Origin of the sequence: Vibrio sp. 661 (assembly GCF_033339315.1) — a bacterium.
GTDB classification, from domain to species: domain Bacteria; phylum Pseudomonadota; class Gammaproteobacteria; order Enterobacterales; family Vibrionaceae; genus Vibrio; species Vibrio alginolyticus.
Genome location: NZ_JAWOUJ010000013.1, coordinates 1 through 57671 on the forward strand (window position 1 = coordinate 1; position 57671 = coordinate 57671).

The window sequence follows — 57671 nt, forward strand, 5'->3', positions numbered from 1 at the left end:
TCCGAAGAAACTATTTGGATTATCATCAACGAGTGCCCACACAGATTGATAGGTCTATATTGTTAAAGAGCTTGCTTTGCGAGAAGTTTTTCTCTCAAAGCGGAGGTGCATTCTAGCGATTTAGTCGTTAGTGTCAAACACTTTTTTAAACTAATTTTTTGTAGAAGCTTTTTACCTCTTCGACCCTGCTGAAGCCTTGTGACGTCTGCCGTGTCGATGGATGCGCATTATAGGGAGAAGATTTTCTTTGGCAATACTAAAAATGCATTTTTTCTAAAAAAACATGCCAAATGGATACTTTCCATCCAACCCTAAAATTACCCAGAAATAACACTCAGGATTTATACAATTTACCCACAAAAAGCTGTGGATAACTACTCATCACTATCAAAGAAATAAGAAATACGCGAACGCGGATTTAGATACTCTTTTACTTTATCCGGTAATTTTGACGGATGAATCGCGTTAACTATCTTTATATCTTTTGAGGCAAGATCAATGATTGGCGCTTGCGTCCTTGGTACTGATGGATCGTAAACCAAAACATTCGGGAATAATAGATGCGATGCATTCACTGAGATAACCAGGCCGACCATATTATTAGAAAGCTGAACTACGGTACCCGGAGGAAACACGCCCATAAACTTAATTAGGATGTTCAGGTTCTCTTCTTTATATAGGTGTTTACAGTTCTTATATAAATGAGAGAGTGCGGTATAAGGAATCTTTTGATCTGAGACTATCGGTGTATGACACAAGTTATCAAACGCATTGGCTACAGCAATAATTTGAGCAAACTCGTTGATCTCATCTCCTTTCAGGCCTTTAGGATAACCAGACCCATCTCTTAGCTCATGGTGCTGCGCGATCACAATTCTCGCGACTTCGGGAAAAGCCTCGATTTGACTCGCAAGATCGACGCCATATTTAGTGTGCAACTTTAAGTAGTTGGTTTCTGGCTCTGTTAGAGGTAGTTGCTTTCTTAATATTGCAGTCGGGATTTTTATTTTCCCGATATCATGGAATAGTGCGGAGAAGGAAAGCTCTTTCAACTGTGCTGCTGAGTACCCTTTAGCACGGCCAATCATCATCGAGATAACAGCCACGTTCAATGAGTGGAAATAAATATCTTCAAACTCATTTTTTCCGTTCATCAGATGTAACGTAACATTATCATCGCACATTAACTTCTCGACGATATCTTCAATAAGAAGCTTTGCTTCATCAACTGCTGCTGTCGGACGGTTACGGATTTTAGTCATGACTGAACGCATACGTGCCAGAGAGCGCTCAAACTCTTTTTCACACTGAATCACGCGTCGACGGTATGCACTTAACTTTTCTATGCGGTTCTGTTTTTCTTGCCACATTTTTTGAGTTTCATGATCTAACGACGCTTCATTTGTTATTCTGTCAGCTTGTCTTTGATCAACAGGGAGTGGAACGGCATCGCTTTGCTCTGGATTAAAGTAAACGAACTTTACGCCGAGGTGGCGGATCATCTCGACTTGCTCTTGGTCTTTAATCTTAAAGCTATTGAGTAGAAAGGGGTGATCGTTCCACTTTAGCGGAAGACGGATATGTAATCCGGGTTGAATACGATCGACCGTTAGTTTAATGGCTGCCACTTATTCACTACTGATTTATATTTCTTAAGAGAGTTAGAATACTAGTAAATTTTGTGAATAAATTCATCAGTAACTATCAAAACATCAAACCGTTATTTCTAAGCGACTCACTTAATTAGATAGAAGTAAGCTACTTTAAGGAGCGATCTGCTTTGCGTATTTTAAGCTTGGCCTCGAACACTGGCTTGTCTATTACTTCTTGATCTTTGACTAGCCCCATTAACGCTTGTACCGCTACACGGGCCATGTCACTGATAGGAAAGTGCACTGCTGATACTGTAGGGTAAAGACTTTCACAAAGATCAACACTGTCAAAGCTAGTTAATGAGATTTGCTCTGGTACAGAAATACTGTGCTCGTGTAAGTACTGCATTGCGCCAACCGTCATTTCTTCACTGCACGAAAAGACAGCCGTCACATCAGGGTGTCGTTGTAAAATTGCAGCCATTGCATCATAACCACTTTGCCGACCATAATTCCCTTCTTCACACCAGCTTTCATCAATATCTATACCAGCATCCTTCATTGCATCAATATACCCAAGCTTTCTCAATACACTGTTATGACGTTGGGATGGACCGGCAATACAAGCAATCTTTCGATGACCACCAGCTAAAAGGTGCTCAACGGCAATACGGCTTGCATGATGATGGTTAAAGGTAACACAACGCTCTTCTATTCCTTCCACGTAGCGATCCAGAAGAACGAAAGGTGTTGGCTGTTTAGCTAATTCACGTAAGTCATCATCTGACAAATAACGACTATGAAGTACATAGCCGTCACAACGTAAATCATTAAAACGCTGAATTGCCTCTTTTTCACCTTGTGCAGAATGATGGCCTTGAGCTGTAATCAAAAACTTCTTATGAATATCCAGCTCGGTCTGAACCTGCTCCATCATCTCGCCAAAGAAGCCCCCCGTATAGTAAGTCACCAATAACCCAACCATATTACTGGATGAGGTTGCGAGTGAACGAGCAATTGCACTAGGACGATAATTCAATTGCGCCATAGCTTGCTCTACTTTTTTTCGAGTTTCCTCGCGAAATTTCCCCTCTCCATTAATAATTCGAGAAACGGTAGAGCGATTTACACCGGCGAGTTCGGCTACATCTTTAATCCTTGCCATAATGCTATTGGGTCCAACTGCAATTGTTATTAAATATTCGTTTGTGTAGAACGGCTGCCAGCAATTCGTAAGGTGCTATAGGGGGCGAAGCTGGCAGCCTTTAATCATACACCGACCATTTGATTGGTAGAAACAAGCTCAGAGTAATCCGTAACAGTTATACCATGATGAGCTAACTGTTCTTTTAAAATGGGAGAGGTAAGAACTTGTAACTCTAGCTCTCGCTGAAGCGCATAGCCACTCTTTAAGATAAGCGCCTGATCGGCCTCTGCCGGGTGGCACATCACCTCAACCAAGTCATAGTCAGCTTTTAAGCTCAATAGATGTGCCATTAAGCCATCCAAGCTCACTTTTTGATCATAAAACTCATCAGTAAAGATATACCTGATTGTCATCGATTCTTGACACAAGCCACTGCCCCGCAGTGGCACTCGGTATTCATTCGCTACTTCTTTAATAACGGGCAAAATTTGAGGGTGAGTATGCGCGTGATGATGGCTATCTAAGTGGCTTAGCTCTAACCCAAGCGATAGAAAATGTTCCACCTGAGCTTTTGCTTCATCATAAACGACCTGAGTTTCGAAGTCCTGCTTACTCCAAAGTTCGTCATAATTGATAAAGTGCGTTCGGCCGTTGGTCAAGTTAGGATGCTTCGTTATAGGCACACCTGCTGTAAACCTAAGATGAACGCCAATTTTCAAGTCTGGATTATGGCGAGCTAGTTCTAAGGCATGTTGCTCAGCATCCATACCCACCATCATGGTGGTTGAATGAACCACACCTTGCTGGTGAGCTTTAACGATGCCGCTATTTACACCTCTCGTTAAACCAAAATCATCAGCATTAAAAATGACTTTCATTGGCGTCCTTCCTTAGTACTACAACGTCGTTAGTTTAAATTGAGGTAAATACGGAGCGTTCACCGCTAGGATATCATCCAGGATTGACTTGGCGCGGCCAATGTCAGGCACCAATGGGTTATTGGTTAATGCCATAAGCGCCTTGTCATAATTACCTTCGACAGCAGCTTCTATTGTTAGCTGCTCATACGCTTTAACTTGATAGAGTAATCCTTTGATATTGTTTGACAACTCGCCAACCGCAAGAGGTTTCGCCCCCCAGCTACCAATCACCGCACTACATTCAATCACAGCATCGTCAGGTAGGCCGTTGATCGCTCCATTATTTAAAACGTTAACAACATGAATACTATTACGATTGTTATAAATTGAATCAACTAGGTTCAGTGATGCATCAGAATAATAAGCACCACCCCGCTCCTCTAACTCTTTCGGCTTATGATCGAGGGTAGGATCTTGATAGAGCTTAAATAGCGCATTTTCTGTTTCCATTACCTGCTCAGCACGAGTGCCTTTTTCATCGGCACTTTGTTTCTCTTCAGCAAGCATGGCATCAGTTTGGTAGAAGTAGCGATGATAAGGACATGGTATCGCCCCCAGTGCTTTTAGAAATGCAGGATCCCACGGCTCTTCCCAGATATTCTTCATACTGAAGTTGGCACCATCACCGACTTTCTCTAATACCGTTTGAGTAATATCTTCCCCATTGAGCCATGCTTTGTGTACCCACACGAGATGGTTTAACCCAGCAAACTCAAGTTGTAGCTCTTTTGGCTCGCACTCCATCATTTCTGCAATCATCATTTCCATTGAAACGGGCACATTGCATAAACCAATACTCTTTACTTTGGTGTACTTACTGACCGCTTCGGAAACTAAACCCGCTGGGTTGGTGAAATTGAGCATCCATGCGTTTGGAGCCAACTCTTCAATGTCTTTACAGATATCAAGAATGACCGGAATGGTTCGCAGAGCTTTAGCAAAACCACCAGGGCCCGTTGTTTCTTGGCCGATGACGTCGTACTTGATTGGGATTCGCTCATCGTTAGCGCGTGCAGCAAGGCCACCAACACGAAACTGCGTCATCACAAAATCCGCATCTTTTATCGCAGCACGGCGATCGAAACCGGCTTTTATCTCAATTTTTGCGCCGGCTTTATCGACCATTCGCTGAGCCAATCCTTTGATGATCTCAAGCTTCTCAGCTCCTGACTCAATGTCCACAAAATGGATTTTCTTAACGGGTAAATATTCTAAGCGCTTAATAACCCCTTCAACCAATTCCGGGGTATAGCTACTACCACCGCCAATAATGGCAAGTTTGATCGCCTCTCTAGACATTTTCATCCCCCTTTATTTGTTCGAGATTTTTTTGTTCAGTGCGACGATTTCTACAGCCATCTCTTGAGCCAAAATCGTAGTCATTAGGTGATCTTGAGCATGCACCATCACTAACGTCATCGGGACTTTCCCTTCTCCCTGATCTTCTTCAATAAGCTGAGTCTGTATTAAGTGGGCTTTATTAATGCACTCTCTTGCTTGAGAGAGCTTCTCATCAGCCGCTTCAAAATCTTGTTCTCGAGATAAACGCAATGCCTCGTAGCTTAAACTTCTGGCTTCACCAGCATTGCAAATGATCTCCATTACAACCAATTCTTGTTCCATCATTTTCTCTCCGAAAATCGGGCCGCGGTAATTGCGGCCCATTAAGCACAGTTAAGCAGTAACGCCTTCGCCTGACGGCTGCGTGTCACCTTTAGTTTCCTTCGTCGTTGGTAGTTCTTGCTCCAACATTTGCTTCTCAAACATTTTGAAGAATGGGAAGTAAATGATTAGATCAAGAATTAATAAACCAATGACGAGCAATACTGGCGCAAAGGTCCAACCGCTACCCCACGAAGCACCTATCAGTGCCGGTGTTGTCCAAGGTGTTGTAGCGACACCCATACCCACAAAGCCGACATGCACAGCAAAATACGCAATCGTAGCGTTGATGACTGGAGCGAAGACGAACGGGATAAACAAGGTCGGGTTCATCACAACTGGGCTACCGAAGATCACTGGTTCGTTGATTTGGAAAAAGCCAGGCACCGCACTCATTCGACCAATGCTCTTAAGGTGAACAGAACGGCTAAACGACATCAGCATAACAAGAGCAAGTGTTGCACCAGAGCCGCCAATAAAGATGTAAAAATCCCAGAACGGTTGAGTAAATACATTTGGAATCGGTTCACCTGCAACAAAGGCTTCAATGTTGGCACCAATGTTGGTCAAAAAGATTGGAGAAAGCAGTCCAACAACAATTGCAGCACCATGAATACCCGCAAACCAAAGCAGCTGGCAAAGCAATAAAGCGCCAATAATGGCAGGCAATGAGTTAGACGCACTAATTAGCGGTTTAAAGATAGCCATAACAGCATCTGGAATCAGCATGTCGTACTGGGTTTGTACGAAAAGGCTAAGTGGATATAAGGTAATGAATATCGCTAAGACTGGTAGCAATACTTCAAATGATCGCGCAATCGCCGGTGGCACCTGCTCTGGCATGCGAATCGTAATATTGTGCTTTTTCATAAAACGGTAGAGCTCCACCGAGAAAAATGCACACATCACTGCGGTGAAGATCCCGGTTCCGCCCATGTGAGACATAGACAACGCGCCATCTTTAGCTGGGGCCGCAATGAGTAAAAAAGACATTAGTGACAATACAGCACTCGTGATCCCATCCATCTTGTAAGCCTTCGCTAAACTATAAGCAACGCCCAGCGAAACAAAAATGGTCATGATCCCCATCGACATGTTGTAGGGCATCATTATGGTATCAAAATGTGTAGTGGCGAAATCGAGCCAAATTCGACCAAAAGTAAAGGTTGTATCTTCGGCAAATGGGGGGAATGCAAAAATCAAAATGAAACTACCGACAATAATAAACGGCATTGCGACAATAAAACCGTCTCTCATTGCGCGAACATGGGGCTGATTCCCCACTTTAGCTGCTATAGGGGCTATATGCTTTTCGACTGCGCCTATAATTGCGTCATAAAGCTTCATAGAATCCATCCTTATTTTAGGCAAAAGAATCCCGCATCAAATATTTATATTTGATGTACAGTTATCTTTTTAATTTAAAACTATAGTTTAGTTAATTAATTCTAATGCTTGCTCTAGTACTTCTTCTCCCTTCATCATTCCATAATGCTGAGGAGAAATAGCATCAATGTTTTTACCATGCTCTTGCGCCGTTTTTCTTAGCTCTTCTAGCTGAAAACGTATTTGAGGCCCGAGAAGACAAACATCGTACTCTTTAATTACATCTTCAAACGCATTCACTGACATTGCATCAATTTTGCACTCAATTCCTTTATTTTCAGCAGCTTGCTCCATTTTCTTAACAAGCATACTGGTTGACATCCCTGCGCTACAGCATAAAAGGATCTTTTTCATAACCTTACTCCCGTTGTGTAAATTTCAACCTGTAAAAACTGTAGCAAAAATAACCAAGACAAAAAAGCGCAACCGGTTGCATTATTCGTGAACACAATCCCAATTTAGAAAATACCACCTATTTTTTTGTAATTATTTAGGTCTAGGATAAAAGTCATAAAATAATTTAAGACATCACATTAAGTTTCAAATTATCAATATTTTACTACTGACAACGTCGTTATTAATTTCTTAAAAGGAATAGAGAATGAAATTTAATAAATTGGCTATTGCAACGCTTGTAAGTGCCGCACTATCACAACACTCATTTGCTCAAACCGACACTAAAGGCACCATTTATCTAACGTTTGATGATGGACCAATCAATGCATCTATTGACGTTATTCAAGTACTTAACCAGGAAGATATCAAAGCGACGTTTTACTTTAATGCTTGGCATTTAGATGGAATTGGTGATGAGAATGAAGACCGTTCCCTAGAAGCCTTAAAGCTCGCATTAGACACTGGTCATATTGTTGCGAACCACAGTTACGATCACATGGTGCACAACTGCGTGGATGAATTTGGACCGAACAGTGCTGCGGAGTGTAATGCGACCGGGGACCACCAGCTTAACTCGTATCAAGACCCTGTTTACGATGCCTCAATGTTTACGGAAAACTTATCTGTGTTAGCAAAGTATTTGCCGAACATTACAAGCTACCCGAACTACAAGGCAACAGAGTTTGCTAGACTGCCCTACACCAACGGTTGGCGCGTGACGAAAGACTTCAAAGCAGATGGGTTATGCGCCACGTCTGATAACCTTAAACCTTGGGAACCAGGATATGTATGCGATACATCCAACCCATCCAACAGTGTAAAAGCAGCTATCGAGGTTCAAAATATCCTAGCGAATAACGGCTATCAAACTCACGGTTGGGATGTGGACTGGGCACCCGAAAATTGGGGCATTGAAATGCCAGCAAACAGCCTTACAGAAGCAGAAGCATTTCTTGGATATGTGGATTCCGCGTTAAACACTTGTGCACCAACAACGATTAAGCCGCTCAACTCCAAAGCTCAAGAGTTCCCATGTGGTACACCTTTACACGCCGATAAAGTTATCGTATTAACTCACGAGTTCCTATTTGAAGATGGTAAGCGTGGCATGGGTGCAACGCAAAACCTACCTAAGCTCGCTAAGTTTATACAGTTAGCAAAACAAGCGGGTTATGACTTCGACACAATGGATAACTACACACCGAACTGGCAAGTTGGTCATAACTACGACGCTGGCGATTACGTCTTACACCTAGGTACTGTATACCAGGCTGTAACAAACCATACTGCACAACAAGATTGGGCACCGTCTCCAACCTCTAGCCTTTGGACAAATGCAGACCCAGCCACTAACTGGACTCAGAATGTTTCCTATAAACAAGGTGATGTGGTGACTTATCAAGGTTTGCGTTATCTAGTTGATGTACCGCACGTGTCCCAAGCAGACTGGACTCCGAACACTCAAAATACCTTGTTCACAGCTCTATAGGCTGTTCCTACTATCACCATGTAGTAGTTTGCGCGAGGCATACCCCTCGCGCTTTTTTGTTTTGAAGATCCAGATACAACAAAGCCCCGACTTTCATCGAGGCTCTGTCTTAAAATATGGTACCGGTGGACGGAGTTGATTGGACTGGCATTCCTGCCGCCACCGCGAAGGCAACGCTAACTTCCTTTTGATATTTACGAGCACCTAAAACGACGAAAGGCCGCTATAAAAGCGACCTTTCTATGTATGGTACCGGTGGGCGGACTTGAACCGCCACGCCCGAAGGCAACGGATTTTGAATCCGTCGTGTATACCAATTTCACCACACCGGCATCTTTGGGCTATTGCCCTTTGATGGTTGGCATTATACGTAAGCTTTTGACCTGCGCAAGCAGAAATACCTTAAATAACTATCGTTTGCTGATAATTTCGCCACAAAGTGTGACAAAGCTGTACTCATAAGAAACGTACGCTCCATTTTCTACTACTCTTCCAGATGAAAATGAGTATACGAAACTCTTTTTAAGTTCTATTCACTGTAATATCAGAAACATAACCACTCCCAATGCTCGACAACGCATTATGTAGCATCTCTGCGGCATCTTCTGCTTGCATGAAGTGACTCGTGTCCATCGTATTGCCGCTTGTTTTCCAGAATTCCGTATCCATTCCACCAGGATAAACCGCGATGATTTTCATAGGTTTTCCTTTTAGCTCCAAACGAACCGACTCAATTAATCCTTTGATGGCCCATTTCACTGCACAATACGTAGACTCTTGCGCTTTAGGTTGTTGCGCGGCTGTGGACATGATCATGACCACTTTTATTGGATGATCTTTGTAACGCTTTACTAACTCTCTTAGCACATGAATCGCAGAATTCAGGTTGTTATCAATCAACTTTTGAATCTCTTCCGGCTCCTGCTCTTCCAGTAAGCCAAAATAACCACTTCCCGCACTATGAATGACCATTTCAGGGGACTGTTTCACCCCATCAAAGAGCTGTTTCACATTTTGGTGCAATGAGAGGTTGCAAGCTTGATAACCAACGTTATGAGAGAGTTGTTTTGCTAGTGCGGATAGTTTTTCTGTATTTCTTCCTATTACATACGTCTCTTTGCCTTCCGCATCATAACGCTTTGCTAGTTCCGCCCCTAAGCCGCTACTTGCACCTGTAATTACAATCATGCGCTACCTCTTTTCAATCACATACTTTTAATTCATCTATCAATTAAGGTAACAGAATCGTGGTAATTCACACCTCAAGAGCACCATTCTTTGAAGCAAGCAGCTTTCTTACTTTCGTGATGCATGAAATATCAAGCAGAACGACGGGCATTTAACCTATGCTTAAGCAAGAATAACTTTCTGAATTTTCTATCGACTTTCTAGTGAGAACTGAATAGGAGCAAAGAATGACTGGGTCAAAATGGCAGTGGTTACTGAAACAGATGACACGAAAACTGTGGGTCCGGACGTCACTCTACGCATTACTAGCTGTTGCTACCGCCTTAATGTCGATTGTTTTAAACCAGTTCATTACTTTGCCCCCAGCCATCAACGTCAGCAAGGATTTGTTGAACAACATATTAAATATCCTCGCAACCTCCATGCTTGCAGTGACTACATTCTCTCTCAATATTATGGTCTCAGCGTACAGTGCCGCTAGTGCAGGGGTAACGCCGCGAGCGACAAAACTGTTGATGGAAGACAGCACAACACAAAATGCCTTAGCAACCTTTCTTGGCTCTTTTCTATTTAGTTTGGTAGGAATTATCGCGCTAGGTATTGGGGCCTATCATCAACAAGCACAAATTTATCTATTCATCGTGACTATCGCCGTAATCGTGATGATCATACTCACTCTGCTACGTTGGATTCAGCACCTTTCCGTACTAGGAAGGGTCAGTGAAACCACTTCATACGTAGAGCAAGCCTTGTTAGATGCGATAAGAAAACGGGGCAAAGAGCGCTGGCTAGGTGCTCACCCATGGAGCCACCCAGAGCATAAGCCCAGAGGAAGTAAACCTATTTTGAGCCAAGAAATTGGCTACTTACAGCATGTTGATATGCATCACCTCGATAGTATTGCTGAAGCAAACCAATGCACCATCTACCTTGAGCGACAACCGGGAAGTTTTGTGTACGTAGGTCAACCATTGGCTTGGGTTTGTGGAGAATTGCCAGACGAAAGCGAAGTAACGGCAGCCTTCACGATTCGAACGGAGCGTTCATATGATCAGGACCCTCGCTTTGGTTTAGTCGTTATGGCGGAAATCGCCTCACGAGCACTATCTCCGGCTGTAAATGATAATGGCACCGCGATTGACGTTCTTGGGCGTTCTGTACGAGCACTTTCATTATGGGGAGACCTACTCAGTGAGCCGCCTACCAAAACTCGATATCCTAGACTATTTGTGCCCGCATTGAGCTGCCAGGATTTGTTTGATGATGTCTTTTTGCCGATAGCACACGATGGTGCAGCGCAACTCCAAATACAGATTCGCCTACAAAAGGCCTTGCTAGCTCTCTCTAGTATGCACCCTAAGTTATTTTTGTCACCAGCAATCAAGCTGTCAGAAAAAGCTTTAGAGCTTTCATTAAGCCAACATTATACCGAAGATGAGAAACACCAACTCTCTCAGCTATCTAATCTGGTCACAGACCAAAAAGCCAATGGTTAAGAGAGTCGAATTCAGTTGAAACATATTGCTGCACGGCCTCGTGTATCATGACATGTGCTGATAACGTAGGGCTGAAAAGTCACTTCGTTTATACACAATTAAAGACTCTGTGCGTTAGGTCTCTTTTCTCTTGGTGAGGGAATCTATATTCTGACGCACAATTTTTAAGGTAAGTGATGGAATAATGACAACGTCTACAACTCTTCCACCTGCTGGTCTCTTTCGTCGACTTGCAGCGTTGATTTACGACACATTAATTATTATCGCAATTGAAATGATGGCCGCTGGTATTGTTATGGCCGTTTTGTTTGCACTAAATGCAGCAGGATTGTTGAGCTATGGCGAGTACGCAGATGCCGCAGATATGCTCGGAAAGCACCCTGTATTGAGCCCTCTATTTACACTTTATCTTGCGGGTGTGTGGATATATTTCTTTGTGTTCTTCTGGACGCGAGCAGGACAAACTCTTGGGATGCGCGCTTGGAAGCTTCGAGTTCGCAATGCCAAAGACGGAGCACCAATTACGGTAACTCAAGCTCTGATTCGTATTTCGACATCTGGCTTTGGCTTGGCAAATCTGACTGTACCGATTGATCCGAAGAAACGTGGTTTCCACGACATTTGGGCCAAAACAGAGGTTGTTGTATTACCTAAGGCAAATTAACTTGTCTAGGAACACAAAAAAGGAAGGCGTAATGCCTTCCTTTTACATTTGGTTCGGTAAAACTTGGTTTATTCGATGATGCTTCAGTTATAGCTTTCTTCGTAGCAGTGCAATCGCAATAGCTAAGAACACCAAACTCGGGGCCAAAGCACCAAACACTGGGGATATGCCATACACCAAGCTTAATGGACCAAAGAACTCACTGGATATGTAAAAAGTAAACCCGGCAACCACGCCCGACAATACCCTTGCCCCCATGGTCACGCTTCTGAGTGGACCGAAAACAAAAGATAGCGCCATTAACATCATCACAGCAATTGAAAGCGGCTGAGTCAACTTACGCCAAAACGCCAACTCATAGCGAGATGCATCTTGTTCCGATGCTTTCAGGTAAGTCACATAATCATACAAACCGCTCAGTGACAGTTCTTCTGGCTTCACGGTCACCACAGCTAGCTTATCTGGTGCCAAAGAGGTGTGCCACTCCATCTGTTCGATGTCTTGCTTTGAAATTACGTTTTCATTTTCCATGTCCGTTATTTGTACGTAGCGCATCAGCCAGTTGTTATCTTGTTGGTAGTCGACTTCTTCGGCGAAAATAACTTTTTGTAGATTCTTATCATCATCAAAACGCCACATATTTAAAGCATAAAGCTTGTCGTCTTCGACTTTACCGATAAAGATAAAGTCGTTTGCGTCACGAGCCCACACACCTGAGCGCACAGACACAATGCTACCACCTGATATCGCAAACGCACGTAAGTCACGGGCCATCTTCTGGGCCTCAGGAGCGCCCCATTGACCTAACGCCATAACGACAATCATGAGCGGGACGGCCGTTTTTAGTACCGATAACCCGATATCCAGCTTAGAGAAACCAGCAGCTTGCATCACCACCAGCTCAGAGCTTGAAGCCAACATACCTAAGCCGATCAGGGCACCGAGTAATGCCGCCATTGGAAAGAACATTTCGATATCACGCGGCACACTGAGTAACACAAAGTACAACGCATGAGTGAGGTCGTACACACCTCGCCCTACTTTACGTAGCTGTTCTACATATTTGATGATGCCCGATAAGCCAACAAACGTCGCTAAAACCAAGGCAGTGGTAGAGATGATGGTTCTACCGATGTAAAGGTCTAAGATTTTGAACACAGCTTACGCGAGCCTCTTCTTGCGGAATTTGTCTTTTATTCGTCTAGCAGCAACGCTGTCCATCATATTCGCCATGATAGCAACAATCAGCAACATCGCATTGATTGGCCACATACCAATAGCAGCCGGGATGTCACCATCTTCTAATGCAGATTTGGTTGCACTGATCGCCAAGAAATACGCTAGATAGATCAGAATCGCAGGCCCCATTTTGGCAAACCGTCCCTGACGCGGATTCACCGCAGACAAAGGAATAACGAGCATTGTTAAGAGTGGAATACACACAAATAACGAAATTCGCCATTGTAGCTCCGCTTGCGCCTCTGGATCTGGGTGACCTATCAAGTCAACCGTTGGGTATGCTTCCCAGTCTCGCCCTTTCTTTTTGACCTCACGTTGGCCGATAACACCTTCGTATTCATCGAATTTCGTGATCATATATTCAACGCGAGTAGGCACACCTTCATAACGCGTACCTTCTTTCATAGTGATGATCTGACGACCGTCCGAAAGCTCTTTTACTTCACCAGAAGATGAGAACATCACACTCGGTAACACCGAATCTCGAGGGCGCATCTGCGCAACAAAAACGTTGCTCAAGGTATTGTCTTTAATGTCATCGATGAACACAACCGATGAACCGTCTGGTGTACCTTGGAACTGGCCTTTTTTAAGTAGGTCAACGCTGTTTTCTGACGCTACCTGCTCATAAAGCTGCTCAACGCGGTCTTGAGACCACGGCGATAGCCACAACGCATTGAAAGCCGCCACCGCTGAAGTAATCAACGCTAGGTATAAGGCCGCTTGAACCAAGAATTTATTACCAATACCTGTCGCGTTCATTACGACAATTTCGCTCTCTGCATACAGACGACCAAATGTGATCAATATGCCGATATACAGACTTAAAGGCAGCATTAACAGACCCATTGCTGGCATGTTCAAACCAACAATCGAGAAAATCAATCCAGCAGGAATATCCCCATCAGAAGCATCAGCAAGAACACTTATGAATTTCTGGCTTACAAACACCAAAAAAAGTACGAAAAAAATCGCAAATTGGCTCTTGAGTGTTTCGCGGATCAAATATCTAACAATAATCACGCTGAAATTACCTATACAAAACTTGTTTTTTTGGTCGAATCACTATAGTTTCCCGTTGAACCATTTATTTTTTTAAAAATTATAAACTAGATGTTAGTCGCTTAATCAGCTCTGCATGTAAGCCTGGAGCTAAAATTCAACAAGTAAGCGATCATTATCTAACATTTAGAGCAATTTGTCTTCAGGATGTAGGAGTACGCATGGAGTTCAGTGTAAAAAGTGGCAGTCCAGAGAAACAACGTAGCGCATGTATCGTTGTTGGTGTGTTTGAACCACGTCGCCTTTCTCCAGTAGCCGAACAACTTGATAAAATCAGTGACGGTTACATCAGTTCACTACTTCGCCGTGGTGATCTAGAGGGTAAACCTGGTCAGATGCTGCTACTGCATCAAGTACCAGGTGTTTTGTCAGAGCGCGTTTTACTTGTTGGTTGCGGCAAAGAGCGTGAACTTGGCGAGCGCCAGTACAAGGAAATCATTCAAAAGACGATCAGCACACTTAACGAGACAGGCTCAATGGAAGCGGTATGTTTCCTAACTGAACTGCATGTTAAGGGTCGTGATACATACTGGAAAGTGCGCCAGGCTGTAGAAGCGACTAAAGATGGTCTATACACATTTAATCAATTCAAGAGCGTGAAACCTGAGACTCGCCGCCCACTGCGCAAGCTTGTTTTCAACGTACCAACGCGTCGTGAATTGAACTTGGGTGAAAAAGCAATCACTCATGGTCTTGCTATCGCATCAGGTGTCAAAGCCTCAAAAGACCTTGGCAACATGCCGCCAAACGTAGCTAATCCAGCTTACCTTGCTTCTCAAGCTCGTCGTCTAGCGGACGATTACGAAACCGTAACCACCAAAATTATTGGTGAGCAAGAGATGGAAAAACTGGGTATGACCTCTTACCTAGCAGTAGGCCGTGGTTCTAAAAACGAATCTATGATGTCTATCATCGAGTACAAAGGTAACCCTGACTCAGATGCAAAACCGATTGTGCTCGTAGGTAAAGGTCTAACCTTCGACTCAGGCGGTATCTCTCTAAAGCCGGGCGAAGGTATGGATGAGATGAAGTACGACATGTGTGGTGCGGCATCGGTATTCGGTACAATGAAAGCGCTAGCGAAGCTAAACCTACCAATCAACGTTATTGGTGTTCTAGCGGGCTGTGAAAACATGCCTGGCAGCAACGCTTACCGTCCAGGTGACATCCTAACGACCATGTCTGGTCAAACTGTAGAAGTTCTGAACACGGATGCTGAAGGCCGTCTTGTTCTTTGTGACGCACTGACTTACGTAGAGCGTTTCGAACCAGACTGCGTGGTTGACGTTGCAACGCTAACTGGTGCTTGTGTTATCGCACTAGGCCACCATATCAGCGGTGTAATCTCTAACCACAACCCTCTTTCTCATGAGCTAGTAAACGCTTCTGAGCAAGCGAGTGATCGTGCATGGCGTCTACCAATGGCAGACGAGTACCACGAACAGTTGAAGAGCCCGTTTGCGGATATGGCAAACATTGGTGGTCGCCCTGGTGGCACAATTACTGCGGGTTGCTTCTTATCTAAGTTCGCGAAGAAGTATAACTGGGCACACGTCGATATCGCAGGTACCGCGTGGAAATCAGGCGCAGCGAAAGGCTCAACGGGCCGTCCTGTCTCAATGCTTGTCCAATTCCTTTTGAACCGCAGCGGCCAAGAGACAGAAGAGTAATTTCTGAACAGAATCTAAAAGGGCCGCAAGGCCCTTTTTTATTATCCTAATTTTCTAAAATGAAAGTGGGACTTAAGATGGTCTTAGGAAGAGACCCAAGGCAAGTGAGAGAATGATGCAAACTGCAACCTTCTACATCATTAACGAAGAGAGCCCGCAAGCAACGGTGGCTGGCTTTGAAGAATACATCGTGTTTTTGGCTCAGCACTTTGCTCGCCAAGGCGCTAAAGTGTATTTAAACTGCCAAGACAAACCACACGCCGAGCAGCTCGCTGAAGCCTTTTGGCAAGTTGATGCAGACAAGTTCATGGCACATAACCTCGTAGGCGAGGGACCGAAATACGCCACCAATATTGAAATCGGCCATGAAGGTGTAAAACCTAATTGGAACCGTCAGCTGGTAATTAATTTGGCGGAAAATGAGACAACCTTTGCGAACAAGTTTGCTCAAGTGGTAGACTTCGTGCCCTGCGAAGAAAAAGCTAAACAACTCGCAAGAGAAAGATATAAAATTTACCGTCAAGCAGGTTACCAGCTGCAAACGATCGAAATTCAATATCCTTAACGGTCAATCCTTATAGTTAAGGCGATCTTGTTAAGATCCCTCACTTATAAAGATTGACTAAGATTCAACCATCAACGTATCCATTAAAAGAGCGCTATGGAAAAGACATACAACCCAACTTCAATCGAACAAGCTCTGTATCAGACTTGGGAAGAGAAAGGCTACTTTAAGCCACACGGTGACACTACTAAAGAATCATACAGCATCATGATCCCGCCACCGAACGTCACTGGTAGCCTACACATGGGCCACGCGTTCCAAGATACGATCATGGATACGCTTATCCGTTGTGAACGTATGAAGGGTAAAAACACCCTTTGGCAAGTAGGTACTGACCACGCTGGTATCGCAACTCAGATGGTTGTTGAGCGTAAGATCGCTGCAGAAGAAGGCAAAACAAAACACGATTACGGTCGTGAAGCTTTCATCGACAAAATCTGGGAATGGAAAGGCGAATCTGGCGGCACTATCACAAAGCAGCTTCGTCGTCTTGGCGCATCTGTAGACTGGGATCGTGAACGCTTTACGATGGACGATGGTCTATCTAACGCCGTTCAAGAAGTCTTCGTACGTCTATACGAAGACGATCTAATCTACCGCGGTAAGCGTCTGGTTAACTGGGATCCAAAGCTACACACAGCGATTTCAGATCTAGAAGTAGAGAACAAAGACACTAAAGGCCACATGTGGCACTTCCGCTACCCACTAGCAGATGGCGCTAGAACAGCCGATGGCAAAGACTACATCGTTGTTGCAACGACTCGTCCAGAGACCGTGCTAGGCGATACGGGTGTTGCAGTTAACCCAGAAGATCCACGTTACAAAGATCTTATCGGTAAAGAAATCATCCTTCCTATCGTTGATCGTCGCATCCCAATCGTGGGCGATGAGCACGCAGATATGGAAAAAGGTACTGGCTGTGTGAAAATCACACCTGCGCACGACTTCAACGACTACGAAGTAGGTAAGCGCCACCAGCTACCAATGATCAACATTCTGACTTTCGACGCAAACATCCGTGATGCTTCTGAAGTATTCAACACCAACGGTGAAGCAAGCGACGCTTACAGCACTGAGCTACCAGCTAAATACCACGGTATGGAGCGTTTTGCCGCTCGTAAAGCTATCGTTGCTGAATTCGACGAGCTAGGCCTACTTGAAGAAGTGAAAGATCACGATCTACAAGTTCCTTACGGCGACCGTGGTGGCGTGGTTATCGAACCAATGCTAACTGACCAATGGTACGTACGTACTGCGCCTCTAGCGAAAACTGCAGTTGAAGCAGTAGAAAACGGCGACATCCAATTTGTTCCTAAGCAGTACGAAAACATGTACTTCTCTTGGATGCGTGACGTTCAAGACTGGTGTATCTCTCGTCAGCTATGGTGGGGTCACCGCATCCCAGCTTGGTACGACAACCAAGGTAATGTTTACGTAGGTCGCACTGAAGAAGAAGTTCGTAAGAACAACAACCTAGAGTCAGTCATTGAACTTCACCAAGACGAAGACGTACTGGATACGTGGTTCTCTTCTGCACTATGGACATTCGGTACTCAAGGTTGGCCAGAGCAAACTGACGACCTGAAAGTATTCCACCCTTCAGACGTTCTAGTAACTGGTTTCGACATCATCTTCTTCTGGGTTGCGCGCATGATCATGATGACCATGCACTTCGTGAAAGACGAAAACGGCAAACCACAAGTACCATTTAAGACGGTTTACGTTACTGGTCTAATCCGTGACGAAAACGGCGACAAGATGTCTAAGTCGAAAGGTAACGTACTTGACCCAATCGACATGATCGATGGTATCGACCTAGAGTCTCTCGTAGAGAAGCGTTGTGGCAACATGATGCAGCCTCAACTAGCGAAGAAGATCGAGAAGAACACTCGTAAGACGTTTGAAAACGGTATCGAAGCATACGGTACAGACGCACTGCGTTTCACTCTTGCAGCAATGGCATCAACAGGTCGTGATATCAACTGGGATATGAAGCGTCTTGAGGGTTACCGTAACTTCTGTAACAAACTATGGAACGCAAGCCGTTACGTAATGATGAACACAGAAGAGCAAGATTGTGGCTTCAACGGTGGTGAGATTGAATACTCACTAGCAGACAAATGGATCGAGTCTCAGTTTGAACTTGCAGCGAAAGCGTTCAACAACCATATCGACAACTTCCGTCTAGATATGGCTGCGAACACACTTTACGAATTCATCTGGAACCAATTCTGTGACTGGTACCTAGAGCTAACTAAACCCGTTCTATGGAAAGGTACTGAAGCGCAACAGCGTGGTACTCGCCGTACACTAATCACGGTACTTGAGAAGACGCTACGTCTGGCTCACCCTGTGATTCCTTACATCACAGAAACTATCTGGCAAAGCATCAAGCCACTAGTTGACGGTGTTGAGGGCGAGACAATCATGCTACAAACTCTGCCTCAGTTTGACGAAGCGAACTTCCACCAAGAAGCGCTAGACGACATCGAGTGGGTGAAAGCGTTCATCACTAGCATCCGCAACCTACGTGCTGAATACGACATCAACCCTGGTAAGCCGCTTGACGTTATGCTGAAAGCAGCAAATGCAGAAGATGCCTCTCGTCTAGAAGCAAGCAAACAAGTACTGATGTCACTAGCGAAGCTAGAAGCAGTACGCGTGCTTGAAACTGGCGAACAAACTCCTGCATGTGCGACAGCACTGGTTGGCAAGTCTGAGCTGATGATCCCAATGGCAGGTCTGATCGACAAAGATGCTGAGCTTGCTCGTCTAGATGGCGAAATCAAGAAGACTCACGGCGAAATCAAGCGTATCGAAGGCAAACTGGGCAACGAAGGCTTCGTAGCGAAAGCACCTGAAGCAGTTGTTGCTAAAGAGCGTGAGAAGCTTGAAGGCTACAAAGAGACACTAGCTAAGCTAGAAGTGCAGAAGACAACGATCGCTGCGCTTTAAGCCTCAGTGAAAGAGAAGAATTAACACTTCTCACTTTTGGTTCAAAAGGTTGGTCATCATGGCCAACCTTTTTTGTATACATTTCACCAAAACCATCATCAATAGCTTCCCCCTATCACAACAATACTCATTACCCATTAGCATTAATGAGAATTATTATCGATAATAAGCTCATCGAAACAAACACGATTGAGTAATTATCATGAAAAAGACACTAACTTTCGCAGCACTGCATTTTACTATCGCATTTAGTGTCGCTTACGTACTCACAGGCGACATTCTAATTGGTAGTTTAATTGCCATGATTGAGCCTTCAGTGAACACCGTAGCCTTCTACTTTCATGAAAAGGCATGGGCAAAAGTCCCAGCACTTAAAGCTCGTCAGTGGATGACCAAATTAAAAACCGCAAGCTTTGCGACCGTGCACTTCAGCGTCGCTTTTACCGTGGTTTACTTACTAACAGGTGATGCATTTGTCGGCGGCGTAATGGCGATGTTAGAGCCAAGTTTGAACACGGTGGCTTACTACTTCCACGAGAAAGTATGGATGCGTAAATCATCAGAAAAAACTCCAGCACCGCAGTTTTGTTTACATCACCACGCTTAAACATGGAGGCTCACTACGTCTCCTAACGAGCAAAATGACATTTACCATTGACAAGGTTGCGCACCGCAATTAATTTAATTGCGGTACGCAACTTTATTTTTAGAGGTAAGTGATAATGAACGCTCGTCAACTTCGACACTACTCCCGTCAAGCCGTCCGATTGCTTGGTATGCTTGATAAACAATGCGGCGATGTCGCTCTCACTCCAGTGCAAGCGCACGCATTGGGTGAAATCCAATTGCAGCCATTGACCATCAATCAGCTGGCACAGCAGCTTAATGTCGACAAGTCCAACGCGAGCCGAACCGTTACTGGTTTGATTAAATTAGGTTTGGTCGAGAGCATCGAAAACCCAAAAGACAAACGTAGTCAACTCGTCGCGATTACAGAGCAAGGCCAACTGGCGTTATCGCAACTGGACCAACAGCAAAACCACTTCTTTGAACAACTGCTTACCCAACTCGATGACAGCGAGCAAGAGCAACTCAAACTTGGTCTAGAGACTTACCTAAAAGGGCTAACAAAAGTGTGTCAGTCTGAGGAATACGTTCTTCGACCTCTTACTAAAGCAGACAACCCGCAAGTCGCAGATGTGATTCGTAAAGTCTCTGCTGAATACGGCTTAACCGCAGACAAAGGTTATGGTGTGGCCGATCCAACGCTTGATGATATGTATTCGGTGTACAATCAAAACAGGGCCGCCTATTGGGTCATTGAACATCGCGGAGAGATCGTTGGTGGCGGTGGCTTTGCCCCTTTAGCTGGCGAGCCAAATGTGTGTGAACTACAAAAGATGTACTTCTTACCTCAAACACGAGGACACGGTTTAGCCAAACGCATCGTCGCATTGAGCTTACAATTGGCGAAACAATTTGGGTATCAGCAGTGCTATTTAGAGACAACTGAATGTCTGAGAGAAGCGGTAAGCTTGTATGAAAAGCTAGGCTTTGAGCATCTCGATGCCCCGCTTGGACAAACAGGGCATGATGCATGTGAAGTCGTAATGCTTAAGATGCTGTAATAGATAATATTATTAGACGTTAAAGCACAACATGGGTAACACAAAGCTCCTGGCTCAAGGCAACAGTGAAGTTTTGGTGCTGCCCATCCAACTCAACAGACAACTGGTAGAGATCACTTGGATCAGGATCAGTAAGATCGGCATACTTTGGCGCTTCGATCTGGAATAAAGCGCTCGCATGCTCCGCTCGGACATCAATAGGAATATGGTAAGTCATACCATTAAACTTAACCGATGCAGAGACCAGACCCGGCGCAAAAGTTTGATAGTACAAGTCGACTTTAAACTCGCAACCACCACCGTGGTGCCAAATCTGCTCGGTTGCCACGCGGTCTAAACGTACATTGCGAATGAACTGCAGATACGGCTCTTGCCATACCCCTAAGCGCTCGTCACTCTTTTGGTATTCATGATCTGCAAGTGAACACAACTCCGGTTTATCCTCATCCAACAGAAGATCTTCTTCTTCCTCAAGGAATAGGATCTCAAAACGGTTGCGCCCCATCTGCATGAACGGGCGAATGTCTTTCTTGTAGACATTTTGAGAACCGTCACAGTCAAACAATGCTACTCCGTTCAAACGCACTTCTGCATGGTAATCCACACCACCCAACACCATTTCTACCGCTGGGAATGCCATCATGGATTCGTCCACTTCAATGTCATGCATCAGGTGCCACTCTTGCTGACGAATTGCTTCTTCTGTCAGTTCAGCTGGCAATACCTGACTCAAAGGAGCAGGGAAAGTAATGTCATCCTGTGGGATAGAAAGGTCCGTCAGTGGAGAGACTTGCCATAAACCGGCGAGTGAGAGTTGCATATACACCTTGAGCTAGATCAATTTTCACGCATTATAGGGAGAAACCCCCTATAAACTCAATGTGAATTATTTATCGCCTCCACATTCGTCAGTTTTTCAAGGTATAAAAAAACCAGCGTTAAACGCTGGTTTTTCCAAAAGTAGTGAGCTTTGATTACTCGTCGTCTTCATCTTCTTCAGGGTAAAGCGCATCTTCGCCTTCGTAGTACGTACCCCAACCGTCATAGATTATGTCGTATTTTTCTGCCAAGTGAATCAATTTTTCAACTTGCGCATCAATCGCTTCTGCGTCTAGTGCGGACTCCATCGTCGCATCACAGCAAAGCAACTTGTTACCATCTTCATCTTCAGTTTCTTCTGCTTCAAGAACTTCAAAGCCCATCTTGAATGCTTCAACTACCGCTTTTTCTAGCGTGTCAAAATCTTCGGCAAACAGGTGGTGCTCAATTTCGTATAGCGAATCTGGATCGCTGCCATCTTCTAGCAATGCTGCAATGATATCGCGAGTCTCTTCCTTTTGAATCTCAATTAATTCTTCTACTGATAGATATTCATCTTCGTGAGACATGTTTTGGCTCCAGATTAGTTACTTGATGGAAACACAATACCCGATACTGAGTATGCTGATCCGGTGAAATATGGCATGGATTGCGATGAAAAGCCACAAACAAACATCATACCACTGCGATTCTTATCGGTTATTTGAATCTAAATATTAAACCGACCACACAAAGAAACAAAAAATTAACAAAGAATGGCATTTTTTAATATTCAGAACATCCTAATTGACACTTAATGTGGTTATTTTCTCTTTCTATGCGTGTTTATGATGCTTTCTTGAATACACTCACGTGTAAAACGAAGAAGCATAACGAATAAATTCACTTTAATAATGCATAATTTAGAATAAAAATGCACGTTTTATGCACTGTGCGTGTATTCTTTCTCAACGGGAAAATTAGAATAAAAACGCACGCACTCTAATTTTAGCAAAATAGCATTTATATCTAATAATAAATTTAATAAGAATCAAAATAAAAATAAAAAACTCACAAAACCAGAAACACCAGAATATAAACAAAGCTTGATAACTTGCATCTTTCTAGGAAGCTTGTCATAACTAATGGCTGGAAAATTTGTAAGGATACAAAATGAGCAAGCTGTACGTTGGATCAGAAGTTGGTCAACTTCGACGAGTTCTATTAAATCGCCCTGAACGCGCCCTAACCCACTTAACTCCGTCAAACTGTCATGAGTTGCTATTTGATGACGTTCTTGCTGTAGAAGCGGCAGGTGAAGAGCACGATGCATTCGCACGTACGCTGCGCGAGCAAGACGTTGAAGTGCTTCTCCTCCACGATTTACTGGTCGAAACCCTCGCCGTTCCAGAAGCAAAACAATGGCTGCTGAACACTCAGATTTCTGACTTTCGTTACGGGCCAACCTTTGCGCGAGACCTACGCCAATACTTTTCAGAAATGGATGATGAACACCTTGCCTGCATCTTTTTAGGTGGCTTAGCTTACTCAGAGCTACCGATCTCCTCATCTTCTATGCTGCCAAAAATGAAGCGTCCTCTCGACTTTGTTATTGAGCCACTGCCTAATCACCTCTTTACTCGTGATACCTCATGCTGGGTTTATGGTGGTGTATCGCTCAACCCAATGATGATGCCTGCACGCCAACGTGAAACAAACCACTTACGTGCGATTTATCGTTGGCACCCAATTTTTGCTGGCCAAGATTTTATCAAATACTTCGGTGACGATGATCTGCATTATGATAATGCGAATGTCGAAGGCGGTGATGTGTTGGTTATTGGTAAAGGTGCAGTTCTTATCGGTATGTCTGAGCGTACGACTGCTCAAGGTGTAGAGAACCTTGCAGCGAGCCTATTTAAAGCAGGCCAAGCTACCGAAGTTATTGCAATTGATCTGCCTAAACACCGTTCATGTATGCATTTAGACACTGTGATGACCCATATGGATGTAGATACTTTCTCTGTCTACCCAGAGATCATGCGCAAAGATCTCGACACATGGCGCTTAACACCAAAAGGCAACGGTGAAATGCATGTTGAAGCCTCACATAACTATCTGCACGCGATTGAGTCCGCTCTTGGCTTAGATCAGCTGAAAATCATCACCACGGGTGGTGACAGCTATGAAGCGGAACGCGAACAATGGAATGATGCCAATAACGTTCTAACTGTAAAACCGGGCGTAGTAATTGGTTACGAACGCAATGTATACACCAACGAAAAATACGATAAAGCTGGCATCAAAGTACTGACAGTACCTGGTAACGAGCTTGGTCGTGGTCGCGGTGGCGCTCGCTGTATGAGCTGTCCAATAGAACGAGACGATATATAACTTACTCGTCCCTTTACATTAGGTGAATCAAAACTAAGGTTGATGTGAATACATCAACCTTTTTTAGCTTTAATTAAAAATAATTATTCACAATAAAAGCATTTATATGTTTTAATGAATTCTATTAATCTAATCACATGTACTAAGGGACGAGCTATGGCTTTCAATTTACGTAACCGCAACTTTTTGAAGCTATTGGACTTCTCAACCAAAGAAATCCAGTTTTTGCTCGAACTGTCTGCAGAGCTAAAAAAAGCTAAATATGCAGGAACAGAGCAGAAGAAACTTCAAGGTAAAAACATCGCACTAATCTTTGAGAAATCTTCGACTCGTACCCGATGTGCGTTTGAAGTCGCTGCCTTTGACCAAGGTGCTCAAGTCTCTTACATCGGCCCTTCTGGCTCGCAAATCGGTCATAAGGAATCGATGAAAGACACCGCTCGCGTCCTTGGTCGTATGTATGACGGGATTGAATACCGAGGCTTTGGCCAATCCATTGTTGAAGAGCTTGGTACTTATGCTGGTGTTCCAGTGTGGAATGGTTTAACGGATGAGTTCCACCCAACCCAGATCCTTGCTGACTTCCTGACCATGCAAGAGCACGGCCGTGGTAAACAGCTACATGAAGTAACCTTCGCTTACCTAGGTGATGCGCGCAACAACATGGGTAACTCACTTATGGTGGGCGCAGCGAAAATGGGCATGGATATTCGCCTTGTCGCGCCAAAAGCGTTCTGGCCTGAAGAAGATCTCGTGGCAACTTGTCAAACTATCGCGCAACAAACCGGTGCAAAAATCACGTTAACAGAAAGCGTTGAGGAAGGTGTGAAAGGTTGTGACTTCCTATACACCGACGTTTGGGTGTCTATGGGTGAGTCTGCCGAGGCATGGGATGAACGTGTAGCGTTAATGACACCTTATCAAATCAATATGGACGTGATTAAGCAAACGGGTAATCCACATGTGAAATTCATGCACTGCCTTCCAGCTTTCCACAATGATGAAACCACCGTCGGCAAAGAAGTCGCTGAAAAATACGGTATGAAAGGCCTTGAAGTAACAGAAGAGGTATTTGAATCGGAATACTCCATCGTATTCGACGAAGCTGAAAACCGTATGCATACCATCAAAGCCGTGATGGTTGCGACGCTAGGAAGCTAAACCAGCGCGCAAAAACAGCCGATAAAAACCATGATGTAATCGCTTGCGCTCACGAAAGTTAAGCGTATAATGCTCGGCAATTTGTCTGAGGATTAAGAAATGACCACGCTGATTGCTGACGTAAAAACGCGATTTGCTCTCGCTAAGCGACTACGCTTACGTGGTGTTATTTTCGTTAATTCTATTGAATTTTAAAACCTCCCCATTGGGGAGGTTTTTTTATGTCCAAAATTCCTTTCGGTTATTTGGATGTAGTCATCAATGTTATAGGGAAGAAGATCATGGCGAACTCGCTTTACCAGAAGCACATCATCTCTATTCCAGAGCTTTCACGCGAAGAACTGGAACTTATCGTAGAAACAGCAGGTAGCCTTAAAAAAGCACCTCGACCAGAACTGATTAAAAACAAAGTCGTTGCAAGTTGTTTCTTTGAACCATCAACACGTACACGTTTATCGTTTGAAACAGCGATTCAGCGCATTGGTGGTGACGTGATTGGCTTTGATAATGATGGTAATACCTCTCTGGCGAAGAAAGGCGAAACACTCGCAGATTCAGTACAAGTCATCTCTTCTTACGTCGATGCCTTTGTGATGCGTCATCCACAAGAAGGCGCCGCTCGCTTGGCATCTGAATTTTCAAATGGCGTGCCAGTGATCAACGCGGGCGACGGTGCAAACCAACACCCAACTCAAACGCTACTCGACCTATACACCATCGCGGAAACACAAGGGCGTCTAGACAACCTGAACGTCGCATTCGTAGGTGACCTAAAATATGGCCGCACAGTGCACTCACTGACTCAAGCCTTAGCAAAGTTTAACAACATCCGCTTCTTCTTTGTTGCACCAGATGCGCTGGCAATGCCAGATTACATCTGCGAAGAACTAGACGAAGCTGGCATTCAATATAGCCTACACACAGACATGGAAAGTGTGATTCCTGAACTGGATATTCTGTACATGACACGCGTACAGAAAGAACGCTTTGACGAATCGGAATACGCACATATTAAGTCGGCTTACATCCTAACGGCGGCACTACTAGAAGGCGCGCGTGAGAACTTGAAAGTACTGCACCCACTACCACGTGTGGATGAAATCACAACTGATGTTGATAAAACGCCTCATGCTTACTTCTTCCAGCAAGCTCAAAATGGCGTGTATGCTCGCCAAGCACTGCTGGCGCTTGTTCTAAACGAAACACTGTAATCGAGGGGAAAAATCATGGCTAAAGAAACTCAATTGCAGGTAGAAGCAATCAAAAATGGTACGGTCATCGACCACATCCCTGCGCAAATCGGTATCAAAGTATTAAGACTGTTCGATATGCACAATTCATCACAACGCGTAACGATTGGACTGAACTTGCCATCATCAGCACTCGGTCATAAAGATCTACTCAAAATCGAAAATGTGTTTATCAATGAAGAGCAAGCGAGCAAGCTAGCGTTGTATGCTCCTCACGCGACCGTGAATCAAATCGAGAATTATGAAGTGGTGAAAAAGCTCGCGTTAGAGCTTCCTGAGCGCATCAATGATGTATTTGAATGCCCGAATTCAAACTGTATTTCTCATAATGAACCAGTAGAAAGCAGCTTTAGCGTGTTCGAGAAGAAACAAGAAATCCGCCTAAAGTGTAAATACTGCGAGAAAGTGTTCTCACGCGAGATCGTAACCGAGCGATAAACACGCCGCACGACTAGGCTGTGATACGTTTAAAATACCCTGCAATGTCAGGGTATTTTGCTCTTTACCTACCGAGGGTTTAGAGGCAAACTGAGAATCTTTATTCCCTACAACTGATGGAAAAAATCAAATGACGAAAGTACTTCACACTGAGTCTGCACCAGCAGCAATCGGTCCTTACGTTCAAGGCGTAGATCTAGGTAACATGGTTCTTACTTCAGGCCAAATCCCAGTAAACCCAGCGACAGGTGAAGTGTCTGCTGATATCGCAGAACAAGCTCGTCAGTCTCTAGAAAACGTAAAGGCTGTAGTTGAATCTTCAGGTCTTAAAGTATCTGATATTGTAAAGCTAACGGTTTTTGTTAAAGACCTAAATGACTTTGGCACAGTGAACGAAGTTTACGGCAAGTTCTTTGATGAGCACGGCGTAGCAAACTACCCTGCACGCTCTTGTGTAGAAGTGGCTCGCCTACCAAAAGATGTTGGCATCGAGATTGAAGCAATCGCTGTTCGCAAATAATTGCACTTGCTGACAAACATAAAAAAACGGGTAGCTCAGGCTACCCGTTTTTTATTGTCTTTTCGTGATGATATCGCAGTAAAACTTAAGCAGCGTTGCGCTGTTTGACTTCTTCATCTAACGATTCAAGCTTCTCTTTCATCTGTTCACGACAGATATTCGCTAACTCGCGAATGCCCTCTTTACCATAGCCTTCAGTGCTGATTGGAGGTAGCATTTCAACAATCACATGACCATTGTTCCAACGGTTCAGCTTAATTTTATTCGTCGAGCTACATACGATAGGAATGATTGGCACACCTGCACCAATTGCCGCATGAAAAGCACCTGTTTTGAATGGCAGCAAACCACGCCCACGAGAACGCGTGCCTTCTGGGAACATCCACACCGAAACATCACTTTCTTTCATGCTGCTCACGACCTGATCGATAGTACCTTTTGCTTTAGAACGATTCGCTCGGTCAATCAGAATGTTACCCGTAAGCCAGTAAAGCTGACCAAACAGTGGCATCCAAGCCAAGCTCTTTTTACCTACTGTCACAACTTTCGGAGTCACAGCCGCAGAAACAGTAAACATGTCCCAGTTGTTCTGGTGGTTAGCAATGTAAACATGTTGGCCGCGTGAATACGCATCTTCAGGGATACGTAACTCTAACTTAATCCCAAACACACGAGACATCTTGGCAAACAAACGGCCAAAAGTGAAAACGTGCTTAGGGTTTCTAGGGCTTAATAGGCAGTAACCACAACCACCAATAAACATAACAATCGCAAAGATAGCGACAGCAAATACACGTAACAGTGCAATCATTCTTGTTCTCCAGGAACCGGCTTTTGCCAGATACAGCTATTAATATCTCTCTTTCCATAAAGGGAAAATATGGTCATGAGAGTGATATAAAAAAGCCGAAACTCAGGTTTCGGCTCTCTTGATATCCAAGTTACCTGCGGTGCAGTTTAACTTGCCTAGCTCACTCGCTCAATATTTGCGCCAAGTGCAGCCAGTTTATTTTCGATTTTGTCGTAACCACGGTCGATATGGTAAATACGATCAACGACGGTTTCGCCTTTAGCAATGCAACCTGCAATAACCAAACTAGCCGAAGCTCGTAGATCGGTTGCCATCACTTGCGCACCGCTGAGTGACTCAACATCACCACAGATAACCGTATTGCCTTCGATCTCAGCTTTAGCGCCCATACGCATGAGTTCTGGTACGTGCATAAAGCGGTTTTCAAAGATAGTCTCTGTGATCACGCCGCCACCTTTCGCCATCATGTTCAGAAGCGTAAATTGAGCTTGCATATCCGTCGGGAAACCAGGATGTGGCGCAGTACGTACACTTACCGCTTTTAGCTCGCGGTCGGTCATATCAACGGAGATCCAATCTTCACCCGTTTCGACAAGCGCGCCAGCTTCTTCCAGCTTGGCGAGAACCGCTTCAAGCAAATGAGCATTAGTGTTGCGACATACCACTTTACCGCCAGATACTGCTGCTGCGACAAGGAATGTTCCCGTCTCAATACGGTCAGCAACCACGTTGTGTTTACAACCGCCTAGGCGCTCAACACCTTCAATCGTAATGGTATCTGTGCCAGCGCCAGAGATTTTTGCGCCAAGCTTATTTAGGAAATCAGCGGTATCGACGATTTCAGGCTCACGCGCAGCGTTATCTAGTGTTGTTGTGCCTTCCGCCAGCGTTGCGGCACACATGATGGTGATCGTCGCGCCTACGCTGACTTTATCCATCACGATGTGTGCGCCTTTTAGCCGACCATCCGCTTCTGCTTTCACATAACCATCTTCTAATGTAATGGTTGCGCCAAGCTGCTCTAAACCAGAAATATGCAGATCCACAGGACGAGCGCCAATAGCACAACCGCCTGGTAAAGAAACCTGACCTTGACCAAAGCGCGCCACCAAAGGACCTAAAGCCCAAATAGAAGCACGCATGGTTTTCACCAAATCATAAGGCGCGCAGTATTCTGTAATACTGCTTGGGTCAACATGAACAGAGCCATTGCGGCTTACTTTCGCGCCTAAACGCTTAAGCAATTCCATGGTTGTATCGATATCACGAAGGTGTGGTACGTTTGCCACTTCTACTGGCTCTTCCGCCAAGATAGACGCAAATAAAATCGGCAGTGCTGCGTTTTTTGCACCTGAAATGGTCACTTCACCAACTAGTGGTTTATCTGACCCAATAACTCGAAACTTTTCCATCAATAAACCTTAAAGCGACATCAATTTCTTATCACGAGCCCACTCTTCTGGTGTGAACGCTTTGATTGATAATGCGTGAATGTCGTTACGCTGGATGTATTCCATCAGAGGAGCATAAATTAGCTGCTGCTTCTTAACGCGGCTCATTCCATCGAAACAAGCATCAACAGCAACCACTTCATAGTGGCTACCTTCACCTTTCACATGCACTTCTTGAAGGTTTAGTGCTTCTTCTAATAACTGTTGTACTTTTGCGCTATCCACAATTTACCCCTGATAATTCTGTACGTGTTTGGCCACTAAAGATTCAACATTGCTCAGTTGAAACAAAGTGCGCAGTTGCGCCGGCACGAAACTGAGCATTATATGACAGTTTTGCTTTTTTGCATGCTCTAATAAGTGGATTAACATCACCATTCCTGCAGAGTCGACGCGCTCTATCTCTTTTAGCGAGCATTCCAGCTCCGATTGAGCAGGTTGCCATTGCTGTGCATACGCCCACAATGAAGGCACTGTATCTCTATCAAGTGCCCCTGTTAGCTTAAGAATGTTTTGATCCAATTGCCACTGAGCGGGAGTCTGGGCCATTATTTCTTCGCCTCGAAGCGGATCGGTTCTGCGGCCAATTTTTCTAGGTCTTTAGCAACAGATAGAATACCTTCTTGACGAATTTTACTGTTCCATTCGGATTGTTTACTAGAAAGCAAACTAATGCCCTCTGCAATCATATCGAATGCTTCCCACTCACCAGACTGGTTGTCTTTACGCAGTTTAAACTCAAGTTTGATGTTTGGACGCGGAGTATCGATGATATCAACTTTAATGCTTGTAATACGCTTAGAGTCATCAATGCTAGGCTCAGGACCAAACTCAATTTTTTGGTCAGAGTATTGCGTCAACACTTGTGCATAAGACGCAATCAGGTAAGCACGAAATGCATCGATAAACTCAAGTACATCTTCACGCTTAGCACCTTTTAAGTTTGGACCAAGAAGTTTTAACCCTGCATAGCGGTAGTTGACGTAAGGCATTAGCTCTTCTTCAACGATCACTTTAAGTAAATTTGGATCTTGTTTGATTTTCGGCTGTTCGGCTTTCAATCTTTCGAACGTGACTTCAGCTACCTGCTTCATCATCTTATAAGGTTCAGTTTTATCCACCTCTGCTGCTGTTGCTCCAAAGACGCTAAACACAGCACAAACTGAAAGTAGTAATCTCGCTAACATAGTTATTCCTTACTTGAGTCGTCTGAACCACCTACGCTGTATAGTACTTGACCAATTAAGTCTTCAAGCACAAGCGCCGATTTGGTGTCTTCGATGGTATCACCATCCACCAGCATGACTTCATCATCAAAAACGAAGCCAGGTACTAAACCAATGTATTGCTCACCAATCAGGCCAGATGTCAAAATTTGTACGCTCGACGTTTCTGGGAACTGATTGTATTTGCTATTGATAGATAGTGTTACAACTGGCAATAAGTTGTCTGGGTTAAGCGAAATACTACTTACTCGACCAATCACAACGCCCCCCACTTTTACGGGAGAACGAACTTTTAAACTGCCAATATTATCGAACTCGGCTTTGAGGGTATAAGTATCACCAGAGCCAATGCTTTTTACGTCAGCAACTTGAAAAATCATCACAAGAATCGCGCAAATTCCCGCTAATACAAAGCTGCCAACCCATAATTCAGTTTTACGTGTTTGTTGCATGATTAATTCCCAAACATCAATGCGGTCAGTACAAAGTCTAATCCTAGTACTGCTAAAGAAGAATGCACAACAGTGCGCGTAGTTGCTCGGCTGATCCCTTCCGATGTTGGAATAGCATCATAACCGTTAAATAGAGCGACCCAAGTAACCGTAATTGCAAACGCAAAACATTTGATCATACTGTTACCAATGTCTTGCCCTAGCTCAACAGAGGACTGCATCGCTGACCAAAAACTGCCGTGATCAACGCCTTTCCAGTCAACACCAACAAGCTGAGCGCCCCAAATTCCCACAGCCATGAAAATCATAGCCAGTAAAGGCATTGAGATAACCCCAGCCCAAAACCGTGGTGCAATCACTCGTTTCAATGGGTCTACCGCCATCATTTCAAGGCTAGACAGTTGTTCCGTTGCTTTCATTAGACCTATCTCTGCGGTTAACGCAGAACCGGCACGACCAGCAAACAAAAGTGCAGTAACAACGGGTCCTAATTCACGGAGTAACGAAAGCGCTACCATTTGCCCCAAACTGCCTTCTGCGCCGTAATCCACCAACACAACATAGCCTTGTAGACTCAAAACCATTCCAATGAACAGACCAGATACGACGATGATCGCTAGCGACTGAACACCAACAGAATAAAGTTGCTTAACAAGCAGAGGAAAGCTTCTGATCGGTTGTGGCTTAGAAAATAGCGCCCCAATCAACATGAAAGTCGCACGACCAAATGCTCCGCAAATAGAAAGCGTGCGTCGACCCAGCGAGGCGACAAAGTGAATGAAGTTATCGACCATCAAATAAGTCCTTTTCGATACTTTGAGAAGGGAAACGAAACGGTACAGGACCGTCGGCATCACCTTGTAAGAACTGCTGGACACGAGGATCAGAGTTTTGAGTCAGCTCTTCTGGCGTACCATAGGCGATGATTTTTCCATCGGCCATCAGGTATACCCAGTCAGCAATACTCATGACTTCAGGTACGTCGTGAGAAACCACAATAGAGGTCAAACCTAACGCTTGGTTTAGATTGCTAATTAGCTCAACCAAAACGCCCATAGTGATTGGGTCTTGCCCCACAAACGGCTCATCGTACATGATCAGGTCAGGGTCAAGTGCGATTGCACGAGCCAAAGCAGCGCGTCTTGCCATACCACCTGAAAGCTCACTCGGCATTAATTGCGCCGCGCCGCGTAGACCGACAGCTTCGAGCTTGAGTAACACCATGGTGCGAATCAAATCTTCCGATAAATCGGTATGCTCTCTCAATGGAAAGGCGACATTATCAAAAACATTCAAATCAGTGAATAAAGCCCCTGACTGGAACAACATGCTCATTTTCTTTCGAGCATGGTAGAGTTTTTTACGCGAGAGAGAGGGAATATTGTCTCCATCAAACCAGATCTCTCCTTGCTCGGGATACAACTGACCACCAATCAAACGCAGCAGTGTTGTTTTACCAATTCCCGATGGTCCCATAATGGCCGTCACTTTGCCCTCAGGAACATGCAGATCAATATCATCAAAGATCATGCGTTCTCCCCGTGAAAAAGTGAGGTTGTTCACGGTGACTAAATCGTTGTTCGACATATCATCTCTTCTACTGTAGGAGCGTTGCAACTCACGGAATCATCAAGCAGATACTCATCGGAGTTGAATTCTACGTTTAATAAAGTAACGTCGGTACATTTATTAGGCTGCAATCATAAGCACATTGGCGTTGAATTTAAAGCACTGTTCAATTAAATAAAGTCGACTATATCCCTGCAATTTCTCATGGTTTATGACCTAATTAGCACGAAGTGTTTAAATCCTAGACCAGAATTGCTCATTTAAATGAGTGAGATTTACATACATTTTCGTTACTAACCTTTAATTTATTCTTCGTTTATCTTCCATTTTAGGCCGCAAAAGGTCAAAATTAGCGGTTATTCATTTTACTTATTTAATACTTAGGAATTCTCATGCTCGAAGCCGTTGCGTTGCTTATAGTCGGTCTTGTTTTGCTTGTTTGGAGTGCAGATAAACTTGTTTTTGGCTCTGCAGCGATAGCCCGCAACGTCGGTATTTCCCCGCTTGTCATCGGCATGACAATCCTTGCGATGGGCTCATCTGCCCCTGAGATGATGGTATCTGCAACCGCTGCTTGGGATGGTAAAACAGATACAGCGGTGGGTAACGTATTAGGCTCAAACATAGCGAACATTGCGTTAATCCTAGGTATTACAGCGCTGATCAAGCCTTTGTCGATTAGCTCCGCCGTCATCCGCCGAGAGCTTCCACTCATGATAGCCGTAACCGTACTCGCTGGTATTCTGCTTTGGAATAGCCATCTCGGTTTTTATGAGGGTGTCTTATTGTTTGTACTCTTTGGGGCATTTTTATTTGCTATGTTGCAAATCAGCCGCAAAGAGCAAAAATCAGGTGATGTTTTTCTTGATGACCAAGAGTCAGAGATCCCTGAAGGCGTCAGTAACCCTAAAGCAATCATGTGGGTGGTTATTGGCTTGATACTGCTTCCTTTGGCAGCCAGCATGCTGGTTGATAACGCGGTAATTATTGCTAAACACTTTGGTATGAGCGACCTTGTTATCGGTCTAACTATTATCGCCATTGGCACTAGCCTGCCTGAACTGGCCGCATCACTTGCGGGAGTTTTAAAGGGTGAAGACGACATGGCTGTCGGTAACATTATCGGTTCGAATGTGTTTAACATTCTGGCGGTAATGGGGATTCCTGGCATCATTAATCCATCGGTGCTCAGTGAGTACGCGATGGGACGTGACTTCTGGGTCATGTTAGGCGTTTCATTGTTACTTGTCGCGATGTGTTTGGGTAAATCACGCAGTATTAACCGTATTGAAGGTGCCATCTTGTTTGTGTGCTTCTTAGGTTACCAAGTGTACTTATTCGCAAACATGACCGCTTAATTACCACGATCAATAAGTAGAGATCTGATATGTCCAATCAATTTGATTTTCGCGCTGCTGCTAAACAAGTTCTTGATATCGAAGTTGCTGCTCTGCAAGAGCTAGATACCTACTTTGATGATCAATTTGAAAAAGCGTGTGAACTTATCCTTTCCAACAACGGCAAAGTTGTCGTTATGGGTATTGGCAAGTCAGGCCATATTGGTAACAAGATTGCCGCCACTCTGGCAAGCACTGGGACTTCGGCGTTTTTCGTTCATCCAGGCGAAGCCGCACATGGTGACTTGGGTATGATTAGCCCTGGTGACATTGTGCTGGCAATTTCTAACTCTGGTGAATCAAACGAAATTCTGTCTCTATTTCCAGTATTAAAGCGCCTGAATATTAAGATCATCAGCATGACAGGTAAGCCAGAATCAAATATGGCCAAGCTGTCTGACTTACACCTGCAAATTACGGTACCTCAAGAAGCTTGTCCGTTAGGCCTGGCGCCAACTAGCAGTACGACTGCCACATTAGTGATGGGAGATGCATTAGCCGTAGCTCTGCTTCAAGCTCGTGGTTTTTCTGCCGAAGATTTTGCCCTATCTCACCCAGGTGGTGCACTGGGGAGAAAACTGCTACTTAAGTTGTCTGATATTATGCACTTTGGAGAAGCGTTACCTAAAGTTTCTCCTGACGCATTAATTCGCGATGCCCTGCTTGAAATTTCAGAAAAGGGGTTAGGCATGACAGCCATCGTCGATGAGCACGATGCTATGCTTGGTATATTCACCGATGGTGATTTACGTCGTACCTTAGACAAGCGTATCGATATTCATACGACGGCAATTGGCGAGGTCATGACGACAAACCCAACCACAGCACACCCTGATATGCTGGCGGTTGAAGGTTTGAACTTGATGCAGAATAAAAACATTAATGCTCTGATTTTATGTAAAGACGAAAAAATTGTGGGTGCACTGAACATGCACGATTTACTAAAAGCTGGCGTGATGTAATATCAGCACAAACATTTAAATCATTTATTAGACGAATAAAGGCAATGGTCAGGGAAGTACTGAGCTAAACGATAGGCCTTCATTATATGAGTTTTACTCGCCTTATTTATTTGCTCTTGATCTTCGTTGTAGCGTGGTGCGGTTATTACCTACTAACCCCTAAAGGCAACGATGCAATTCAAGTAGCACCAGATTCTGAACTGCCCATGTTCAGTGGTTCTGGATTAGAAAACATCACCTACGGTGAAGATGGTGTCCGCAGTTACATCATTCGCTCCACTAACTTAGACCATTATGCTAAGAGTGGAGATACTATTTTTAATAACCCGACTTTGATGGTTTACCGTGAAGGAAGCGTCATTGAATGGAAGGTGACTGCCACAAGAGCAGTGTTAGATGAAGACCAAGTTTTGACTTTATATGACAAAGTCTTAATGCAAAATCTTCTGCCTGGTGCGAGTTTTGATACCATGGCAACAGACAAATTGGTCATTAATCTAACCAATCGTGATTTTAAAGCTGACCAACAAGTAATGTTGGTTGGACCACAATTTGAAACTACTGGAGGCGCAATGCAAGGTAACCTAAAACAGCATACTGCGACTCTGACAGATGAAGTTCAAGGTCGATATGAAACCGTTACACCTTAGCCTACTGGCACTGGTATTGGCGGCGCCTCAAGCGCTGGCACTCAAGTCGGATACTCAACAGCCGGTTTACATAAACTCTGACACCCAACAGGTTGATATGAAGAGTAACCAGGTTGTTTTTGAAGGCGATGTATCTCTTAAGCAAGGGAGCATCAATATCGATGCTGATAGAATCGTGGTAACTCGCGATCCTAAAACCGAAGCAATTAAACAGATTCAAGCATTTGGTAAACCTGCGAAGTTTTCTCAGCTGATGGACGATGGTAAAACACTTAGTGGTCAAGCTACGGAGTTGGATTACCGTATTTCTACAGACGAACTGACCATGAAAGGTCAAGCGCAGCTGGCACAAGACAACAACACCATCAAAGGTTCTTCGATTCGTTACCAAATTGGTAAACAAAAGCTAGTCGCAGATAGCTCTAAGGAAGAGCGCGTTACGACCATTTTGCAACCCAATCAGATAGAGAACTAATATGGCAGTACTGAGTGCGAAAAACTTGGCGAAAAGCTACAAAAAACGCAAAGTCGTCACTGATGTTAGCTTAGAAGTTGAATCTGGTCAGATTGTTGGGCTACTCGGTCCAAACGGTGCGGGTAAAACCACCTCGTTTTACATGATTGTCGGCTTAGTACCTCGTGATGAGGGCACCATTACCATTGACGACAATGACATCAGTATTTTACCGATGCATAGCCGTTCACGCCTTGGCATTGGCTATCTTCCGCAAGAAGCGTCGATTTTCCGTAAGCTTTCAGTAGAAGATAACATCATGGCCGTACTTGAAACTCGTCAAGAAATGACGAGGGAAGAGCGCCAAGATAAACTGGAAGATTTGTTGGAAGAATTCCACATCCAGCACATCAGAACCAGTGCTGGTATGGCACTATCAGGGGGTGAACGACGCAGGGTGGAAATCGCTCGAGCTTTAGCGGCCAACCCTCAGTTCATTTTATTGGATGAACCTTTCGCTGGTGTTGACCCAATTTCGGTTAATGACATCAAGAAAATCATTGAGCATCTGCGCGATCGTGGTCTCGGAGTGTTAATCACTGACCATAATGTACGTGAAACACTGGACGTATGTGAAAAAGCCTATATCGTGAGCCAAGGGCACCTAATTGCATCGGGAACTCCGGCAGAAGTTCTCAATAATGAACAGGTGAAACAAGTTTATCTCGGCGAACAATTCCGTCTATGATTATATTAGGAACGGTAAGATTCTGAGCATTACAAGGTAAGTAACACTGAATGAAACCTTCATTACAACTCAAGCTAGGTCAGCAGTTAGCCATGACGCCACAGTTGCAGCAAGCGATTCGCTTATTGCAATTGTCGACACTCGATCTTCAACAAGAAATCCAAGAAGCGTTGGACTCAAACCCATTATTGGAAGTTGAAGAAGGCCAAGACGAGCCTCTAGCAAACGGTGAAGATAAGTCAGCGGTCGAGGCTGCTGATAGCAACAGTGCTAGCGAACCAACAGAAATTGACGTTCCAGATAGCTCCGATGTGATAGAGAAATCAGAAATTAGCTCTGAACTTGAAATCGACACGACTTGGGATGACGTCTACAGCGCGAATACTGGTAGCACTGGCTTAGCTCTTGATGATGATATGCCCGTCTACCAAGGCGAAACCACTGAATCATTACATGATTACCTCATGTGGCAGCTTGATCTAACACCATTCAGTGAAACCGACCGCACGATTGCATTAGCGATTATTGACGCTGTTGACGACTACGGCTATTTAACTTTGTCGCCTGAAGAGATTCATGAGAGCTTCGATAATGAAGAGATAGAGTTAGACGAAGTAGAAGCTGTTCGTAAACGCATTCAACAATTCGATCCTCTTGGCGTTGCATCGCGTAACTTACAAGAATGTTTGTTACTGCAACTGACGACCTTCCCAGAAGACACGCCGTGGCTTGCTGAAGCCAAAATGATACTTGCGGATCATATTGATCACCTAGGCAACCGAGACTACAAGCTCGTCATCAAAGAGACTAAGCTGAAAGAAGCCGATCTTCGTGAAGTCTTAAAGCTTATCCAACAGTTAGATCCTCGTCCAGGTAGTCGCATCACTCCTGATGATACCGAGTACGTAATTCCAGACGTATCCGTTTTTAAAGACAATGGCAAATGGACCGTTTCTATAAACCCGGATAGCGTGCCAAAATTAAAAGTAAATCAACAATATGCTCAATTAGGCAAAGGTAATAGCGCGGATAGCCAGTACATCCGCAGCAATTTGCAAGAGGCAAAATGGTTAATTAAGAGCTTAGAGAGTAGAAACGAGACGCTACTCAAAGTTGCAAGATGTATTGTTGAACATCAACAAGATTTCTTCGAGTATGGTGAGGAAGCCATGAAGCCAATGGTACTCAATGATGTCGCTTTGGCTGTGGACATGCATGAATCCACGATTTCTCGTGTAACAACGCAAAAGTTTATGCATACACCACGTGGTATTTTTGAATTGAAGTACTTCTTCTCTAGCCATGTTAGTACTGACAACGGCGGAGAATGTTCGTCAACAGCAATTCGTGCACTCATTAAAAAACTGGTCGCAGCAGAGAATACTGCCAAACCACTGAGTGATAGCAAGATTGCTGCTCTTCTGGCTGACCAAGGGATTCAGGTCGCAAGACGTACGATAGCCAAATATCGCGAATCCTTGGGAATTGCCCCTTCAAGTCAGCGTAAACGCCTATTATAAGGCACTAACTGAAAAGGAAAGTCTATGCAAATCAATATTCAAGGCCATCACGTTGATCTTACCGATTCAATGCAAGACTATGTAAATTCTAAGTTTCAGAAGCTCGAAAGGTTCTTCGACCATATCAATCAAGTGCATGTTGTACTAAAAGTTGAAAAAATTACTCAAATCGCGGAAGCTACGCTTCACATAAATCAAGGCGAAATCCACGCATCAGCCGATGACGAAAATATGTATGCCGCGATCGATTCGCTGGTAGATAAATTGGTTCGCCAACTTAATAAGCACAAAGAAAAACTAAACAGTCATTAATCATGCAACTGAGCGAAATACTGTCATTGGACTGCACCAAAAGTGCGGTCCACTGCACGAGTAAAAAACGCGCCCTTGAAATGATCAGCCGTATCGTGGCTGATCAAACGGGCCAAGATTCTACCGAGCTGTTCGAATGCATGCTCAATAGAGAAAAAATGGGCAGTACCGGTATCGGAAACGGTATTGCGATCCCTCACGCGAGAATGCAATCAAGCGACAAGGCCATTGCTGTCTTACTGCAATGTGATGAAGCAATCGAATTTGATGCGATTGACAATCGACCTGTCGATCTTCTTTTTGCGCTCCTTGTACCAGAAGAACAGTGCAAAGAGCACCTCAAGACTCTATCCTCTATGGCAGAACGTCTGAGCGATAAGCAAGTATTAAAACTACTGCGTAATGCTCAGAGTGATGAAGAACTTTACGACATCATGATTCACCAATAAGCAGGACTAACTCCATGCGACTAATCGTTGTTAGCGGGCACTCAGGTGCCGGTAAAAGTATTGCGCTTCGTGTACTGGAAGACTTAGGTTACTACTGTGTTGATAACCTGCCAGTTAACTTGCTAGACGCATTTGTTCATTCTGTTGCTGACAGCAAACAGAATGTTGCAGTCAGCATTGATATTCGCAATATTCCTAAAAAGCTAAAAGAACTGACGAGTACACTAGAACAGTTAAAAACTGAGCTTGATGTGACCGTGCTTTTCTTGGACGCTAATAAAGAAACGCTACTCAAACGCTACAGTGAAACACGCCGAATTCACCCGTTATCTTTAGGTGGCACCTCCCTCTCGCTCGATCAAGCCATCGAGCGTGAGAAGCAAATTTTGACGCCACTCAAAGCGCATGCAGATCTGGTCCTAAATAGTAGTGGGCAGTCTTTGCATGAATTGAGTGAAACCGTGCGTATGCGCGTTGAAGGCAGAGATCGCAAAGGGCTCGTTATGGTATTTGAGTCTTTTGGTTTTAAATACGGCCTGCCTTCCGATGCCGATTACGTATTCGACGTTCGCTTCTTACCTAACCCACATTGGGAACCAGCACTACGCCCGCTTACAGGTCTGGATGCTCCTATCGCCGCATTTTTAGAGCAACACCAATCGGTGTTAAGTTTGAAATATCAAATTGAAAGCTTTATAGAGAATTGGTTACCTCTACTTGAGAAAAACAACCGCAGCTACCTGACCGTTGCAATCGGTTGTACTGGTGGTAAGCACCGCTCGGTGTACTTAACTCAGCAAATCGGTGAATACTTCGCCAACAAAGGACACCAAGTACAAATTCGCCATACCTCACTAGAGAAAAACGCTAAGGAATAGCCGTGGAGTTAAGTCGTAAAGTATTGATTCAAAACCGCCTTGGCTTACATGCTCGTGCAGCAGTCAAACTGGTCGAACTGGCACAGAGCTTTGAAGCGGTCATCACCATCGACAATGAAGAAGACAAAACCGCCACAGCAGACAGCGTAATGGGCCTGTTAATGCTAGAGTCCGCTCAAGGACAATACGTCACGATCCACGCAACGGGTGGGCAAGCGGAAGAAGCACTGGATGCCGTTTGCCACTTGATCGAAGATAAATTTGATGAAGGCGAGTAGTTTACTCGCTTTTTTCTTACCTCCCATTATCTTTCTCTTCCCTGACCTAATAAATAAATTTGCTTAGTATCATAAGTTGTTATTAAAAGGCGCCTAGAATTAAGTTATTATTCAACGCATTGTAAATATCAGGAATTGGGAGGAATGAATGGCAGAGCAAATTGAATTCGACCAAGCTCACCAAGCCCTCCAAGAAGTCACAGAAGCGCTAGAAAATGGCCGCTTCGTCCATGTTCGTCGTCAATTACAGGACATGGAACCTGAGGATATCGCTCACCTTTTAGAAGCCTCCCCACGGAAGAGCCGTGAAGTTCTTTGGCAACTCACCGACCCTGAAGATTATGGTGAAATCCTTGACGAGCTGAACGAAGACGTCAAAGACAGCCTCGTATCCAAAATGGCACCAGAAGCGCTTGCAGAAGCGACAGAAGGCATGGATACCGATGACGTGGCTTACGTACTGCGTAGCTTGCCTGACAACCTGTCACGCGAAGTCCTGTCGCAAATGGACTCCTCTGACCGTCTACGGGTCGAAACCGCCCTATCCTACCCAGAAGACACTGCGGGTGGACTGATGAACACCGACGTCATCACAATTCGTGGTGACGTCGATGTGGACGTAGTTTTGCGTTATCTACGTATGAAAGGCGAGCTTCCAGAAGCTACGGATGCCCTGTATGTGATCGATGAAGAGAGTAAGCTCATCGGTGAACTGCCGATCACGACGCTTATTACCACTCAGCCAGACGTAAAAATCATTGATGTAATGGAAGACGCGGACGAGGCCATCACCGTCGATACTAGCGACTCAGATGTTGCGAGTCTGTTCGAACGCCGTAATTGGGTATCTGCACCTGTTGTTGATGAAAACTTGCATTTGGTCGGTCGTATCACCATCGATGACGTGGTTGACGTTATTCGTGAAGACGCGGAACACTCGATGATGAGTATGGCGGGTATGGACGATGACGAAGATACTTTCGCGCCTGTTGTAAAATCAGCTCGCAAACGCAGTATCTGGCTTGGCGCTAACGTATTAGCCGCCCTTGCTGCTGCTTCCGTTTCTAACATGTTTGAGGCCACATTAGACCAAATGGCCGCCATTGCGGTATTGATGACGATTGTTCCGTCCATGGGTGGTGTCGCTGGTAACCAAACCGTCGCACTAGTGATTCGTGGTCTTGCTCTTGGTCATATCGGTGACTCAAACAAACGCGAACTGTTAATGAAAGAAGCCTCGATCGGCTTACTCAACGGTATCATGTGGGCGCTGATTATTGGTGGTATTGTTGTTGCTTGGAAAGGTAACTGGATGCTCGGAGGAATCATTTCCGCCGCCATGCTGACCAACTTATTGGTCGCAGGTATTGCAGGAGTAACGATTCCAATCCTATTGAAAAAAATGAACATCGATCCTGCTTTAGCTGGTGGTATGGCATTAACAACGGTGACGGATGTGATTGGTTTATCTGTCTTCTTAGGGCTTGCCACAATACTGATTACCTAACAGAAAAAACGAAAAAGCCTGATGAACACATCAGGCTTTTTTGATTCTGAATTGCTAGAAAAGCTTATTCACCCGCCACTTTCATGGTATCCAGTAGGATAGAGCCCGTTTGGATTTGTGAGCGCGTTTCAATATCACTACCAACCGCCACAATCTTGGTGAACATGTCTTTTAGATTACCTGCGATGGTAATTTCTGATACTGGGTATTGGATTTCGCCATTCTCAACCCAGAAGCCTGCGGCACCGCGAGAGTAATCCCCCGTTACCACGTTCACACCTTGTCCCATGACTTCTGTCACTAGAAGACCAGTACCGAGCTCTTTAAGCATTTGTTCGAAGTTTTGGCCTGTCGACTTCACGTACCAGTTATGAATCCCACCAGCGTGACCTGTCGGCGTCATCTTCATTTTACGTGCGGCATAACTGGTTAACAGATAAGTTGCTAGCACACCGTCGGTAATGATCTCACGGTCTTGAGTGTACACACCTTCACTATCGAATGGACTTGATGCCAAACCACGCAATACATGCGGACGTTCTGAGATATTGAACCATTCAGGAAGCACTTGTTTGCCTAGATGGTCAAGTAAGAAAGAAGATTTTCGGTACAGGTTACCACCGCTGATCGCCATAACGAGATGGCCAATCAAGCCTGTCGCAACATCAGCCGCAAACATGATTGGGTATTGACCTGTTTTTAGACGCTGCGCATCTAAGCGGTTAACCGTATTCTCTGCCGCCTTACGACCCACCGTTTCTGGGGTCCATAAGTCATCACGATGACGTGCCACGGTGTAGCTGTAATCACGTTCCATCTCGCCGTTTTGACCAACGCCAATTACACAACAGCTAGTACTATGGCGGCTAGACGCATAACTAGCTAATAAGCCATGGCTATTGCCATACACTTTCACGCCGTAATGACTATCATAACTCGCGCCATCACTTTGTTTGATTGCACTGTTATAACTTAGCGCCTCTTTTTCTGCTGCAATCGCCACATTGGCAGCATAGTCTGGATCGGGTGCGTCAGGGTGGAAAAGATCAAGCTCAGGGATATCTTGCACCATGTATTCTTTTGCTGCAGGGCCTGCAAATGGGTCTTCAGATGTGTAATGTGCAATATCTAGCGCCGCTATAACGGTTTGCTCGATTGCCGCTTCACTTAAATCAGACGTGGAAGCACTGCCTTTGCGTTGACCTCGGTAAACGGTAATGCCCAGCGCACCATCGCTGTTGAACTCGACATTCTCTACTTCACCCATACGAGTTGAAACACTTAAACCAGTGCTTTTAGTAATTGCGACTTCGGCGGCGTCAGATTTTGCCGATGCAAGCTTTAAGGCTCTTGCGACGGCTTGCTCTAGCTCGGTACGTTGCTCAGCAACCTGCTGTTTAATATCCATTGTCTTTCACATCTTGTCTTTGATGAACAATAGGATAACAAGAATTTCGCTTTCTCCCCATGATTCTTGTTAAAATAGTCATAATATTAATCAAAACACAGGCAACTGAAATGGCACGTAAGAATCAAAAAGCGCCATGGGAACCAGAAGAAGAGATCATCTGGGTAAGTAAATCCGAGATGAAGCGAGACATGGAAGAACTGCAAAAGCTAGGTGAGGAGCTTGTCGGCCTCAAACCTTCAGTTCTAGAAAAGTTTCCATTGAGCGAAGATTTGCGAGAAGCAATTGCTGACGCGCAACGCTTTAAAAATGAAGCGCGTCGTCGCCAATTACAACGTATTGGTAAATTGATGCGTTACGAAGATCCAGAGCCAATCCAAGCCGCACTGGATAAAATTCGTAATAAGCACTCTCAATTAACGGCGGTATTCCACAAACTTGAAGCGTTGCGTGATCGCGTAGTGGAAGAAGGTGACAAAGCCATTGATGACGTAATGGAAATGTACCCAGAAGCGGATCGTCAGCGTCTACGCCAACTTGCTCGCCAAGCAGCGAAAGAGAGAAAAGCTGGGAAACCAGCAAAAGCGTACCGCGAAATCTTTCAGATCCTTAAAGGTCTAAACGAAGAAGAGTTTTAATTCGACGGCTCAAGCAATGAGCATTCGATTTAAACGCAAAAAGCAGACGTCAATGTCTGCTTTTTTTATCTTTGGTTTTACTGTCAGCGTTACACTAAGCGATTCACGCGGTCTCCGCGCTCGAAAGCGTTAATGTTCTCAATCAAGATTTCCGCTAAACGTTGGATAGATGAGTCGCTGCCCCATGCAACATGCGGTGTAAGTAACAAATTAGGTAAACTCATATTGGCAATCAGCGGATTGCTCTCATCAGCCGGTTCTTGTGTAAAAACATCAAAACCAGCCGCTGCAATTTCTTGCTGTTTTAAGGCATCCACCAGCGCGCTCTCATCCACCAAACCTCCACGCCCTGTATTAATCAAAATGGCGTTGGACTTCATTTGTTGCAACTCAGCTTGACCAATTAAATTCTGAGTACGATCGTTGAGCGGGCAATGCAAAGTCAGCGCATCGGAGCGTTTTAATACTTCCTCAAACGGCACATAACCTGGTCTACATTCTGCCGCCCCTTTACGCTCAGAAAACAACACGGTCATTCCTAACGCTTGAGCCAGATTCGCCGTCGCTTGCCCTAGTGCCCCACTACCAACAACACCTAACGTGCTACCACCAATATCCCCGATTGGGTGAGTAAAAAAACAAAACTGCTGGTTACGCTGCCACTCACCTGCGGCAATATCTTGGTGGTACCCAAATAAATTCCGTCTTAAAGCGAATAACATTGCCATCACGTGCTCGGGCACCGAACGCGTCGCGTAACCACGTACATTAGCAACCGCAATATCATGATTAGCACAGTAGTTCACATCGACGTTGTTAAAACCAGTTGCGGCAACCGCGATCATCCGTAATTTTGGTAGTTGCTCTAATACATGTTGGTCAAGCAGGACTTTATTGCTAATCACGATATCGGCATCTGCTAACCTTTCTATTACCTGCTCAGGCGCAGTTAGGTCGTACTCACGCCAGTGGTGCGGAAAGCCAGGTCGTGGGACCTCAATATGTTCTGGGATGGTCGCTCGGTCTAAAAATACGATGCTTGGCAAAGACATAACAACTCCTTGTTCACGGCTGAAAGACAGGATACATCAACCACAGTAACGAAATAGCCAAAAATAGCGAACTAGAAAGAACCGCTGTTGAGTGCAATTGGCATTAAGGGTGTGGCAACGTTTTATAATCAGGCAATGTACGCTCTGGCGAAAAATAGTTAAAGATCATCGCCTCGGCTTCAGAATAAAAGTCACAGGGTACAAAAATACTGCTCAGCTGATCCGTAGCTGGATGATAAAAACTTAGCTCCGCAGCGTGCAACTCTAAACGTTCTGAAAACTGATACGCCTCTTCGCTTGCATAAAACTCATCACCCACAATCGCATGACCAATCGCCATCAAATGCACGCGTAACTGATGCGATCGACCAGTAATGGGGAGTAACCGCACAACGGTTGTATGGGTGCCATCAGGGTGCACTTCACGCTTCACTACTTGGAATAAAGTTTGAGATGGTTTGCCGTCGTCAAAACATACTTTTTGTCGTGGACGATTTGGCCAATCACAAATTAATGGAAGATCAATATTCCCTTCTTGCGGCTCAACATGCCCCCAAACACGTGCGTAATACACCTTGTGAGTGAGGCGATATTGGAACTGCTTTTTTAATGCTCGCTCCGCGGGTTTGTTTTTCGCCAGCAACATCAACCCTGATGTCGACATATCCAAGCGATGCACAACTTGAATTTCTGGATGCAACTCTTTGAGGCGGCTCCACATGCTGTCGTAATGCTCTGCAAGGCGACCAGGGACAGACAGCAGCCCTGATGGCTTATTCACTGCCAGAATGTCGTCATCCTCAAAAACGATATCAACCCAAGGGTCGGTGGGAGGGGTATATTCAAGCATTGCCATGGGAGATCTCTACAAAATAAAAACGCCACGATTATATACCCAAATAGCACCCAGATGCAGGATTCTGAAGAAAAGTTCAACCCAATAAAACAAAGTCAATCCTTTAGCATAAAAACTAAAAATAGCACGTTGTAAATTTAGTTTGACAACAAGACGCATAACTGAATAGAGTGCTAGATGCACACAGCATGATATTCGCAAAGAATACTTAAAATAAATACACCAAAACACAGCATTTAAAAGACATTACCGTTGCGCAGTATAGGGCGTTCGCTCAGCTTGTCATGTACTGCGGTATGTATCTCTTTAGAAAGATACATAAGATAAAAAGGACAATAAGCAATGGACTCCGCCGTTATAGATAAACCCCAATCCAAACTTTCCTTATTTTTTCGTTCGCTAGGCCCCGGCATATTAATGGCATCTGCTGCGGTCGGTGGCTCTCACCTCGTGGCATCAACCAAGGCTGGTGCGATTTATGGTTGGCAATTGGCTGCACTGATTCTGCTCGTAAACCTGTTTAAATACCCTTTTTTCCGAGCGGGCGTACAGTACACCATGGGGACAGGGCTGACCTTGGTTGAGGGCTACGCGAAATTAGGTCGGCCTTATCTATGGCTATTTCTATTTCTGAGCGTGGTATCGGCCGTCATCAATACCGCCGCTTTGTTGATGTTTAGCGCTAGCTTGCTGGGCTACTTCATTCCGTTTTCACTATCAATGGCATCACTCAGCATCATTGTGATTGTCACCTGCCTGATCATATTATTTGCTGGCCATTACAAAGCGCTCGATACGCTATCTAAGGTGATCATGTCGGTGTTAACCATCGCGACTTTACTCGCTGTTTCTATCGCCTTTGGTAACCCTGTTGAGCAAGTAGCCAACTTCGAGCCGCCGTCACCTTGGTCTATTGCGGCTATTGGTTTTATCGTCGTGACAATGGGGTGGATGCCTGCACCGATAGAGATCTCCTGTTTAACCTCAGCGTGGCTAAAACGCCAATCAAGCCAGCAAGAAGTAACATACCGCTCTGCTCTATTTGACTTTAATGTCGGTTATATTGGCACGGCGTTTCTTGCCATTATCTTTGTATCGCTAGGCTCTTTGATGCTTTATGGTTCTGGCGTTGCGCTTGAAAGCTCTGGCGTTGGCTTCTCCCACCAATTGGTTGGCTTATATGCGGCAACGATTGGCGAATGGTCTCGTTACTTGATCGCGGTAATTGCGTTTTTCTGTATCTTTGGCAGCACGATTACCGTTATTGATGGCTATTCGCGCGTTATTTCGGATTCTCAACGCTTACTGCGCTCGCAACCAGACACTAACCCTAAAACCACTTCAGCGATCATGCTGGTAGTCTCCTTACTTGCATTGGGTATTGTGGTTTTCTGGGCTTCTGCGTTATTGCCTATGCTGAACTTTGCGATGATCCTCGCCTTTATGACCACGCCATTCTTTGCTCTGCTAAATTACACCTTAGTGAGCAAAACTGAGTTACCTGAGCCTTTGGCTGTTGGACCTAAACTAAAGTGGTTGTCGATTGCAGGCCTGATTTACTTGTTTGGCTTCTTGGCTGTATTTATCTGGTGGAAGTGGTTGATGTAAATGAGATAGCTATCAGTGATTAATGCATTCCGCATAAAGAAACTAAACCGTAAATAAAGAAAAAGGTCTTCAACTGAAGACCTTTTTTTAATGAGCAATAAATACTTACTTAGTTGTGGCTCACCACAATCAAACGCAGCGAGTCGAGCTGAACCTGAGCTTGGTTGATATAACCAGTAAGCTCTTTAATTTGTGCGTCGATAGCTTCAATTTCTTCGTCACGAATATTTGGGTTCACCGCTTTCAGTGCTTGCAAACGCTCAAGCTCTGCATTCAAACTGTGCTGCATATCTTGATGAGCTTGCTTGCGTACTTCTTCGACCTTCTCTTCAATAAGAACATCACCGGCTTCAATTAAGCGGTGTACGTCTTTCTGTACCGACGTAACCAACTTGCTACCTAAGTGACGGTTTACAGGGCTGAGCTGGCGGTTAAAGCTTTCAAACTCCACTTGAGCAGACAAATCATTACCACGCGAGTCCATCATCAAACGGATTGGCGTTTTCGGTAAGAAGCGCGCGATACCACTGCGTTTTGGCGCTTGCGCATCTACCGCGTAAATCAACTCAAGAAGAATAGTCCCGACTGGTAACGCTTTGTTTTTCAATAGAGATACCGCAGACGTCCCCACCCCTTCACTCATAAGAAGATCGATACCACCCTGGATCATTGGGTGTTCCCAACTGATAAAGTGCATATCTTCACGAGATAACGCTGTATCACGATCAAACGTGATCGTCGCTCCTTCGTATGGCAGACCTGGGTAGCTTGGCACCATCATGTGCTCAGATGGGGTCACAATCAGGGCGTTTTCACCTTTATCGTCTTGATTCAAGCCAATCGTGTCAAATAGAGAAAGTGCAAAGGTGACCAGATTGGTATCGCCGTCGGTTGATTCAATTTTCTCAACGATTTGTTGTGCTTTTTCCCCGCCATTTGAATGCATTTCTAATAGGCGATCACGGCCTTGCTCCAATTGGGATTTCAGCTCTTTATTCATTTTTGCTGACGCTTCAATGATCTCATCTAGCGTGCTGGTATCACCAGAGGCAAGAATTTCAATCAGATCATCGGAGTACTTATCGTAAACAGCACGGCCTGTTGGGCAGGTTTCCGCAAAAGCGTTCAGGCCTTCATCGAACCAACGTGCTAAGATCGCTTGCGATGTGCCTTTCAGGTAAGGAACATGAATGTCGATATCGCGATTTTGACCGATACGGTCCAAACGACCAATACGTTGCTCAAGCAAGTCTGGGTTGAATGGCAAGTCGAACATGACAAGTTGGTTGGCAAACTGGAAGTTACGACCTTCAGAGCCGATTTCGCTACAGATAAGAACTTGTGCTCCACCTTCTTCTTGCGCAAAGTAAGCCGCCGCTTTGTCACGTTCAAGAATCGACATACCTTCGTGGAAAACGGTGGCGCGGATACCTTCACGCTCACGCAGTGCTTGCTCCAATTGCAGTGCGGTACTCGCACGAGAAGCAATCACGAGGATTTTCTCGCTGCGCTTCTCTTTTACTTTTTCAAGCAACCAATTCACACGCGAGTCAAACTGCCACCAGCTCGCGTCATCGCCTTCAAATTCTTGGAAAATTTCTTCCGGGTAAAGGTTCTTCATCGCACGTGCTTCAGAACTCATCTTACCGCCAATCATCCCTGCAACACGCATTGATGTAGTGTATTGCGGTGGAATATCCATTGGCATCAGATGCACGTTACGCGTAGGGAAGCCTTTGATGGCCGCGCGCGTGTTACGGAACAGAACACGCCCTGTACCATGACGATCCATCAAGTTATCGATCAGCTCTTGGCGTGCCGACGCTTTAGCTTCTTCGTCCGCTTCACTTTCGATAATGCGGAAAAGTGGTTCTACGTCTTGTTCAGACAACAACTCAGTGATCTGGTTTTTTGCTTCATTAGGTAGCTTTTCACCGGAAAAGAGTGAAGTAATCGCATCTGCTACGGGCGCGTATTGCTCTTCTTCCTCAACGAATGCTTCGTAATCATAGAAGCGGTCTGGATCCAACAAACGCAGACGAGCAAAGTGACTCTCACGACCAAGCTGCTCTGGCGTTGCAGTCAGTAGCAACACACCAGGAGTACGTTCAGCCAAGCCTTCTACCACTTGGTATTCGCGACTTGGTTTGTCTTGGCTCCACTCTAGGTGGTGCGCTTCATCGACAACCAGTAGGTCCCATTCACCTTCCAGTGCTTGTTCAAAACGCTTGCGGCTCTTGCGTAGGAAATCCAAAGAACACAGCACATATTGCTGAGTATCAAATGGGTTTTCTGCATCCGCAAACGCTTCGATACAGCGCTCTTCGTCAAAGATAGAGAAATGCAGATTGAAACGACGCATCATCTCAACCAGCCATTGATGCTGCAGTGTTTCAGGCACCACAATCAAAATGCGTTCGGCACGACCAGACAGAACTTGTTGGTGGATGATCATGCCCGCTTCGATGGTTTTACCCAAACCTACCTCATCCGCCAACAAGACGCGTGGCGCGTGACGACGGCCAACTTCGTGCGCGATGTAAAGCTGATGAGGGATCAAACCTGCACGCATACCACATAGGCCACGCATTGGGCTCTTATGCTGCTCAAACTGGTTGGTTAGCGCACGATAACGCAGAACAAAGTTGTCCATACGGTCGATTTGACCGGCGTACAACTTATCTTGAGGTTTGTTAAAACGAATTTGGTTGCTAAGAAAAATCTCACGCAGAACAACAGCGGTTTCTTGCGTGTCTTCACGAGTACCGAAATAGGTGTAAAGACCTTCATCTTCCAGTACTTCTTCTACTTTTAGAGACCAACCTTCTTGGCAATCGATGACATCCCCAACATTAAAGGTGACTCGGGTAACAGGTGCATCGTTACGTGCGTAAACTCGGTTTTCCTCTGACGCTGCAAACATCAATGTCACAGTACGAGCATCCATTGCTACAACGGTACCTAAACCTAAATCGCTTTCCGTATCGCTAATCCAGCGCTGCCCCAAAGCAAATGTCATGAATTGACTACCTCGTTATTAGTTCTTGATTCGTATTTCTTGTTGGTCTACTCATGCCCGTGGGCATGGATAATAGTTTAGATCTGATTCTGGCTTCTGCTATGCCGATAGCATTCGTCATTTCAGTATGAACTGAGTATTTTTTAAGCCAGCTCAACATGATAAATCGGACGTAGCCTATACGCAGAAAAAGGTCGCTAATCTTACTTGAAGCTGTGATTTAGGTCACGCCGAAACCGCACCAAGCAGAAACTTTTTTTCCCAAACTCTAAATGCAATCAAATTGTAAAATACTCATGCCAATTATTAAGTTGTAGAACGTAAATATTACGTATACTTCTAATGAGGGGCGTTTAAAACCATTGCATATGATTTAAGCGCGTTAGTACACGATTAGGATCAACACGGGTTTGCAGTAAGTTGTCTTGCTACTCGGTTGCACACTAGCCGACATCAGCCCGACAACCTCTATTGCAAGCAATCAGAGTTAGGTCACTTCACACCTATTTGGAAACGACCTAACAACTCGCATGCAGAGCCGTACTACGGCAAGGAGACGCTATGGGCGATACCGATCGGAAACTGTTTGTACTCGATACCAACATTCTTCTTCATGAACCCTTTGCCATCTTCTCTTTCCAAGAACACGATGTCGTTATCCCCATGACCGTGTTGGAAGAACTCGACCGAATCAAAGACAGTAAGCGCGACGTTGCAAGAGATGCGCGCGTGGCTATTCGCACCTTGGAAGATTTGTTTAAAGAAGCAACGCCAGATGAAATCTCTGAAGGCATTCCTGTTTCTAAAGACAACCCCGACCAAGGTACCATTTCCATTTTGGCGGATTTTGAACTGCAGGAAACCGTCAAAGCCTTCGCCGACAAAGCCGGTGACAACCGTATTCTCAACGCGGTGCTTTATCTGCAAAATAAACGTGCACCACGTGAAGTGGTACTGATCACGAAAGACATCAACATGCGTCTGCGAGCCAAAGGGGCTGGTGTACGCTTTGTTGAGGACTATAGAACCGACCAACTGATTGACGACATTCAATACCTAACCAAAGGCTTTCAATTGCGTGAAGGTGATTTCTGGAGCGGTATTGAGGAAGTAGAAAGCTATGCACTGGGCGGAAAAACTTACCACAAACTCAGTCGCGAACCCTTCGACCCAACCTTTATCAACCAATACGTTATTGATGAAGACAGTGACTTTGCTGGTCGCGTAGAAACCATCAATGAAGACAAGCTAACGCTTCTCGACCTGAGCCGCGAACGTCTAATGCATCGTAAGGCTTGGGACATCACACCTAAAAATATCTACCAGGGAATGGCGTTAGATGCCTTACTCGATCCAGAAATTGACTTGGTGATTCTAACGGGTGCGGCGGGTAGTGGTAAGACATTACTGGCAATGGCAGCAGCATTGGAGCAAACCATTGAAAAAAGCATGTTCGATAAAATTATCGTAACACGTAACACGCCAGATATCGGTGAATCCATCGGCTTCTTACCCGGCTCCGAAGAGGAGAAAATGATGCCGTGGTTAGCGGCGGTGACCGATACCTTGGAAGCGCTACATAAACACGATCACTGCACTGAAGGCTCATTGAAGTACATCTGCGATAAAGCCAACATTCAATTTAAATCGATCAACTTTATGCGTGGCCGTTCGATTCAAAATGCGTTTGTACTGCTTGATGAGTGTCAAAACCTCACTGCATCACAAATCAAAACCATCATCACCCGCTGTGGTGAAGGAACCAAAATCGTCTGCTCCGGTAACTTGGCGCAGATTGACTCCCATTACCTCACCCCAGTGACCTCTGGTTTGACCTACATGGTTGAACGCTTCAAGAACTTTGAAGGCAGCGCGAATATTCACCTTAACGGCGTGGTTCGTAGCCGCTTGGCGGAATTTGCTGAAGAAAACCTGTAATTGACACCGACTCACAAAGCAAAAGAGCGCTCTAATGAGCGCTCTTTTTATAACGATTCAACTGAGTTACTCAGTGCCACCCACTGTCAGTGAGTCCAGTTTCAAGGTCGGCTGACCAACACCAACTGGCACACTTTGACCTGCTTTACCACATACGCCAACGCCCTTGTCGATACTTAGGTCGTTACCGACCATAGAGACTTGCTGCATTGCTTCGATACCTGAGCCAATCAACGTCGCACCTTTAACAGGGCGCGTAATTTTACCGTTTTCAATCAAGTATGCTTCGGATGCAGAGAACACAAACTTACCCGAAGTAATGTCCACCTGGCCGCCACCAAAGTTTGGCGCATACAACCCTTTCTCGACCGTCGAGATTATTTCTTCTGGCGTATGTTCACCTGGTAGCATGTAGGTGTTGGTCATACGCGGCATTGGTAAATGTGCATAAGACTCACGACGACCGTTACCCGTTGGATTTACACCCATTAGCCGCGCGTTTAGCTTGTCTTGCATATAGCCTTTCAGCACACCATTCTCGATAAGCGTGTTGTACTGACCGTTTACCCCTTCATCATCCACATTCAGTGAACCACGAAGGTCTTTTAACGTGCCGTCATCTACGATGGTACACAGTGAAGACGTCACTTGTTGACCCATTTTTCCAGAGAACACTGACGACTCTTTGCGGTTAAAGTCACCTTCTAGTCCATGACCTACCGCTTCGTGTAGCAACACGCCAGGCCAGCCAGAACCCAATACCACTGGCATCATGCCTGCTGGTGCTGCTTCTGCTTCAAGGTTGATTAACGCCATGCGAATCGCTTCGTCTGCATAATGGAAAGCTTGTTTCACACCATTGCTTTCCGTTAAAAAGAAATCGTAACCGAAACGGCCGCCGCCACCAGCGCTACCGCGTTCACGTCGTTCGCCTTTTTGTGCGAGCACGCTAATAGACAAACGCACCAAAGGACGAATATCGCCTGCATAAGTACCGTCTGTTGCCGCAACAAGCATCTGCTCATGCACACCGCTGATGCTGATCGAGACTTCTTTAATCAATGGTTCTTTAGTGCGGATGTAAGCATCTAGAGATTTGAGCAATTCTGTTTTTTGCTGCTTTTCCCATTCAGCTAGTGGATTCACAGCGGCGTAGTACGCTTGGTTTTCGGTGCGTTTAAACGCTTGGACTTTACCATTCTGCCCTTGCTGAGCAATACCGCGCGCCGCCATTGCACTCTGCTTCAGGCCTTCAGGCTGGATTTGATCAGAGTAGGCAAAGCCGGTTTTTTCGCCAGTTACTGCACGGACACCAACACCACAATCAATGTTAAAAGAGCCATCTTTGATGATGCTGTCTTCTAGAACCAGAGACTCATGCCAGCTGGACTGAAAGTAAATGTCCGCATAATCGATCTGGCGCGTCGCAATGCTGGCAAGCGTGTCAGCAATGTCTTGTTCTGTCAGACCATTTGGGGCAAGGAGTGCCTGTTCTATTTGGTTTGTGCTCATAGTTAGCTCTTTTATTTCCGTCTCAATTCATTTTGAAAGCGACTGTGTTGAGTCAGCGGCATATTCTGCCTTACTTGTTGGCTTTGTGACAAATCTATCTCTGTCACCAATAAGCCTACTTCATCCTGAAGCTGTTTATGGATACGTCCCCAAGGGTCAACGACCATTGAGTGTCCCCATGTTTTTCGTCCACATGGATGCGTTCCAGTTTGTCCGCTTGCCAAAATCCAACATTGTGTCTCAATCGCTCTAGCTCGCAATAGTATTTCCCAGTGAGCTTGCCCCGTCACAGCGGTAAACGCAGCGGGCACCACAATGATATCCGCCCCTTCTTGACGTAATACTTTATAAAGTTCTGGGAAACGTAAATCATAACAAATGCTCAATCCAACACTGCCGATATCAGTTTCCGCAACGACTATTTGATTACCCGCCATAAACGTATCCGACTCACGATAACTACCATAACCATCGGCTACGTCGACATCAAACATATGCAGTTTGTCATAGTGAGCAATGCATTTACCGTGCGGCGGAAATACAAGTGTTGTGGTGGTGACACCTTTTGCGGTTTGAATGGGCATGCTTCCGACAATTAGCGTTAACTGGTTCTTTCTAGCGATTTCACAGAGCCGCTGTTGAATCATGCCACTGCCAAGTGGCTCTGCATGTTGATGATAAGCTTCGCGACTGGAAAATAGCACTGTATTTTCAGGAGTAAGAACAAGTTTGGCACCTTGCTTGCTCGCTAAAGCACACTGTTTTTCAATGAAGTCCAAATTCGCGTTAATATCCGGACCCGAAGTCATTTGAATAATGCCAACACGCTCCATGTGTTTCCTCCCTATTCCATTATATTCGGTGAGTTATTTGGCCTGTTCACGCAGTTTTTCTGGCAGCTTGTATTCACCTTTACTTCGCGAAATTTCTTTCACCGTTGGTGAATCTAGTGAGCCTTTCACTTCATAATTGACTTGAGTGAAGACCTCAACCACCGGAGATATCACCGTAGAGATGGCCAAGACATACAAAGCAGTTTGAGGCGCAACGGCAAACGCGGTCAGCATTGGTAGGCCTGATGTGATGTCTGGTGTGAATTTCACTTCCGCATCAACCATTCTGCTGTTCATATTAGCGATACCGCGGATTTGCATTTCCCCTGCTAACGCATCCATTACGATATCATTGGTGATAAACACACCGTCTTGGATTTTGCCCGTTCCCGTGATCGAGTTGAATGCCATGCCTTTATCGAATACGTCGGTAAAGTCGAGCTGCATCTTACGGATGATAGAATCCAAGCTAAACAAGCCTAACAAGCGTGCCGCACCACTAACTTCACTGATCACGCCTTTACCAAATTCCGTTGAGACGTTTCCTTGCAAGGTTTGTGTCTTCATTGACCAAGGTGCGCCGTCCCATTCCATATTGGCATTGATCTCAAATGGTGCTTGTTGAATGCCTGATGTAATACCAAAGCGCTCCATAAGATCGGTGTTGTTATCACCTTTCATTTTCATGGTTAAGTTGGAATGACTACTCTCTTTCGTCAGGTCCCACCAACCACTCATATCAATGCGGTTTTTGCCGCTACTAAAGGTGATATTTTTCCACTCCAAGCGGTTCTCGCGACGCTGCAAATCAACATTAACTTTGCCCACTTTGTAACCTTGCAGCCAAAAATCATCGATGTTCAAAGTTAAGTTTGGCATCTCTGCGTGAAACTTGCGGTCAAAATTGGTAATCAAAGGTGCGTTTTGATCTTCACTCGCAAAGATTGAACTGCGCTCTTTGGTCATCTCTTCAAACCCTGGGATGTACAGATGCAAGTGCTCTAGAGAGACCGATAGATCATAGGGTTTCAGATAGTTAGCTTTCCCTTTAACCTCTTGACTGTCCACATCGAGTTGCCAACTCAAATTTTTCTTGCTTGCTGAAAAATCCACATCATGAAACTCAATCCCACCGAGCTGTAAGTTTGGCGTTTCAACTTCAATGCGTGTCGGCAATGGAATGGTCGGCGTTTTCATGCTTGCCAAAACAGACGATGAAGGCTTGCTCTCAGAGACCTGCGCAAGCTCCGCCCATTGGTCTAAATTCAGTTCTTCGACACGCACCGAAGCATCGTGCCCGACAATAGGACTAATCCGGAAGCCACCTTTGCCAACCATTAAATGAGTCGCAGTCAGAACCGGGACATCGCCAGCGATATCTATCTCAGTTTGATACTTCACATTTGGGATCTGTAGTCGTGCTGAAATACTCTCTTGGTTGCCGGATGCTTGCAGTTTCGCTTGCCCAGACTCACCAATTTTTTTCGCTAAAGGATAAGGATATTGACTAGCCAGACGATTTAGCTGCGCCAGCACTTCAAGCTGATAAGTGAAACCAACATCATTGAGTTGCAAGTCAATATCCATTTGCCACGGCGCATGGCCAGAAACAAGGTTTAACCAACGCTCACCGACATAGGGTTTGAGCGGCTCGACATCCCAATCTCCTAGTGTATTAATTGTCACGTTGTAGCCTTGCTCCGCACTCTCTCCATGGAAATCAAGAGAGATAGGCTGTTGTAATAATTCGGCCGACAAACCCGATGTGGTAACCACATCATTGTCGAAGGTGATACGTCCTGTGGCGTTTTCAAGCGTCATTGGCGGCGCTTCAATATCAACACGATTTTCTGTTAAATCGGCATAACCCCAAGCGCGAGAGTCTTTCTCAAAATCAAACGGTATGTTGAGTTGAAACTCAGAGTAAACGGGCCCACTCACTTGCAGCGCTGTCAATGCGGCACCGACTGAATCCACTAATGGCGTCGCCATCATGTAGTCACGGACTTCATTACCCGGCGCGCTTGCTTTCGCTTCAATCTCGATGTGTCCACCTTCTGCCAACTCAGGGATTCGCCCAGTGATACGCTTGGCATGAACGCCATTTAGTGTGGCTGATTTTGAATCCAAATACATGGCATCATTTTCAAACAGCAAGTCTAGCTGCAAATCCGTGATGGTTGGCCATGCCGTATCAAAGCTAAATTTCGCGTCTTTTAATCCAACCCAAGCTTGGAACATGCCATTATGTTCTTTGTAAGGAAAATCACCTAACTCGCCATACCACAACAATTTCGCTGTGTTCACTTTACCGCCCTGAATCGCGGTCGAAAGATAGTCGGTCAAGTCTTGTCCAAGTGCCAGAGTCGGTAGATAGCGCCATGTTTCACCCGCGTTGTAGAGATCCGCTTCGGCATAGAACGATAAAAATGGGCTTTGTTCTTTTGGAAAATCAAGACGGAATGCCCCCAAGACTTGAAGATCAGGCGTTGCTGCCGTCACTTTATCCGCCCACAAACGCCA

At 45.0% G+C, this 57671-nt stretch carries 55 protein-coding genes and 1 tRNA gene (1 of these 56 running past the window's edge); 28 read left to right on the plus strand and 28 right to left on the minus strand.

What is annotated here, in order from left to right:
* Positions 1-374: 374 nt before the first annotated feature.
* From R7P69_RS18510 to R7P69_RS18540, 7 genes are all read right to left on the minus strand, one after another.
* Positions 375-1628, minus strand: coding sequence for an HD-GYP domain-containing protein (locus tag R7P69_RS18510; RefSeq protein ID WP_226084036.1), 1254 nt, complete (start codon positions 1626-1628; stop codon positions 375-377).
* A gap of 130 nt (positions 1629-1758) precedes the next feature.
* Positions 1759-2757: a LacI family DNA-binding transcriptional regulator gene (locus R7P69_RS18515; RefSeq protein WP_226084035.1), complete on the minus strand. Its 999-nt coding sequence runs from the start codon at positions 2755-2757 to the stop codon at positions 1759-1761.
* Positions 2758-2861: 104 nt separating this feature from the next.
* A complete protein-coding gene (gene chbG / locus R7P69_RS18520) occupies positions 2862-3617 on the minus strand; it encodes a chitin disaccharide deacetylase (protein ID WP_226084034.1) in 756 nt (251 codons plus the stop codon).
* An 18-nt stretch (positions 3618-3635) separates the two neighbouring features.
* Positions 3636-4958 carry a 6-phospho-beta-glucosidase gene (locus R7P69_RS18525; RefSeq protein WP_151514325.1) on the minus strand — a complete coding sequence of 441 codons (1323 nt, stop codon included), beginning with the start codon at positions 4956-4958 and terminating at the stop codon, positions 3636-3638.
* Between the two features lie 12 nt (positions 4959-4970).
* Complete coding sequence (locus tag R7P69_RS18530) at positions 4971-5282, minus strand: PTS lactose/cellobiose transporter subunit IIA (RefSeq protein WP_031777269.1); 312 nt, start codon at positions 5280-5282, stop codon at positions 4971-4973.
* A 51-nt stretch (positions 5283-5333) separates the two neighbouring features.
* A complete protein-coding gene (locus R7P69_RS18535) occupies positions 5334-6668 on the minus strand; it encodes a PTS sugar transporter subunit IIC (RefSeq protein ID WP_005381064.1) in 1335 nt (444 codons plus the stop codon).
* 87 nt (positions 6669-6755) lie between these two features.
* Positions 6756-7061, minus strand: coding sequence for a PTS sugar transporter subunit IIB (locus R7P69_RS18540; protein WP_318121644.1), 306 nt, complete (start codon positions 7059-7061; stop codon positions 6756-6758).
* A 247-nt stretch (positions 7062-7308) separates the two neighbouring features.
* Here R7P69_RS18540 and R7P69_RS18545 point away from each other — a divergent pair, with 247 nt between their 5' ends.
* Complete coding sequence (locus R7P69_RS18545; RefSeq protein WP_318121645.1) at positions 7309-8592, plus strand: carbohydrate-binding protein; 1284 nt, start codon at positions 7309-7311, stop codon at positions 8590-8592.
* A gap of 247 nt (positions 8593-8839) precedes the next feature.
* Here the strand turns inward: R7P69_RS18545 and R7P69_RS18550 are convergent.
* Together R7P69_RS18550 and R7P69_RS18555 are read right to left on the minus strand one after the other, a co-directional pair.
* A tRNA-Leu gene (locus R7P69_RS18550) sits at positions 8840-8924 on the minus strand.
* A gap of 190 nt (positions 8925-9114) precedes the next feature.
* The gene (locus R7P69_RS18555; protein ID WP_318121646.1) at positions 9115-9780 is read right to left on the minus strand and encodes an SDR family NAD(P)-dependent oxidoreductase; all 666 of its coding nucleotides are present in this window, start codon (positions 9778-9780) and stop codon (positions 9115-9117) included.
* Between the two features lie 227 nt (positions 9781-10007).
* Here R7P69_RS18555 and R7P69_RS18560 point away from each other — a divergent pair, with 227 nt between their 5' ends.
* Entirely contained in the window at positions 10008-11276 is a 1269-nt protein-coding gene (locus R7P69_RS18560) for a DUF2254 domain-containing protein (protein ID WP_005385537.1), read from the plus strand.
* Between the two features lie 184 nt (positions 11277-11460).
* Positions 11461-11940, plus strand: coding sequence for an RDD family protein (locus tag R7P69_RS18565; RefSeq protein ID WP_086047050.1), 480 nt, complete (start codon positions 11461-11463; stop codon positions 11938-11940).
* Positions 11941-12027: 87 nt separating this feature from the next.
* Here the strand turns inward: R7P69_RS18565 and lptG are convergent, their stop codons facing one another.
* Together lptG and lptF are read right to left on the minus strand one after the other, a co-directional pair.
* Positions 12028-13098 (minus strand): LPS export ABC transporter permease LptG, encoded by a 1071-nt coding sequence (gene lptG, locus R7P69_RS18570; protein WP_005381071.1) that lies wholly within the window; start codon positions 13096-13098, stop codon positions 12028-12030.
* A gap of 3 nt (positions 13099-13101) precedes the next feature.
* Complete coding sequence (gene lptF / locus R7P69_RS18575) at positions 13102-14202, minus strand: LPS export ABC transporter permease LptF (RefSeq protein WP_005381072.1); 1101 nt, start codon at positions 14200-14202, stop codon at positions 13102-13104.
* 200 nt (positions 14203-14402) lie between these two features.
* On the opposite strand from lptF, the gene pepA reads away from it, so the two are divergent.
* The 5 genes from pepA to R7P69_RS18600 all read left to right on the plus strand — a co-directional run bounded on the left by pepA (position 14403) and on the right by R7P69_RS18600 (position 21059).
* Positions 14403-15911: a leucyl aminopeptidase gene (gene pepA, locus R7P69_RS18580; RefSeq protein ID WP_005381073.1), complete on the plus strand. Its 1509-nt coding sequence runs from the start codon at positions 14403-14405 to the stop codon at positions 15909-15911.
* 115 nt (positions 15912-16026) lie between these two features.
* Positions 16027-16476 carry a DNA polymerase III subunit chi gene (locus R7P69_RS18585; RefSeq protein ID WP_031777270.1) on the plus strand — a complete coding sequence of 150 codons (450 nt, stop codon included), beginning with the start codon at positions 16027-16029 and terminating at the stop codon, positions 16474-16476.
* A gap of 96 nt (positions 16477-16572) precedes the next feature.
* Positions 16573-19431 carry a valine--tRNA ligase gene (locus R7P69_RS18590; RefSeq protein ID WP_238952123.1) on the plus strand — a complete coding sequence of 953 codons (2859 nt, stop codon included), beginning with the start codon at positions 16573-16575 and terminating at the stop codon, positions 19429-19431.
* 202 nt (positions 19432-19633) lie between these two features.
* The gene (locus tag R7P69_RS18595; RefSeq protein WP_169628884.1) at positions 19634-20038 is read left to right on the plus strand and encodes a DUF2061 domain-containing protein; all 405 of its coding nucleotides are present in this window, start codon (positions 19634-19636) and stop codon (positions 20036-20038) included.
* Positions 20039-20153: 115 nt separating this feature from the next.
* On the plus strand, positions 20154-21059 hold the full coding sequence (locus R7P69_RS18600) for a bifunctional helix-turn-helix transcriptional regulator/GNAT family N-acetyltransferase (protein WP_080960120.1): 906 nt from the start codon (positions 20154-20156) through the stop codon (positions 21057-21059).
* 19 nt (positions 21060-21078) lie between these two features.
* Here the strand turns inward: R7P69_RS18600 and R7P69_RS18605 are convergent, their stop codons facing one another.
* Both R7P69_RS18605 and rraB read right to left on the minus strand, forming a co-directional pair.
* Complete coding sequence (locus R7P69_RS18605) at positions 21079-21879, minus strand: glycosyl hydrolase 2 galactose-binding domain-containing protein (protein WP_104975633.1); 801 nt, start codon at positions 21877-21879, stop codon at positions 21079-21081.
* Between the two features lie 154 nt (positions 21880-22033).
* The gene (gene rraB, locus R7P69_RS18610) at positions 22034-22447 is read right to left on the minus strand and encodes a ribonuclease E inhibitor RraB (RefSeq protein WP_005381081.1); all 414 of its coding nucleotides are present in this window, start codon (positions 22445-22447) and stop codon (positions 22034-22036) included.
* A gap of 583 nt (positions 22448-23030) precedes the next feature.
* Here rraB and arcA point away from each other — a divergent pair.
* The 6 genes from arcA to R7P69_RS18640 all read left to right on the plus strand — a co-directional run bounded on the left by arcA (position 23031) and on the right by R7P69_RS18640 (position 27620).
* A complete protein-coding gene (arcA, locus tag R7P69_RS18615; RefSeq protein ID WP_005381082.1) occupies positions 23031-24251 on the plus strand; it encodes an arginine deiminase in 1221 nt (406 codons plus the stop codon).
* Positions 24252-24407: 156 nt separating this feature from the next.
* The gene (locus R7P69_RS18620; RefSeq protein ID WP_042523477.1) at positions 24408-25412 is read left to right on the plus strand and encodes an ornithine carbamoyltransferase; all 1005 of its coding nucleotides are present in this window, start codon (positions 24408-24410) and stop codon (positions 25410-25412) included.
* A 99-nt stretch (positions 25413-25511) separates the two neighbouring features.
* Complete coding sequence (locus R7P69_RS18625) at positions 25512-25607, plus strand: hypothetical protein (protein ID WP_005381084.1); 96 nt, start codon at positions 25512-25514, stop codon at positions 25605-25607.
* An 86-nt stretch (positions 25608-25693) separates the two neighbouring features.
* Positions 25694-26623 carry an aspartate carbamoyltransferase gene (pyrB, locus tag R7P69_RS18630; RefSeq protein WP_005381085.1) on the plus strand — a complete coding sequence of 310 codons (930 nt, stop codon included), beginning with the start codon at positions 25694-25696 and terminating at the stop codon, positions 26621-26623.
* Between the two features lie 15 nt (positions 26624-26638).
* Complete coding sequence (gene pyrI / locus R7P69_RS18635) at positions 26639-27100, plus strand: aspartate carbamoyltransferase regulatory subunit (protein ID WP_005381086.1); 462 nt, start codon at positions 26639-26641, stop codon at positions 27098-27100.
* 130 nt (positions 27101-27230) lie between these two features.
* The gene (locus R7P69_RS18640; protein ID WP_005381087.1) at positions 27231-27620 is read left to right on the plus strand and encodes a RidA family protein; all 390 of its coding nucleotides are present in this window, start codon (positions 27231-27233) and stop codon (positions 27618-27620) included.
* Between the two features lie 85 nt (positions 27621-27705).
* On the opposite strand, the gene R7P69_RS18645 is transcribed toward R7P69_RS18640, so the two are convergent.
* The 8 genes from R7P69_RS18645 to mlaF form a co-directional block, all read right to left on the minus strand.
* A complete protein-coding gene (locus R7P69_RS18645) occupies positions 27706-28431 on the minus strand; it encodes a 1-acylglycerol-3-phosphate O-acyltransferase (RefSeq protein WP_005381088.1) in 726 nt (241 codons plus the stop codon).
* A 155-nt stretch (positions 28432-28586) separates the two neighbouring features.
* Positions 28587-29843, minus strand: a complete 1257-nt coding sequence (gene murA / locus R7P69_RS18650) for a UDP-N-acetylglucosamine 1-carboxyvinyltransferase (protein ID WP_213912446.1) — start codon at positions 29841-29843, stop codon at positions 28587-28589.
* A 9-nt stretch (positions 29844-29852) separates the two neighbouring features.
* Positions 29853-30107: a BolA family iron metabolism protein IbaG gene (gene ibaG, locus R7P69_RS18655; RefSeq protein WP_005381092.1), complete on the minus strand. Its 255-nt coding sequence runs from the start codon at positions 30105-30107 to the stop codon at positions 29853-29855.
* A 3-nt stretch (positions 30108-30110) separates the two neighbouring features.
* Positions 30111-30431 (minus strand): lipid asymmetry maintenance protein MlaB, encoded by a 321-nt coding sequence (locus tag R7P69_RS18660; protein ID WP_025767617.1) that lies wholly within the window; start codon positions 30429-30431, stop codon positions 30111-30113.
* Positions 30431-31069: a phospholipid-binding protein MlaC gene (gene mlaC, locus R7P69_RS18665; protein WP_005381098.1), complete on the minus strand. Its 639-nt coding sequence runs from the start codon at positions 31067-31069 to the stop codon at positions 30431-30433. Before mlaC ends, R7P69_RS18660 begins: the two co-directional genes overlap by 1 nt.
* A gap of 2 nt (positions 31070-31071) precedes the next feature.
* A complete protein-coding gene (mlaD, locus tag R7P69_RS18670) occupies positions 31072-31560 on the minus strand; it encodes an outer membrane lipid asymmetry maintenance protein MlaD (protein ID WP_005381099.1) in 489 nt (162 codons plus the stop codon).
* Between the two features lie 2 nt (positions 31561-31562).
* Positions 31563-32354 (minus strand): lipid asymmetry maintenance ABC transporter permease subunit MlaE, encoded by a 792-nt coding sequence (gene mlaE, locus R7P69_RS18675; protein ID WP_005381100.1) that lies wholly within the window; start codon positions 32352-32354, stop codon positions 31563-31565.
* Complete coding sequence (gene mlaF, locus R7P69_RS18680) at positions 32344-33147, minus strand: phospholipid ABC transporter ATP-binding protein MlaF (RefSeq protein ID WP_005388422.1); 804 nt, start codon at positions 33145-33147, stop codon at positions 32344-32346. Before mlaF ends, mlaE begins: the two co-directional genes overlap by 11 nt.
* Positions 33148-33521: 374 nt before the next feature.
* Here mlaF and R7P69_RS18685 point away from each other — a divergent pair, with 374 nt between their 5' ends.
* The 11 genes from R7P69_RS18685 (at position 33522) to mgtE (ending at position 42284) form a co-directional block, all read left to right on the plus strand.
* Complete coding sequence (locus tag R7P69_RS18685) at positions 33522-34487, plus strand: calcium/sodium antiporter (RefSeq protein ID WP_005381102.1); 966 nt, start codon at positions 33522-33524, stop codon at positions 34485-34487.
* Positions 34488-34516: 29 nt separating this feature from the next.
* Entirely contained in the window at positions 34517-35488 is a 972-nt protein-coding gene (kdsD, locus tag R7P69_RS18690; protein WP_005381104.1) for an arabinose-5-phosphate isomerase KdsD, read from the plus strand.
* Positions 35489-35574: 86 nt separating this feature from the next.
* Positions 35575-36138 carry an LPS export ABC transporter periplasmic protein LptC gene (gene lptC, locus R7P69_RS18695; protein ID WP_005381106.1) on the plus strand — a complete coding sequence of 188 codons (564 nt, stop codon included), beginning with the start codon at positions 35575-35577 and terminating at the stop codon, positions 36136-36138.
* Positions 36119-36613 carry a lipopolysaccharide transport periplasmic protein LptA gene (gene lptA / locus R7P69_RS18700; RefSeq protein ID WP_005381109.1) on the plus strand — a complete coding sequence of 165 codons (495 nt, stop codon included), beginning with the start codon at positions 36119-36121 and terminating at the stop codon, positions 36611-36613. The genes lptC and lptA overlap by 20 nt, the downstream gene beginning before the upstream one ends.
* Position 36614: 1 nt before the next feature.
* Entirely contained in the window at positions 36615-37340 is a 726-nt protein-coding gene (lptB, locus tag R7P69_RS18705) for an LPS export ABC transporter ATP-binding protein (protein ID WP_005381111.1), read from the plus strand.
* 50 nt (positions 37341-37390) lie between these two features.
* A complete protein-coding gene (locus R7P69_RS18710) occupies positions 37391-38860 on the plus strand; it encodes an RNA polymerase factor sigma-54 (RefSeq protein ID WP_005381112.1) in 1470 nt (489 codons plus the stop codon).
* 24 nt (positions 38861-38884) lie between these two features.
* On the plus strand, positions 38885-39172 hold the full coding sequence (gene hpf, locus R7P69_RS18715; RefSeq protein ID WP_005381114.1) for a ribosome hibernation promoting factor: 288 nt from the start codon (positions 38885-38887) through the stop codon (positions 39170-39172).
* A gap of 2 nt (positions 39173-39174) precedes the next feature.
* Entirely contained in the window at positions 39175-39621 is a 447-nt protein-coding gene (ptsN, locus tag R7P69_RS18720; protein ID WP_005381116.1) for a PTS IIA-like nitrogen regulatory protein PtsN, read from the plus strand.
* A 14-nt stretch (positions 39622-39635) separates the two neighbouring features.
* Positions 39636-40499, plus strand: coding sequence for an RNase adapter RapZ (gene rapZ / locus R7P69_RS18725; RefSeq protein WP_005381118.1), 864 nt, complete (start codon positions 39636-39638; stop codon positions 40497-40499).
* Positions 40500-40501: 2 nt separating this feature from the next.
* Complete coding sequence (locus R7P69_RS18730; protein ID WP_005381120.1) at positions 40502-40777, plus strand: HPr family phosphocarrier protein; 276 nt, start codon at positions 40502-40504, stop codon at positions 40775-40777.
* A gap of 148 nt (positions 40778-40925) precedes the next feature.
* On the plus strand, positions 40926-42284 hold the full coding sequence (gene mgtE, locus R7P69_RS18735; RefSeq protein WP_005381121.1) for a magnesium transporter: 1359 nt from the start codon (positions 40926-40928) through the stop codon (positions 42282-42284).
* Between the two features lie 64 nt (positions 42285-42348).
* On the opposite strand, the gene pmbA is transcribed toward mgtE, so the two are convergent.
* Positions 42349-43692: a metalloprotease PmbA gene (gene pmbA / locus R7P69_RS18740; RefSeq protein ID WP_005381122.1), complete on the minus strand. Its 1344-nt coding sequence runs from the start codon at positions 43690-43692 to the stop codon at positions 42349-42351.
* Positions 43693-43802: 110 nt separating this feature from the next.
* Here pmbA and yjgA point away from each other — a divergent pair, with 110 nt between their 5' ends.
* The gene (gene yjgA / locus R7P69_RS18745) at positions 43803-44330 is read left to right on the plus strand and encodes a ribosome biogenesis factor YjgA (RefSeq protein WP_025767614.1); all 528 of its coding nucleotides are present in this window, start codon (positions 43803-43805) and stop codon (positions 44328-44330) included.
* Positions 44331-44419: 89 nt separating this feature from the next.
* On the opposite strand, the gene R7P69_RS18750 is transcribed toward yjgA, so the two are convergent.
* Together R7P69_RS18750 and rluA are read right to left on the minus strand one after the other, a co-directional pair.
* Positions 44420-45382, minus strand: coding sequence for a D-2-hydroxyacid dehydrogenase (locus tag R7P69_RS18750; protein WP_151514342.1), 963 nt, complete (start codon positions 45380-45382; stop codon positions 44420-44422).
* A 103-nt stretch (positions 45383-45485) separates the two neighbouring features.
* Positions 45486-46238, minus strand: coding sequence for a bifunctional tRNA pseudouridine(32) synthase/23S rRNA pseudouridine(746) synthase RluA (gene rluA / locus R7P69_RS18755; RefSeq protein ID WP_042523486.1), 753 nt, complete (start codon positions 46236-46238; stop codon positions 45486-45488).
* Between the two features lie 342 nt (positions 46239-46580).
* On the opposite strand from rluA, the gene R7P69_RS18760 reads away from it, so the two are divergent.
* Positions 46581-47846, plus strand: a complete 1266-nt coding sequence (locus R7P69_RS18760) for an NRAMP family divalent metal transporter (protein ID WP_005381130.1) — start codon at positions 46581-46583, stop codon at positions 47844-47846.
* A gap of 109 nt (positions 47847-47955) precedes the next feature.
* On the opposite strand, the gene rapA is transcribed toward R7P69_RS18760, so the two are convergent.
* Positions 47956-50865, minus strand: a complete 2910-nt coding sequence (gene rapA / locus R7P69_RS18765) for an RNA polymerase-associated protein RapA (protein ID WP_005388434.1) — start codon at positions 50863-50865, stop codon at positions 47956-47958.
* Positions 50866-51426: 561 nt separating this feature from the next.
* Here rapA and R7P69_RS18770 point away from each other — a divergent pair.
* On the plus strand, positions 51427-52803 hold the full coding sequence (locus R7P69_RS18770; RefSeq protein WP_005381133.1) for a PhoH family protein: 1377 nt from the start codon (positions 51427-51429) through the stop codon (positions 52801-52803).
* A gap of 66 nt (positions 52804-52869) precedes the next feature.
* On the opposite strand, the gene tldD is transcribed toward R7P69_RS18770, so the two are convergent.
* The 3 genes in view from tldD to R7P69_RS18785 are tightly spaced (at most 33 nt apart) and all read right to left on the minus strand, a layout consistent with a single transcriptional unit that may run on beyond the window.
* Positions 52870-54315, minus strand: coding sequence for a metalloprotease TldD (gene tldD, locus R7P69_RS18775; RefSeq protein WP_005381134.1), 1446 nt, complete (start codon positions 54313-54315; stop codon positions 52870-52872).
* Positions 54316-54326: 11 nt separating this feature from the next.
* Positions 54327-55148, minus strand: coding sequence for a carbon-nitrogen hydrolase family protein (locus R7P69_RS18780; RefSeq protein WP_225478040.1), 822 nt, complete (start codon positions 55146-55148; stop codon positions 54327-54329).
* Positions 55149-55181: 33 nt separating this feature from the next.
* Positions 55182-57671 carry the 3' portion of a YhdP family protein gene (locus R7P69_RS18785; RefSeq protein WP_238952124.1) on the minus strand. Its footprint extends 1392 nt past the window's final position, so the window shows 2490 of its 3882 coding nt (coding positions 1393-3882); its start codon lies off the right edge, out of view; the stop codon is at positions 55182-55184.

Excerpts from the sequence above, each read along its gene's own strand:
- rapA (WP_005388434.1), bottom strand. The coding sequence starts at position 50,865 with ATGACATTTGCTTTGGGGCAGCGCTGGATTAGCGATACGGAAAGCGAT.
- mlaD (WP_005381099.1), bottom strand. The coding sequence starts at position 31,560 with ATGCAACAAACACGTAAAACTGAATTATGGGTTGGCAGCTTTGTATTA.
- mlaC (WP_005381098.1), bottom strand. The coding sequence starts at position 31,069 with ATGTTAGCGAGATTACTACTTTCAGTTTGTGCTGTGTTTAGCGTCTTT.
- R7P69_RS18625 (WP_005381084.1), top strand. The coding sequence starts at position 25,512 with ATGACCACGCTGATTGCTGACGTAAAAACGCGATTTGCTCTCGCTAAG.
- hpf (WP_005381114.1), top strand. The coding sequence starts at position 38,885 with ATGCAAATCAATATTCAAGGCCATCACGTTGATCTTACCGATTCAATG.
- R7P69_RS18535 (WP_005381064.1), bottom strand. The coding sequence starts at position 6,668 with ATGAAGCTTTATGACGCAATTATAGGCGCAGTCGAAAAGCATATAGCC.
- pyrI (WP_005381086.1), top strand. The coding sequence starts at position 26,639 with ATGGCTAAAGAAACTCAATTGCAGGTAGAAGCAATCAAAAATGGTACG.
- R7P69_RS18780 (WP_225478040.1), bottom strand. The coding sequence starts at position 55,148 with ATGGAGCGTGTTGGCATTATTCAAATGACTTCGGGTCCGGATATTAAC.
- pepA (WP_005381073.1), top strand. The coding sequence starts at position 14,403 with ATGGAGTTCAGTGTAAAAAGTGGCAGTCCAGAGAAACAACGTAGCGCA.
- R7P69_RS18525 (WP_151514325.1), bottom strand. The coding sequence starts at position 4,958 with ATGTCTAGAGAGGCGATCAAACTTGCCATTATTGGCGGTGGTAGTAGC.
- R7P69_RS18620 (WP_042523477.1), top strand. The coding sequence starts at position 24,408 with ATGGCTTTCAATTTACGTAACCGCAACTTTTTGAAGCTATTGGACTTC.
- R7P69_RS18555 (WP_318121646.1), bottom strand. The coding sequence starts at position 9,780 with ATGATTGTAATTACAGGTGCAAGTAGCGGCTTAGGGGCGGAACTAGCA.
- R7P69_RS18590 (WP_238952123.1), top strand. The coding sequence starts at position 16,573 with ATGGAAAAGACATACAACCCAACTTCAATCGAACAAGCTCTGTATCAG.
- lptA (WP_005381109.1), top strand. The coding sequence starts at position 36,119 with ATGAAACCGTTACACCTTAGCCTACTGGCACTGGTATTGGCGGCGCCT.
- murA (WP_213912446.1), bottom strand. The coding sequence starts at position 29,843 with ATGGAAAAGTTTCGAGTTATTGGGTCAGATAAACCACTAGTTGGTGAA.
- R7P69_RS18640 (WP_005381087.1), top strand. The coding sequence starts at position 27,231 with ATGACGAAAGTACTTCACACTGAGTCTGCACCAGCAGCAATCGGTCCT.
- mlaE (WP_005381100.1), bottom strand. The coding sequence starts at position 32,354 with ATGGTCGATAACTTCATTCACTTTGTCGCCTCGCTGGGTCGACGCACG.
- arcA (WP_005381082.1), top strand. The coding sequence starts at position 23,031 with ATGAGCAAGCTGTACGTTGGATCAGAAGTTGGTCAACTTCGACGAGTT.
- R7P69_RS18770 (WP_005381133.1), top strand. The coding sequence starts at position 51,427 with ATGGGCGATACCGATCGGAAACTGTTTGTACTCGATACCAACATTCTT.
- rluA (WP_042523486.1), bottom strand. The coding sequence starts at position 46,238 with ATGGCAATGCTTGAATATACCCCTCCCACCGACCCTTGGGTTGATATC.
- yjgA (WP_025767614.1), top strand. The coding sequence starts at position 43,803 with ATGGCACGTAAGAATCAAAAAGCGCCATGGGAACCAGAAGAAGAGATC.
- R7P69_RS18710 (WP_005381112.1), top strand. The coding sequence starts at position 37,391 with ATGAAACCTTCATTACAACTCAAGCTAGGTCAGCAGTTAGCCATGACG.
- mlaF (WP_005388422.1), bottom strand. The coding sequence starts at position 33,147 with ATGTCGAACAACGATTTAGTCACCGTGAACAACCTCACTTTTTCACGG.
- lptB (WP_005381111.1), top strand. The coding sequence starts at position 36,615 with ATGGCAGTACTGAGTGCGAAAAACTTGGCGAAAAGCTACAAAAAACGC.
- kdsD (WP_005381104.1), top strand. The coding sequence starts at position 34,517 with ATGTCCAATCAATTTGATTTTCGCGCTGCTGCTAAACAAGTTCTTGAT.
- mgtE (WP_005381121.1), top strand. The coding sequence starts at position 40,926 with ATGGCAGAGCAAATTGAATTCGACCAAGCTCACCAAGCCCTCCAAGAA.
- R7P69_RS18760 (WP_005381130.1), top strand. The coding sequence starts at position 46,581 with ATGGACTCCGCCGTTATAGATAAACCCCAATCCAAACTTTCCTTATTT.
- ptsN (WP_005381116.1), top strand. The coding sequence starts at position 39,175 with ATGCAACTGAGCGAAATACTGTCATTGGACTGCACCAAAAGTGCGGTC.
- R7P69_RS18750 (WP_151514342.1), bottom strand. The coding sequence starts at position 45,382 with ATGTCTTTGCCAAGCATCGTATTTTTAGACCGAGCGACCATCCCAGAA.
- R7P69_RS18595 (WP_169628884.1), top strand. The coding sequence starts at position 19,634 with ATGAAAAAGACACTAACTTTCGCAGCACTGCATTTTACTATCGCATTT.
- R7P69_RS18605 (WP_104975633.1), bottom strand. The coding sequence starts at position 21,879 with ATGCAACTCTCACTCGCCGGTTTATGGCAAGTCTCTCCACTGACGGAC.
- R7P69_RS18530 (WP_031777269.1), bottom strand. The coding sequence starts at position 5,282 with ATGGAACAAGAATTGGTTGTAATGGAGATCATTTGCAATGCTGGTGAA.
- pyrB (WP_005381085.1), top strand. The coding sequence starts at position 25,694 with ATGGCGAACTCGCTTTACCAGAAGCACATCATCTCTATTCCAGAGCTT.
- R7P69_RS18545 (WP_318121645.1), top strand. The coding sequence starts at position 7,309 with ATGAAATTTAATAAATTGGCTATTGCAACGCTTGTAAGTGCCGCACTA.
- rapZ (WP_005381118.1), top strand. The coding sequence starts at position 39,636 with ATGCGACTAATCGTTGTTAGCGGGCACTCAGGTGCCGGTAAAAGTATT.
- lptC (WP_005381106.1), top strand. The coding sequence starts at position 35,575 with ATGAGTTTTACTCGCCTTATTTATTTGCTCTTGATCTTCGTTGTAGCG.
- R7P69_RS18600 (WP_080960120.1), top strand. The coding sequence starts at position 20,154 with ATGAACGCTCGTCAACTTCGACACTACTCCCGTCAAGCCGTCCGATTG.
- chbG (WP_226084034.1), bottom strand. The coding sequence starts at position 3,617 with ATGAAAGTCATTTTTAATGCTGATGATTTTGGTTTAACGAGAGGTGTA.
- R7P69_RS18685 (WP_005381102.1), top strand. The coding sequence starts at position 33,522 with ATGCTCGAAGCCGTTGCGTTGCTTATAGTCGGTCTTGTTTTGCTTGTT.
- R7P69_RS18565 (WP_086047050.1), top strand. The coding sequence starts at position 11,461 with ATGACAACGTCTACAACTCTTCCACCTGCTGGTCTCTTTCGTCGACTT.
- R7P69_RS18660 (WP_025767617.1), bottom strand. The coding sequence starts at position 30,431 with ATGGCCCAGACTCCCGCTCAGTGGCAATTGGATCAAAACATTCTTAAG.
- R7P69_RS18645 (WP_005381088.1), bottom strand. The coding sequence starts at position 28,431 with ATGATTGCACTGTTACGTGTATTTGCTGTCGCTATCTTTGCGATTGTT.
- rraB (WP_005381081.1), bottom strand. The coding sequence starts at position 22,447 with ATGTCTCACGAAGATGAATATCTATCAGTAGAAGAATTAATTGAGATT.
- R7P69_RS18540 (WP_318121644.1), bottom strand. The coding sequence starts at position 7,061 with ATGAAAAAGATCCTTTTATGCTGTAGCGCAGGGATGTCAACCAGTATG.
- R7P69_RS18560 (WP_005385537.1), top strand. The coding sequence starts at position 10,008 with ATGACTGGGTCAAAATGGCAGTGGTTACTGAAACAGATGACACGAAAA.
- tldD (WP_005381134.1), bottom strand. The coding sequence starts at position 54,315 with ATGAGCACAAACCAAATAGAACAGGCACTCCTTGCCCCAAATGGTCTG.
- R7P69_RS18585 (WP_031777270.1), top strand. The coding sequence starts at position 16,027 with ATGCAAACTGCAACCTTCTACATCATTAACGAAGAGAGCCCGCAAGCA.
- R7P69_RS18515 (WP_226084035.1), bottom strand. The coding sequence starts at position 2,757 with ATGGCAAGGATTAAAGATGTAGCCGAACTCGCCGGTGTAAATCGCTCT.
- pmbA (WP_005381122.1), bottom strand. The coding sequence starts at position 43,692 with ATGGATATTAAACAGCAGGTTGCTGAGCAACGTACCGAGCTAGAGCAA.